Consider the following 57,671-nt stretch of genomic DNA (forward strand, 5'->3'; position numbering starts at 1 on the left):
TTCTGTATGAATGTTAAAAAATTTAAAGTTAAACTATCTAATTATGACTGACTATTCTCTGAAGCTGTATCGGTATTTTCCGAATCCTGAACTTGAAATTTTGTTCTCTTACTACCTTCATACATTTCGTATTTTACCAAACGTGCTTCCAAACTTGCGTTAAAAAGTTTAATCTTTCTGGAAGGTTTCAATCCTACATATTTCAATGCTTCCAGATTTGCAGTAATAAACCAAGCATTTGTCCCTGGATAATTCTTCTTTAGAGTATCTCCAATACTTTTGTAGAATTCTTCCATGTGAATATCCAAACGCTCATCATAAGGTGGATTGAAGACCATGTGCAATTTACCTTGAGATGTTTTTTCGGTATCAAAAAAGTTCTTTTCCTCAATCGAAATATACTCGTCAAGATTGGCATTTTTGATGTTGTCTTTGGCTTTTTGAACGGCACTTGGTGCTTTATCGTAGCCTTTTATCGTATAATGAAACTCTCGAACTCGTTTCAACAAACTATCTGATATACTATCAAACAAATCATTGTCCCAGTCATTCCATTTTTCGAAAGCAAATTCTTTACGGTTAATGTTTGCTGGAATGTTACAGGCAATCATAGCAGCTTCGGCAAGAAATGTTCCGGAACCACACATAGGATCCAAGAAATCGCCCTGACCGTCCCAACCCGAAAGCAATAGAATTCCTGCTGCTAAGACCTCGTTTATAGGAGCAATATTAGTGGCTGTTCTATACCCACGCTGATGCAACGAATTTCCAGAAGTATCCAGTGCTACTGAAACTTGGTCTTTATCGATATGAATATTGATTCTCAAATCAGGATGTACTTTATCAATGCTAGGTCGTTGTCCAGTTCTTTCTCGGAACTGATCCACAATTGCATCTTTACATTTTTGAGAAACAAATTCAGAGTGATTAAAATATTCCGAGTGCACGGTGGCATCAATCACAAAAGTTTGGTTGGCATTAATTAATTTAGACCAATTTACTCCTGAAATACCTTTATACAAAGCTTGTTCATTATTGGCTTTGAAAAAATAAATAGGCTTGAGGATTTTCAATGCAGTACGCAACGCTAAATTCGCTTTGTACATAAACCCTTTATCTCCTTTAAAACTCACCATTCGTACGCCTTGCTCCACGTTTTGTGCGCCTAGCATTTGCAGCTCTTTTGCTAATATCTCCTCAAAACCAAAAAAGGTTTTGGCAACCATTTTATAATTATTTTCCATTGTAAAATCAAGTATTCGGTGCAAAAATACACTAAATTTGCATCAATCGAATTAATTGAAAAATAATAAATGTCTGAATCTAGCAAACCGACTACCGATAATCAACCACAAACACCTGCAAACTGGTATACATCGTGGTTTGACACGCCTTATTACCATATACTTTACAAAGACCGAAATTACAGAGAAGCTCAGATTTTTATGGATAATCTAACCCATTACCTTAATCTTCCGGAAAAAGCAAAAGTAATGGATTTAGCGTGTGGCAAAGGACGCCATTCGATTTATTTGAACCAATTGGGATTTGATGTTCTTGGGGCAGATTTGTCTGAAAACAGTATTGCAGAAGCCAGTAAAAATACGAACGACACCCTGCATTTCAAAGTGCACGACATGCGTGAACCTTTTGAAGAGAAATATGACGCTATTTTCAACTTATTTACCAGTTTTGGTTATTTTGAAAATGACGAAGACAATCTAACTACGCTCAAAGCCATCAAAGAAAGTCTCTCGGAATATGGGTTTGCGGTTATTGACTTTATGAATGTGGCTCATGTTATTGAAACACTGGTTCCTGAAGAAACAAAAACGGTCGAAGGAATTGATTTTTATATCAAACGTTATTTAAAAGACGGGCATATTTACAAAGAAATTGACTTTGAAGATAAAGGTCAAAAATTTCATTTTACTGAAAAAGTGAAAGCTCTTACACTCAAGGATTTTGAGGAATTAATGGAAGAAGCCGGAATTTATTTATTGGATATTTTTGGGGATTATAAACTGAAAAAATTCCACAAAACAGATAGCGAACGCCTCATCATGATTTTCAAATAGTAAATTAATTAATCCAATATGTGATTAACATATAAAAATAGAATAAACGGTTAAGCAACAAATATGAATTACCTTTTACCCTTACTTTCCGTACTCATAGGTTATATCATCGCTTTGATTATAAAACCAAAAAATAAAACGAACCTTAAATTACTATTAGCTTTTAGTGGTTCTTTCTTGCTTTCGCTAACCGTAATGCATTTATTACCGGAAATTTACGAAAGTAGCCATCCTAATATTGGGCTTTTTATCATGTTGGGAATCTTATTTCAAATCATTTTGGAATTTTTTTCTAAAGGTGCCGAACACGGACACGTACATGGACACCCGTTGATGACTCAAATCCCTTGGTTGCTGTTCATCAGTCTTTGTATCCATGCCTTTCTGGAAGGTTTTCCTGTAAACCATCACCCTGATTTAGCCGTAGGAATTGCAATCCATCATTTACCAATTGCCATTATTCTGACTACCTTTTTTATCAATGCAAGTCTGAATAAAAAAGCAATATTTTTCTTCATGATCACCTTTGCAGTCATGACACCCTTAGGAACGCTCTTGTCAAATTATATGCCCCTATTAAATGTATATTATACCGAAATCACAGCTATTGTTATTGGAATATTATTTCATATTTCCTCAACTATTATTTTCGAGAGTAGCGAAGGACATAAGTTTAACATTGCAAAAGTTTCGATGATTGTAATAGGAATTGCTTTGGCGTATTTTATATAATTTTACAATTTGGGCGTGACCACAAGGGTCGGGCTATTCGCTTTAATCTTTTTTCATTACGCTTACGCTACATGATAAAAAGGATTTTCGCTACTATCCCTCACGCAAAAAAATATTGTACGGATAACTCTCGAGTTCTCCCTTCAAAAAACATAACTATGGAATTTACAAAAACCACCGAACAATCCTCAAAATACGACCATTTAGAAAAAATGTCCGTTCAGGAGTTGTTGTCTAATATCAATCAGGAAGACAAAACAGTTCCGCTTGCCGTAGAAAAAGCCTTGCCACAAATTGAAAATTTAGTGACAGAAATCGTAGCCAAAATGAAACTGGGCGGACGATTATTTTATATCGGCGCAGGAACTTCAGGTCGGCTGGGAATTCTTGATGCTTCAGAATGTCCGCCAACCTTTGGTGTTCCTTTCGATTTAGTAATTGGGATAATCGCAGGTGGCGACACTGCAATTCGTAAAGCGGTAGAAAATGCCGAAGACAACGCAAGTCAAGCTTGGGTTGATTTAAAAGCTTTCGATGTCAATGAAAATGATGTCGTTATTGGGATCGCTGCCTCAGGCACGACACCTTATGTCATTGGAGGATTGCAAGCCTGCAATGAAAAGAATGTTACTACTGGAAGTATTTCTTGTAACGCCGGAAGTCCACTTTCGCAAAAAGCAAAATTTCCAATCGAAATAGTTGTAGGACCTGAATTTGTAACCGGAAGCTCCCGTATGAAAGCTGGAACAGCCCAAAAATTAGTACTCAACATGATTACAACCGCTACCATGATTCAACTCGGAAAAGTAAAAGGAAATAAAATGGTCGATATGCAACTGAGCAATAGCAAACTAGTAGATCGCGGCGTAAAAATGATTATGGAAGAAACTCCGACTTCCTATGATGAAGCCGCAGAATTATTGAAAAAACATGGAAGTGTGAGAAAAGCGGTCGATACTTACAATGGCCAATAAAGAAATACAAACGAATTTTTTTCAGCATAATAAAACACTAAACCTCAAATTAAAGAAATGGCAACTAATAAAGAACTATTATCCAAAGGAATCAAATATTTAGCAGGTGCCTTGCCCCTTTTGTTTTTGGGGCCTGTAGTAATTTATAATGCATTTATGAACGAGCATAATATTTGGCACTATTTAGTTTTAGCAATAGGAATAATTGCTTGTTTAGCAGCAATGTTTTTGATGTACTGGGGATTAAAAATAATTATGAAAAGCTTATTTAACGACTAATGGAAAACCTAATTCATGTTCAAAAAACTTTTGAAAAAGTTATTTACATCGATAAAAAAGTAAACAACAGAGAATTTGAAGATTGCATTTTTAAAAACTGTGATTTCTCCAACAATGATTTCTCTTATAGTACTTTTATGGATTGTGAATTTATTGACTGTAATTTAGCCCTAATTAAAATATCAGGAACTAGCTTAAAAGGCATACAATTCAAGAACTGCAAAATGCTCGGTATACAATTTGAAGAATGTGATGATTTTTTATTTAATGTGAGTTTTCAGGAATGCATGTTAGATTATTCTTCGTTTGCCAATAAAAAAATGCCAAAAACAAAATTTAATACCTGTTCGTTGAAAGAGATTACTTTTATAGGAGCTAATCTTGTAAATTCCATTTTTGAAAACAGTAATTTGGAAGGTGCAATTTTTAACAATACCCAATTAGCTGGAGCCGATTTTATAACAGCAATAAACTTTAAAATTGACCCTGAAGTTAATCCCATGAAAAAAGCAAAGTTTTCAACACAAGGAATTGTGGGGCTTTTAGATAAATATGATATTAAAATTCAATAGTAATGCGTTTCGCTCGATTTATTCTTAGTACAAAAAATTAAAATTACACTAAAATGAAAAAAATTATACTTCTCATCCCTATAGTATTATTCCTATCATGTTATGATGCAGAACGCAATTGTTCCGATTTCAAAACAGGAACGTTTAAATTTGAATACAATGTTAATGGTCTAAAAAAAACTACGCTCTTTACGCGCAACGATAGTATAGAAATTGAAACTTTTGAAGGCAAGACGGATACTGCATCGATTCGATGGGTAAATGATTGCGAGTATGTATTACAAAAAATTCACCCAAAAAACATGGCGGAAGAAAAGGCTATTGGAATGAAAATTTTGACAACCTCAAAAAATTCCTATACATTTGAATTTGGAATGGTTGGATCCGATGCAAAACAAAAAGGATCTGTCACTAAAATTGCTGATTAAGTAATATAAATTATAATTAAATAAAGATGGAAGTATTTTTAAATCCGGATGCTTGGGTGGCGTTGTTAACATTAACATTCTTAGAAATTGTATTAGGGATAGACAATATCATTTTCATTTCTATTGCCACCGGAAAATTACCGCTCGAACAGAGAAAAAAAGCTACCAAAGTGGGAATGTTTCTTGCTATGTTTATGAGAATTGCGCTCTTGTTTGGTATCAATTTATTGATTCAAATGAAAGAACCTTGGTTTCATATTGATTTCAGTTGGTTTTCGGCTGGAATTACAGGTCAAAGTCTCATTTTATTAGGAGGCGGACTATTCTTAATTTACAAAAGCACGAATGAAATTCGAGAAAAGGTTGATGAAAAAGGACATGAAGAAAAAGAGTTAGGCAAAGCAGCTACAAAATCATTTCAAAACGTACTATTTCAAATTATTATGATTGATTTAGTTTTCTCCTTTGATAGTATTCTTACAGCGGTAGGAATGACAAATGGTGTAGAGGGTGCTATTTACATTATGATAACTGCAGTAGTGATATCTGTATTAATAATGATGCAATTTGCAGTTCCTGTTGGAAATTTTGTAAACAAACATCCTTCTATTCAGATCTTGGGTTTATCGTTTTTAATCCTAATAGGCTTTATGCTGCTTACTGAAAGTGCACATCTATCTAATGCATTGATCTTTGGCAATCACGTAACACCAGTACCAAAAGGATACCTCTATTTTGCGATCTCTTTTTCTCTATTCGTTGAAGTTTTGAATATGAAAAGTACTAAGAAAAAGAGTAAAGTATAAACAATAAAAAAGCTTCTACAGATGTGGAAGCTTTTTTATAGAGTTACCGTTATCGAATTTTATCAATTTATTAATTACTGAATAATATCATAACACAAAACAAGAACCTGTTAATACCATTAATTATTTAAACTTACTCAATGTAAATACCATAACTTTATTAAATTAAGTGTGTTTACTAATGATAATTAACCCTAATAATATTCCGATATTTTATCTCTCCTTCAGAGATTAATTTATCAATAATCTTATAGTATACTTTCAAAATACCCCAACAATCTACTGATGATGCCTCTTTTTTGATATTTATCCACGCCTTCTTTCTGTATGTTTTCGAAAGTTCTGAAAGTAGAGATAAAAAAAGCTATAAAACACGATATTACAACACTAGTAAGTATTAATATGTCTAAATTTTTCATCTACTTCTTCAATTTAAGATTAAAAAATATTAATAGTCCAACAATAGTTGGAGGCCATAAACCAATAAATACAGCTCTTTCAAAATCTTCTTCTACTAAATAAATATATTCTGAGATGAATATTAATACGATCACGACCACTAAAATAAATAGCTCTGATTTTTTAAATTTTGTAAACATTTTTTTAGATTTAAATTAATTTCACAATAAGAAGACAGTTATTTATTAAAGCTCCACCATTATAAAAGTAAATTTAGTTCTAAATTTCGAAAGACTACTACTTTTGTTTAATTATTTTTCTTAAATAGTAAACAAAATATAAAATTATCTATACGGAAGTAATATGGGTATTACTATCGTGTTTTATAAAAAAAACGAGCAAAAAAACTTGCTTTTGGCTCATAATCCTTAAAGTTCATGTCTAATAAGGATATGACTGATCTTGTAGTTATTATTTTTGTAATAAAATTGGGCAAATTAACTAGAATATTATACAATTTAGATCTATAATTCTTGACTTAAAAAAACAACTAATGAGCGTTCAATAATTGTTCCTTTATAGACAAGTAGTACCTAAGAAAAAAAAAGAGTACCAAGAAATAATTAATTCATACCGTTTTACTAGATCTAAACGGAATAAATCATACAATACTTACTGTACATTACTATGCTTTCAACTTACGAAAAACTCAAACCGATCTGACCATCATCATTGAGTTGAGTAGTTCCCTCACCACTTTCTATTTGAGTTTCTCCAGCAACTTCAAATTCTTCCGGGATTACTTCTAGTGGAATTTCGTATGGCAAAGATTCTAATAGGTTCACTTGTTTTAATTTATCGGTTGTCAATTGATTCCCTAAAGCTTTAAATCCTTTTAAAGCTATGAAAGATTCGATATCCACGGTAATATTCTCTTTTTGAACTCCTTTTACTTTAGTAAACACTATTTCGGCAACAGGCCGATAGTCCGTTGATACAATTTCAAGATTTGAGTTAGGATGTTCTGTAATAAAACTTTCTTCTTTATTCTCTGTTTCCACTAAGAAACGCTTGATGTAGTAGCGCTCTTTCTCACCATCAAAATAAATAGCTGAAATTGGTTTTTTAGGAACCCATTTTTCCAAAACTACCATATCTTCATCAAAATGTGTAGACAATTCTGGTGTAATTACTTTAATTTTTCCAGATTGCGTTATGACCAAAATTTTATCATTAGGTCTAAACTCCCCTAATAATTCACCTCTTGCATCCACATTTAATCGTTGAACGGTATCATCAAACCAAACTTTTCTTGGCAGTAAGGTAGAAATTCCTTTCTCTTTCAATTCTATTTTTTTAATCGGATATTTAGTAACTAAATTTCCTTTGGATGCACGTCCCTTTATGGCTAAACTGGCAAAATCAATATCAAATTTAAGTTTTTTGACACTTCCTACCTGACGCAATAATATCGTGATAACTTCAGCTTCGCCATTTGGATTACAAGAGAAATATACTACTTGAGAACCTGCAGTTTCATTGGTTAAATCATAGGCTTTATCTCGAGTTACTCCCGAAACATTAAAACGTTTTATATAGGAAGGACCCGATTTTCCGTCACGATAAATCATATTATAAATCGTGCGCTTATCGCTTTTGTCAAAAATAGCAATGTGAATAATATCCTTACCCACAAAAGTTTTGGCGTCCACTTTGGTAATCATCATTTTCCCGTCACGCAGAAAAACAATTACATCATCAATATCAGAGCAGTCGGTTACGTATTCGTCTTTTTTCAAGCTCGTTCCTACGAATCCCTCTTCTTTATTGACATATAATTTGGTGTTTCTCAACACTACTTTGGTTGCCTCGATATCATCAAATATGCGAAGTTCCGTTTGACGTTCCCTCCCTTTTCCGTATTTTTCTTTTAACTTGGTAAAATAGGCAATTGCAAAATCAATCAAATGTTCTAAATCGTGTTTAACTTGCTCTATATCTCCTTCTAGCGACTCAATTTTATCTTGTGCTTTATTGCTGTCAAATTTAGAAATACGCATGATTCGAATATCCAGCAAACGCAGAATATCGTCTTCGGTAACTGCTCGTTTTAAGTGTTGCGTGTGTGGTTTCAAACCATCATCAACCGATTTGATTACGCCTTCTCTAGTAGTTTCTTCTTCAATGTCACGATAGATTTTATTCTCGATAAAAATACGTTCCAAAGAAAGAAAATGCCATTGTTCCTCCAATTCGCTCAATTGAATTTCGAGTTCACTTTTTAGTAATTGTACAGTTCTGTTGGTTGAGATTTTCAACATCGCAGAAACCCCAATAAACAACGGTTTATTGTCTTCAATCACACAACCTAATGGTGCTACTGAAGTTTCACAAGCCGTGAAGGCAAACAATGCATCAATCGTTTTATCTGGTGAAACACCTGGAAAAAGGTGAATTAAAATTTCGACCTCAGCAGCAGTATTATCCTCTATTTTCTTGATCTTGATTTTCCCTTTATCATTCGCCTTCAAAATACTGTCAATCAAAGTAGTCGTATTGGTTGAAAACGGAATTTGGGTAATCACCAAGGTGTTTTTGTCGAGCTGAGCAATTTTGGCCCGAACCCGAACCCGACCGCCACGCAAACCATCATTATAATTAGACACATCGGCAATACCTTGTGTCATAAAATCCGGATAAATCGTAAATGGTTTTCCTTTCAGAATTTTTATTGACGAATCGATCAACTCGTTAAAATTATGGGGCAGTACTTTCGTTGAAAGCCCTACCGCAATCCCTTCAGCGCCAGAAGCCAATAATAAAGGAAATTTCACCGGAAGATTATTGGGCTCCGCTCGTCGGCCGTCATAAGATACGCCCCAATCAGTAATTTTCGGACTATAAATAACCTCCAAAGCAAATTTAGACAAACGCGCTTCAATGTAACGAGAAGCCGCAGCACCATCTCCTGTTAGTATATTTCCCCAGTTTCCCTGACAATCAATCAACAGTTCTTTCTGGCCAATTTGCACCATCGCATCACCAATACTCTGATCTCCGTGAGGATGATACTGCATGGTGTGCCCAACAACATTGGCAACTTTGTTATAGCGACCGTCGTCTAATTCCTTTAAAGAGTGCATAATACGACGTTGCACAGGCTTGAAACCATCCTCAATCGCAGGAACCGCACGCTCTAGAATTACATAAGACGCATAATCCAGAAACCAATCTTTGTACATTCCCGTAACCTTGGTGATCGTATCGTTTTCGTCTTCTTTATTATCGTAAAAATGCTGGCCTTCAGAAGATTTTTCTTCAGATTGAGTTTCATCAATTGAATTCTCCTCTTCTTGACCTTCTGGTAATATGTTATCGTCGTCTTCGTCTTTCATTACATATATGCTACTAAATAGTAATCAATTATAATTTTGTCCTAAAAATTCTAAAAAGAATATTTTTCTTTACAAACATGTTCTTTCGTATAAATTTTATTTCCGTTTTGATCTAACTTTTTTTTCATAACAAAATCGCATTCTTTATGATCGTTGCTTTTTAAAATAAAGAAAGTAGCTGAAAAACTAATCACAAATAGGAAAAAAATAAAAATAAGTGTTTTTTTTGGAGGCATAGTTTAACTATTTAATTTTTCTCAATTACGTCTAATTCTACTTTCAAATTCTTGATGATAAATTCTTGTCTGTCTGGTGTATTTTTCCCCATATAAAAAGACAATAATTGCTCAATCGATGTATTTTTGTCCATCATAACAGGATCCAAACGTATCGTTTCACCAATAAAATTTTTGAATTCATCTGGAGAAATTTCTCCCAATCCTTTAAATCGTGTGATTTCTGGTTTTGGTTTTAGTTTTTCTATTGCGGCTTTTCGTTCTTCATCAGAATAACAATAAATTGTTTCCTTCTTGTTTCGAACTCTAAAAAGTGGCGTTTGCAAAATGTACAAATGCCCTTCTTTTATCAATTCCGGAAAAAATTGTAAGAAAAAAGTAATCAATAGTAATCGGATGTGCATTCCATCGACATCAGCATCAGTTGCAATCACAATATTATTATACCTCAATTTTTCTAAACCATCCTCAATATCCAGCGCTGCTTGCAACAGATTAAATTCTTCATTTTCATAAACAATTTTCTTACTCATTCCATAGGAATTCAAAGGTTTTCCACGTAAACTGAAAACGGCCTGCGTATTTACATCCCGAGATTTGGTAATGGATCCTGATGCAGAATCTCCCTCTGTAATAAAAAGGGTACTTTCCAGATTTTTAGGATTTTTAGTGTCTGGTAGATGCGCCCGGCAATCTCTTAGTTTCTTGTTATGCAAATTCGCTTTCTTGGCACGATCTGTTGCTAATTTCCTAATACCTGACAATTCTTTGCGCTCTCTTTCGGCTTGAATAATTTTCCGTAACAATGCTTCTGCAGTCGGAGGATTCTTGTGTAAATAATTATCTAATTTCGTTTTCACAAAATCATTAACAAAAGTGCGCACTGAAGGCATTCCTGGCTCTGAACCCATATCCGTTGAACCTAATTTAGTTTTAGTCTGTGACTCAAAAACAGGTTCCATTACTTTGATGCTTACAGCGGTAACAATAGATTTTCGTACATCCGAAGCTTCAAAGCTTTTATTGTAAAATTCCCTGATGGTTTTCACTATCGCTTCCCGGTAGGCTGCTAAATGCGTTCCTCCTTGTGTGGTATTTTGTCCGTTTACAAACGAATGGTATTCTTCGCTATATTGTGTTTTACTGTGTGTTAAAGCAATTTCGATATCATCCCCTTTCAAATGAATGATTGGATATTCTAAATCATCAGTGTGGATGGTCTCTTCCAGTAAATCTTTTAAACCATTCTCTGAAAAGTATTTTTCGCCATTGAAAATAATAGTCAAACCATTGTTTAAATAACAATAGTTTTTAAGCATTTTAATTATATATTCATATCGAAATTTATAATTTTTGAAAATCGCTTCATCCGGTATAAAAGTAACTTTAGTCCCTTTTCGTTTAGTCGTTTCAATAATATCTTCTTCAAGAACAAGATTTCCTGCCGAAAATTCAGCGGCTTTTTGTTTTTCGTCCCGAACGGATTCTACACGAAAATAATTAGACAATGCATTTACGGCCTTTGTTCCCACTCCATTCAAACCAACCGATTTCTTAAATGCCAATGAATCGTATTTCCCACCCGTATTCATTTTAGAAACTACATCAATCACTTTACCCAATGGAATTCCACGACCATAATCTCGAACAGTGACAGTTTTATCTTTGATTGTCACCTCGATAGTTTTGCCGGCACCCATGACAAATTCATCGATGCAGTTATCCAATACTTCTTTTAACAGAATGTAAATACCATCATCTGGGGAAGATCCGTCGCCCAGTTTCCCAATATACATTCCGGGACGCATGCGAATGTGTTCTTTCCAGTCGAGTGACCGAATATTATCTTCGGTATATTGATTTTGATCGGACATTGTAAATTTTGTGGATTTGGTGCTAATGTAGTGTAATTCGATAAAATTTAAAACAGGAATGCGTCAAAGTTATTAAGAATACTATTGACAACCAATGGAAGATTTAGTATTAACGAGTTTAGATTGCAGATTTCAAATTGATATTAATTTTTGGCATTCCAATTTAAAAATTCTTGATAATCTCTTTCAACTGATTATCTAATTCGGGATTGGAAATTTCACCGTTAATAGCATCAAAATTAGCCTCAAAACTTGGGAGTGAAAAAGTTGCTTTTACATTTCCACCATAAAAAGGAAAAGCATTTTTTGCAATACCCAAAACATTCCCTCCGCCTTTTGCTCCTGGTGAAGTGGCCATCAGTAACATTGGTTTTTCCTGAAAAACCTTAGCACTTATTCTGGTACACCAATCAAAAATATTCTTGAAAGCGGCAGAATAATTTCCATTATTTTCGGCCATGGAAACTACTAATATATCTGCGGTAGCAATTTTAGCTAAAAATGCTTTTGCTAACGCATGCTGCCCTATTTCTTTTTCGATATCAACAGTAAAGATGGGCATTTGAAAATCATTTAAATCCAAAACCTCCACTACAGCATTTTCAAAAAGACTTGCTGCATACGTTGCTAATTTTTTATTGATCGAATTTTTGCTGGGGCTTGCACCAAAAGCGATTATTTTCATGATGATTTATTTTTACTAAAAGTACTAAAAATAATATAGCAACAATATAATTTACCGCAGATTGACAGATTGCAAAATCAATAAGAACCCAAACTTCATTTTTTTCTGAATCGATTTTACCCCATAGTACTTCACTAAGGTTTTTATTTTAATTGAAGTTCAGTGAACTTTGTTTGAAACGAAAAGTATTTTTTAATTCAATCCTATTCTTCTTGACACTAAAGAGCGACCAAAAAAGCTCCTTTTTTTGTCTTAAAAAAGATTGAAGGAGAAATCTTAAAGTAAAAGATGGATTAGGTTTATAAAAAAAGTCGAAAGTTAGTACTAACTTTCGACTGTATGATTTTTGACAATATGCTTTTTTTTAAACGTTGAATCTAAAATGCATTACATCTCCATCTTTTACAATGTATTCTTTACCTTCTACTTTAAATTTCCCTGCTTCTTTACATTTAGCTTCAGAACCGTAATGAACAAAATCTTCATACGCAATGACTTCGGCACGAATGAATCCTTTTTCGAAATCAGTGTGAATAACTCCAGCAGCTTGTGGCGCAGTTGAGCCTGCATTTATAGTCCATGCACGAACTTCTTTTACACCTGCAGTAAAATACGTTTGTTGCTTTAATAATTTATAGGCTGCACGAATAAGAACTGAAGCACCTGACTCCGTTAACCCCATGTCTTCAAGAAAAACCTGACGTTCTTCATAGCTTTCTAACTCTGTAATATCTGCTTCAGCACCTACTGAAAGTACAATGACTTCAGCGTCTTCATCCTTTACCAATTCACGAACCTGATCTACATATTTATTTCCCGTAACTGCAGAATTCTCATCTACATTACAAACATACAATACTGGCTTTGAAGTAATCAACTGAAATCCTTCCATCAGAACTTCTTCGTCATTATTTTGAGGAATTACAGTTCTGGCAGATTTAGCTTGTAACAATATTTCTCTGATTCTGTTTAGCAACCCTTCTTCTACTTGGGCTTCTTTATTACCCGTTTTAGCAGCACGCTTAACTTTTTCAAGACGTTTATCTACAGTCTCCAAATCTTTTAACTGCAACTCAATATCAATCGTTTCTTTATCACGAATGGGATTCACATTGCCATCAACATGAACAATGTTATCGTTATCAAAACAACGTACGACATGAATAATGGCATTACATTCTCTAATATTTCCAAGAAATTGATTCCCTAAACCTTCGCCTTTACTGGCTCCTTTAACTAAACCTGCTATATCAACAATATCAACAGTAGCCATTTGAACCCTTTCTGGTTTTACTAGTTCCTCTAATTTTTCAATTCTTAGATCGGGTACGTTTACAACACCAATATTAGGTTCAATAGTACAAAAAGGAAAGTTGGCACTTTGCGCTTTTGCATTTGATAAACAATTGAATAACGTTGATTTTCCAACATTTGGTAATCCTACAATTCCTGCTTTCATATGTAGATAATATTTATTTTTAATGGAATACTATATTGTAATCTTACTGTTTAAAATAGATTCCAATACGATTTATGCTATTTCTTGTACAAATAATACGCTATTATTAAATGTAGCATTTGCTCTAAAAGTTTGCAAATATAAGATTTTATAAATCTTTAAATAAGTAAAAAGTGTAGTTTAAACAGAGCTCATATGTTTTTTATAAAAATTTAAACGATTTGCTAATATTTTGTTAAAAAAAAATTATATTGCAACCGATTTTAAATCAAACAAAAACCAAACACAACTTAATTATGAAAAAATTTGCATTATTATTATTTCTATTAAACGTCTCATTTCTTTTTGCTCAAAAAGAAATTTCAGGTGTTGTTAAAGATGACACCGGCAATGCTTTGCCTGGGGTTAATATTATTGAGAAAGGAACACAAAACGGAGTCTCTACTGACATGGACGGGATGTATAAGATTAAAGTTAAAGAAGGCGCTACATTAGTTTTTAGTTATGTAGGTTTTTCTAAATTAGAAAAAGCAGTTACAGGATCTGTTTTAGATGTTGTTTTATCCGAAGAGGGCGGACAAAATTTAGATGAAGTAGTGGTTACAGGAACCAGAACGGCACCAAGAAGTAACACTACATCAGCATTACCTATAGATGTAATTTCTGCAAAAGACTTGGCTTCAACTGGTCAGGCTTCTTTTGACAAAGCGTTACAATATAAAATCCCATCCTTTAATACGGTTCAAACACCAGTGAATGATGCGACATCATTACTGGATCCTTATGAAATTAGAAATATGGGACCAAGTAGAACCTTGATCCTTATCAACGGGAAACGTAAAAACTTAAGTTCTTTACTATATGTTCAAACGTCTCCTGGACGTGGTGAAACTGGTGCAGACATTTCAGCAATTCCTACTGATGCTATCGAAAGAGTAGAGATACTTCGTGATGGTGCTTCTGCTCAATACGGTTCAGATGCCATTGCAGGAGTAATGAATATTATCTTAAAAAAGAACACAAACGGTGGATCAGTAACTGTAAGAAGTGGAATGACTTCTGAAGGTGATGGTGAAATGTTAGGCGTAAGTATGAACAATGGTTCTACAGTGGGGGAAAAAGGATTTGTAAATTATACTGTTGATTTTTCTAAAGTCAACCTAGCTAACAGACCCGGAACAGTTGATGCTGCCGGTGAAGCAGGAGATTTTGGAGCTTCTCTTTCAGATGTTCAAGCCTTTCTTGCTAAAAAACCAGATGCTGGAAATATAAATGGTTCACCTGAAACTGCAGCTGCTAAGTTTCTAGTAAACGGTGGATTTAGTTTATCTGATGAAACATTATTATATTATAATGCAGCTTATGTATACAAGAAAGTAAATTCTTTTGCTAATTACAGAACTCCATACTGGAGAACTTTAGCTGATTACCCATTCCTTAAAGACTTTTTTGGTGATGGAACTCCAGGTTCTTATCAAGGTTATGTACCAACATTTACAGGAGACTTAAATGATTACAACGCAACTTTAGGTTACAAATCAACAAAAAACGAATGGAATACAGATGCTAGTATTACTGTAGGTGGAAATACCCAAACCTATTCCGTTGACAATTCCTTCAATAGATCTAACATTAAGGATGGTAATGGAAATAATGTTTATTTAGAGAATAGTCCAATCTCTTTTAAGCCAGGAGGAACTGCTTTCAATCATATTGTAGGAAATTTAGACATATCTAAAGTATTATCTGATAAAATCAGCATAGGTTTTGGTTCTGAGATCAGAACAGAGACTTTTGAAGTAACGGAAGGTGACAAAGCATCTTGGGAGGGTATTGGAGCCGATTCATTCGCGGGCAACAGACCGGAAAATTCAGCAAAATGGAACCGTTATAATTTAGGTGCTTATTTTGATCTTGCTTATGATGTAACTGAAGATTTCTTAATAAATGGAACCGTACGTTATGAAGATTATAGCGATTTTGGTGATGCTACAGTATGGAAATTGAGTTCTAGATATAAATTTTTGGACGACAAAATTACTTTAAGAGGATCTATTTCTACTGGTTTTAGAGCACCTACATTACACCAAATTTACACTCAAAAATCACAATATTCATTCGTTCCTGGACAAGGAATCCAAGTAAGCGGAATCATTAATAACGTATCACCACAAGCACGCCAATTAGGAATTGATCCATTAGATGCTGAGAAATCAACAAACATCACTATTGGGATTGGAGCAAAACCTATGAAAAATTTTAATTTCACAGTCGATTACTATAATATTAAAGTAGAAGATAGAATTGTTTTAGGAGACAGACAAGATACTCAATTTGGTAATGTGGCTTGGTTTGAGAATTCATTTGACTCAAGAACTACTGGTTTAGATGTCGTGGCTAATTATAATAATATTGATTTAGGAACAGGGAAATTAGGATTCAACTTATCTGGAAACATTACTTTTCAAAATGAAAGAATTTCACCTGTAAAAAGTGGTAATTTTGGACCAATACTTGAATCTTTAATGTTTACTTCAAGACCAGAAACAAAATGGATTTTAGGAGCGAATTATGAAATTGGAAAATTTGGCTTTTCTCTTAACAATACTTATTTCGGAAAAAGTACCTTTAATCAAGATGGTTTAGCTACAAATAATCCTAATGCTCCCGTTGGCTCTGTAGACTATTTAAAAGCTAACTTAAAAACGGAGTTTATTCCTAAAGTTGTTACCGATTTAGGCATTACTTTCTCTGCTACTGAAAAATTAACTTTAGCATTAAATGTAAACAATTTATTGAATGTGTTACCTGAGTGGAAATTTGTAGCTGAAAATGCTAAAGGTACTGAGCTTTTAAACGATCCTGTTCAAGTAAAAAACCAATCTAACTTGATTACTTTCAACCAACGTTATTCTCAAATGACGTATGATGGATATCATTTTAGCCAATTAGGAACGATGTTTAATTTATCGTTAAACTACAAATTCTAATTCATTTATTGAATAATTTTAAAAGGGCTGTCAATGACAGCCCTTTTTTTTTGTTTCATTTATTCTCCATACTTTAATGCTAAATACACAAATATTATGGCAACTCTTTATGACGGAAAAATGGCTTCTATTTTTGACGCCATTTAGCAAACTTGATCAACTGCAGATCATAATTGTCAATTTCACTTAGATATTTATCTTGAAATAGATACAACCATTCAGGAAAAATGTTTTCTGGTTCATTATTTTAGATTTTTTGAATGGCTCTTTTTAGATTTTTTATTTTGCGTTTTCCTTTTACTGCATAAAAACTGACCTTATCTTATACTATAAATATTTCAGGTAAAACCCCTCGTTTTTTTTAAAAAATATATATAATTACAAAAAGGGTAAAAAAGGAATAACAAAAATGATAAAAAGATTTCAGATAATAAAAATAAAAAACCCCTGTTTTACAGGGGTTTTAATATATATGAAAGTTGGATGCTTTCATAATTTGTGACCTTGACTGGATTCAAACCAGTAACCTCTTGAGCCGTAATCAAGTGCGCTATTCAGTTGCGCCACAAGGCCATTTATTATATTATTAAGATATAAAACATCTTAGCGGGTGCAAATATAGTTATAATAGTGTAATCCGCAAGTCTAAATTTATAAAAAAATAAAAATAAATGTCACTTATAAATTATCTAATTGATAATCATTTATTTACTTTAAAAGTAGTTTTATATAAAGTCATTCCTACCTTACAATCCAACCCCCTAATCAAAGACAAAATACTTGAATATATGCTTTATTTCTTGCTGATTAAAAATTAAAAGATATTGTGTGGACATGCTAACTGAATCATTATAGAAAGTTAAGAAATAAATCTTTATTTTAACATATCGAACAGGTGCTCAAAATTTATGACGAAGCTTTTAAAGACAAAGCAATCCAATTGAGTTAAAGGAGAACAAACATATCAGAACTCGCTAGAGAGTTAGGAGTAAAAGCCCCACAGTAGTATAAATGATGTAAAAATTTTCAGGCGTTTGTCGCAGGCAGTTTTCTTAGAAAAGGAAATTTAAAACTAACTCCTCAGTAAGAAAAATTCAGGAACTGGAGAAAAAACTCAAAGATGCCGAGTTAGAGCGAGATGTATTAAAAAAAGCAATCGGCATTTTTCCCAAGAGTGGTCGATAATTTATAGTTTCATTAAAAATATCGAACAATTATTCCCTATTGAAAAATGTGAAAAATTATACTGATTAGCAGTGGAAGTTATTATCAATGGAAAAAACAAAGAATTACCCCAAGGATGCTACGAAAGATTGCCATACAAGAACAAATAACATCGATTTGTTTTAAATTCAAACAACCCTATGGAAGTCCTAGAATAATATTTAGAACTTCATAGTTTAGGCTATAAAATTTCAAGACTCGAGAGCTTTACTTGAACAAGCTAAGCAATTACGGTAGTAAAATATATATATGAAAGAGCTAGGCTTACGAAGTAAATTAAATAAGATGTTTAAAGTAACAATCAACTCGAATCATAATTATTTAGTGTTCGGAAATGTATTAAACAAAGCCTTTATTCTAAACATGCCTTCAAAAGGATGGGTTTCATATATTGCTTATATCCAAACCAATGAAGGATTTGTATATCTGACGACTATTAGGGATTTGTACGACAGGAAAATTATAGGATGGAGTTTAAGGATGAAATGAATACAGTTGAATCCTCACTTAGAGTTTGGAAAAGTGCGGTTAAAAATCAAAATATTAAAGAAGATTTGATTTTTCATTTTGACAGAGGCGTCTAAATATGTTCGCAAAAGTTTGAGAATATTGATGTTTCCTATAAAAAATAACTACCAGTATGAGACGTAGAGGGAATTCTTGGGATAATACTGTTGGAGAAAGCTTTTTTATATCCTTCAAAACTGAATTGGTTTATGGGAACAAACTGATTTCTAAAGAACAAATGAAACTGTAAATCTTTGAATAAATTGTAGTTTGGTAGAACCGAAAAAGAAGACATTCTGCTTTGAACTATTCAACAATCGAAGAATTTAATAATCAAATTATTTACAAAATATGGAGCTTAAATAAAAATAAGGTTTTATGTGGATATTCACAATGGATTATTTAATTAGATTGAAATAGGTAGGAGTGTGAATTGCAATTTATTTATCCAAGTGATAAAATTTAATTATCAAATAATTCAGAAGTAAATACAATAACGTTCCTACTACAGCAAGTGTAATAATACAACTTATCAGGTTTAATAAAATATTAGGAATAAACTTCAAGCGAGGATGTGTGATTAATGGCTCCCGATGTAGTCTTTCGTAGATATTTTCCTTTACTTTTTTGATTTTCTTTTTGATAGCCTATTATGATTTAAAGAAAAAGGTTAGTATATATTTCTTCTCTTTTCTAATGTGATTCTAAATTACATAATAAATTCAATATAAATAGATTCTAAAATAAAAAAAGAGCATTTCGAATTGAAATACTCTTTTAATTTATTAAAATTATTATTGTTAATAATTATATCCTTAATTTGAGGTAATTGTTTAAATTCCTCTAATATTCCCTTTATTCTTCAAGAAAATGACTTCAATTATTTTACTAGTCATTCCAGCATCTAATTTTAGTTGTTTAGATAAAACTTCAATTACATTTTTTTCTTCTTTCTCTAGTGTACCGTCAGCAAGTAATACTTCAAGTGCAAGAGCAAACACCGTTTCTTTATCACCATCCTCAATTAATTCACAACACGCAGAAATATATTTTAATTGCCCTAATTCTGCTCTTAAATTGAATGCTTTAGCGCAAAGAGGCGCGATGTCTACTTTAATAAATTTTTCTTTGGAATGTAACACTCTTGATAATGTTGCTGTTTCCGAATCTGTTATTTGATTGTCAGCAGAAATACAAGAATATAAAATGCCAACCCAAGCTTCAAACTCTGAGATTACAGGATTATGTTCACTATTATTAATATTTTGAAATGAGCTCATGTTTTTATTTTTTTTAAAGTTACAGCTAACATCCCCAAGGAACATTGAATTTAGTAATAAATTATGATTTACAATTAACTAAATTCATTAAAAATTCATGACAAGAATATTACTATTTATCTATTAAGGAAACAATGTGTTCTTTTATAATTTTATATTGAGTATCAATAATCGACTGGTTGCAGCCATGTGCAGCTCCTGGGACTAAAAAGAATTCTTTTTTTGGAGCTTTTATTTTATCAAAATAAGATATGGTGATTTCCTTTGGAGTTAAAATATCTTCCTCTCCCTGAATCAAATATATTGGAATTTTAAAATTTAAACCACTTTCTAAAAAATTTATAGAACCAATAATTCCTTTAATCCCGATTTGTTTATGGCCAATATAATTTATAAAGGAATAATCATCCCCATCTTCCCTATCCTTACTATCCATTGCATTATCATATTTTGAGGCAATTTTCCACCAAGAATTAGGAACTGGAATTGAATTTTTTCTTTCGTATTTTTTTATAATTCGAAAAAGTTGGCCTGCGTTTTTAGCATTAATATAAGGAGGGATTCCAATAGATCGAAGCGTATCAATGGACTCTTGGTCATAAGCCTTTTGAGCCATTTTATATATTTTATTATAACTAACCAGTAAGTTTTCGCTTGGATTAACAATTTGAGAGTGCCCCACGTATGCATGGAAAAGAGCTGGATTTTTTAAAGCCATTTTAGTTCCTAAAACGGAACCCCATGATGTTCCTAAAATTATGATTTTTTTTGTTCCAAGATACTGGATGAGATATTTTGAAAGTGCAATCCCATCATCCGTCATTTGCTCGACTGACAATGGATTTTCTACCCAATAGTCTTCATTAATTTCTACAGGCGCATTTCGTCCAAAAGTCCTCCCACTACCTCTTTGATCCCACTGCACTAGTATAAAGTTTTTTTCCCAACCGCCATATATCGTATTATCATATGGACTCATCGTGCTACCTGGACCACCATGAAGAAATAAAATAACGGGTTTTGAATGGTCATCCCCATTAATTGTAATCCATTGTTCAATGCCACCAATCGTAATAAATTTTTCTTCATGTATGGATTTATTTTGGGCAAGTATTGATACAGGAAGTAATAGATAAAGTAAAATAATTAAGTTATATTTTTTCATGAAATTAATTTTAAAAAGGGTATAAACATTCCTAAATTATTGATTAGACACCTCGTCTTTAATTTGTTACAATAAAATATAAAAAATTACTAAATAATTTTATAAGTATTAAACTAACACAACCTAAACCCTTAATTCTGCTAAGCTTTTGATCAGACAAATAGTTATTTTTAATTATTTTTAAAGCGTCCCATACATATAAATCAGTAATGTAATTTTTAGTGCTTTATGTTACTAAATAGTCAATTCTCAATCCGTTTCGCTAAACGCTGCTATCATTTGGATTAATTCGAATGCTCCTGTCAAATCTATAGTATATTTATCTAATAGTAGGACTCTATTTACAATCATCGCTATATCTACTGTCTATTCTCCCAATGTGATACAATTTACTGATTGTTGTATGACCTTTACTATCCACTCTGCTTTATTTTGAGTTGCTCAATTAACTAATAACACGATATTCCCTTTATAAAAATTTTTATTATTGCTTCCAGCAGTAAATAGATTTTTATAATACTTAAGCTTGATTTACTATTGTATTAATCATATCCAGAATGTAAAGAAGTAAGTCTTTTTATAAACACTTACTTCTTTGGAGATAATTAAAAAATTTAAAGGTACTAAATTTTAAAAAAACTATTGAAAATCAAACCATTATACATAAATAGTATCTCAAACATAAAAATAGTTCGATAAGCGGTTGTTGAAATTGAATTTAAAAAATTTATCAATATCAAACTAATTACCAACTTATTCCTATTAATGCTCAATATTTGATTTAAAGAACTTTAATATCCTTAATTATAGTTTTCGATTGTTCATCGCTTAGCTAACGTCAACTATCTGTATAGTTTTTATCTATTAAAAAATAATTTAGATACGGATCTTTATATGTAATTTCGCTATCAAGAAAACTAAAATTAAGTATAATATGGAAAATAACACAAATGCAGGTACAACGTCCTACAATGTGAACAGTGAAAGTAAATGTCCATTTAATCATGGTGCAAGTGCTGGTACTCCTGCAAAGCAAGGCGCTGGTTCTGCTCCCGCAAATCGTGATTGGTGGCCAAATGAATTAAAATTAAACATCTTACGCCAACACTCTGCACTATCAAACCCAATGGGAGAAACTTTCAATTATGCGGAAGAGTTCAAATCTTTAGATTTTGCTGCTTTGAAGCAAGATATCTTAGATTTAATGACAACTTCGCAAGATTGGTGGCCAGCAGATTATGGATTTTATGGAGGATTATTCATTAGAATGGCATGGCACAGTGCAGGAACCTATCGCATCGCTGACGGACGCGGAGGATCAGGTGCTGGAACACAACGTTTTGCACCATTAAACAGTTGGCCAGATAATGCTAATTTAGATAAAGCACGTTTGTTGCTTTGGCCAATTAAACAAAAATATGGCAGAAAAATTTCTTGGGCTGATTTATTTATTTTAACAGGTAACTGTGCTCTAGAGTCAGCTGGTTTTGAAACTTTTGGTTTCGCTGGCGGACGTGAAGATGTGTGGGAACCAAATGAGGATATATATTGGGGTTCAGAGCGTGAATGGTTAGGAGACAATCGTTACAATGGAGAACGTGAATTAGAACAACCTCTTGCTGCAGTTCAAATGGGATTAATATATGTAAATCCGGAAGGACCTAATGGAAATCCAGATCCTGTATTAGCAGCTCATGATATTCGTGAAACTTTTGCCCGTATGGCAATGAATGATGAAGAAACAGTTGCATTAAGTGCGGGTGGTCACACTCTAGGTAAAACTCATGGCGCAGCAGATCCAGAGAAATATGTTAGTGCTGAACCTGCAGGAGCAACTATCGAAGAACAGAGTCAAGGTTGGAAAAACAGTTACGGGACTGGTAATGGTGGAGATACAATTACTAGTGGTTTAGAAGGTGCATGGACTACTACTCCGAATAAATGGAGTAATAATTATTTTGAAAATTTATTTGGATTTGAATGGGAATTAACTAAAAGTCCAGCAGGTGCTCATCAGTGGAGACCCAAAGATGGCGCAGGTGCAGGTTTAGTACCAGATGCACATGATGCTTCAAAAAGTCATCAGCCGTTTATGTTAACTACAGATCTTTCCCTACGATTTGATCCTGCTTATGAAAAAATTTCAAGACGTTTTTTAGCCAATCCATCAGAATTTAATGATGCATTTGCTAGAGCATGGTTCAAACTTACACACCGAGATATGGGTCCGAAAACTCGTTATTTAGGACCTGAAGTTCCTGCTGAAGAATTAATTTGGCAAGATCCTATTCCAGTAGTAACACATGAATTGATAAATGATCAAGATATAGCTTCTTTAAAAGCAACTATTTTGGCCTCAGGATTATCAGTTTCTCAACTGGTATCAGCTGCTTGGGCTTCTGCATCAACTTTCCGTGGTTCCGATAAACGTGGTGGTGCTAATGGTGCCCGTATTCGTTTAGAACCTCAAAAAGATTGGAAAGTAAATAATCCTTCTCAATTAGAAAAAGTATTACATACACTTGATAAAATTCAAAAGGATTTCAACAGTGCTAATTTTGGCGGTAAGCAAGTTTCAATTGCTGATTTAATAGTTTTAGGTGGAAGTGCAGGAATAGAACAAGCAGCAAAAAATGCTGATTATGATGTTAGAGTACCATTCACTCCGGGTAGAACTGATGCTTTACAAGAACAAACTGATGTAGCATCATTTGCAGTTCTTGAGCCACAAGCAGATGGTTTCCGTAATTATGTTAAGACAAAATATACGGTTTCAGCAGAAGAACTACTTATCGATAAAGCACAATTGTTAACATTAACAGTACCTGAAATGACAGCTCTTGTTGGTGGTATGCGTGTGTTAAACACAAATTTTGATCACTCCCAAACTGGAGTTTTTACAAAACACCCAGAAGCTTTAACGAATGATTTCTTTGTAAACTTACTTGATTTAGGTACAACTTGGAAAGCAGTTTCAGAATCTGACGATGCATTTGTAGGTACAGATCGCAAAACTGGTGCAATTAAATGGGTTGGAACTCGAGTAGATCTTATTTTTGGCTCTAACTCAGAGTTAAGAGCCATTGCTGAGGTTTATGGTTGTGTAGATTCACAAGAAAAGTTTGTTAAAGACTTTATTGCTGCGTGGACTAAGGTGATGAACCTTGACCGATTTGACTTAGTTTAATTTTAGATTTTATAATTTGTTAAAAAAGGAGATCTGGCAACAGATCTCCTTTTTATTTTTATAGTATATTTTTTTCATAAGAAACCTTTTAAATCACCCAATAATAGAAATAAACTATTTCACAAACGCTTAGCTTAATTCGAATGAAAAAAATTTATACAATATTAAGTTTTGTTATCTACATAAAAATTAAGAGTTTTTCATACTGTGAATCTAATAAAAAGCCGACTCATAAAAAATGAGCCGGCTATATTTTTTTAACAAATTATCTTTTTTTAGAAAATATATCTAATTCCAAACTGCGCCTGCCATCTTGATAATAAACTTGCGTCATAGTTGAAGGTTTTGGTTTGAGTACCGTTAAAAGTATAGGTTGGTATTTTTGTAGTTTGATCAACAGATACACCAATTGGTTGAACACTTGTTGGCACTTGAACCAATCCCCAATCAGAATTAATCAAATTACCTAAGTTCAATACATCAATACTAAATTGAATTGTATTCGTTTTAATAGAAGCGGATGAAATTTTAAAGTTATAATCTTGCATTATTTTAAAATCCCATTTTCCTCTCCATGGCGAAAGCGCTCCATAACGCGCTGCGTACTGACCTCTTCTATCACTCAAATAGTTATCCTGCTTGATAAAGGCATCAAATGCGGCACCTTGACTAACTCCACCAGTAAATACCATAGTACTTATTTCGGCTGAAGTTGGTATATAAATTAAATCATTACCCGTTGCCCCATCATTGTTAATATCTCCTCCATACGTATAATTAAAACGGCCTCCTTGCGCGTATTCAAAGAAAGTCGATACAGTAGTAGCCCATTTATCATTAGTACCATATTTCCATTTTTTTGAAGCTACTCCTATAAAACGGTGCGTATCCCCATACTTAGAATCAGATAAAACTGCATCATTCACATTCCCCAAAGCCGGATTAAAAGCAAAAGCATCACCCGTAATTTCTGCTTCAATAGAATTAACATCCTGTGACTTTAAATAGTTGTAGGCTAAACTTGCAAAGAATCCATTGTCAAAAGTCTTTTGTACTTTGATAGAAGAGTTGAATGCACTTCCTTTATTAGTATTAGTCAATACATATCCATTAGTTCGCGCTGGAAAACCATAATCAGTCCAAGTACCATAATCTGCACTACCATATATTGCTCTATTATCAGCTCCTGTCAATTGACTTGTTGGTCGTTTTAACCCCCAATTTTGTATATGAACCCCATTTAAATCTTTATTATAAGACATGTCTATCGTTACAATATAATCATTTTCAAATTTATGATCAAATCCTAAACTAGTTCTCCATACCTGTGGAAATTTAAAATCTTCGTCTACTACTTGATAGAAAAATGGATCTATACCACCTACTTGATTTCCAATCCACACAAAAGGAAGTTTACCGGTGAAAATTCCAGTACCTCCACGCAACTGTTGTTTTTTATCTCCATTAATATCCCAATTGAAACCAACTCTTGGCGACCAAAGTAAATTATTATTGGGTAATTTAGTTGAATCAAAATTCTTTACACTACCATCAGCTGGATTATAATAATCAATATTTGGCAAATATCCTTCTGAATTATCTGTGTCAATAAATTTTTGAGCCAATTCTGATGTATTGAAATACAATGGCTTATCAGCTCTTAATCCATAAATTAATTTAAAATTATCACTGATATTCCATTCATCCTGAACGTAAAAAGCTAATTGTCCTACTGTCGTTTCTGCTAAATTCCAACCCCCATCAACACCATCTTTCAATGCATTTTTTGTGTCGAAAGTTGTCTGTGCGTTTTTTATTGCAGTACTGTAATACCCATTTGCAATATTCGCATCAAAGCCTGCCATATTTGTACTTCCAAAAACATCAAAACCATACCCTTTTAAGTTAAATGAATTTTTGAAAATGAACTTTTCGAATGAGAAACCTAGTGTATAGGTATGGTTTCCTCTGACAATATTCAAATTATCAGTAATTTGAATTACTTTTTGATCTAATTTATTATTGATAGAGAAAGGCTCATGACCTGCAATAATGTAAGGAGAACCATCTTTAGTAATTGTAATTACTGGTGCAGGAGCAGAAAATGGATTTCTAAAATCATTAAAATGAGTATAACCAGCTTGTAATTTATTAGAAACCGTCTCACTAAATTTAGAATTTAATTCTACTAAAAAAGAGCTAATTTGGTTGTTAATTTGGTACCCTGAATTTTCAAATTGTAACGTATTTGCATCAATTCCTCTACGAATAATAGCGGTAGGATGTGCAGGCTTATCTTTCGAAGCATCTAAAAAATTATAAATAACAGCTAGTTTATGATTGTCATTAATATTCCAATCCAACTTTACAATTCCTTTACTTGAATTAGAATTATGTGTAAATCCTTGATAAGCTCCAGTATTATACCCTAGCTTACCTAACTCCGTAGAAACATGCATTAAATCAGTTGCTAATACTCTGGATTCATTCACTCCAGTTGTTCCATTTCCATCATTAGCAACAAAATTTGATCCTGAATCGCTTCTTTTATCAATTTCAAAATTGGTAAAGAAAAATAATTTGTTTTTAACAATTGGACCACCAAGACTAAAACCGGTTTGTGTTTGCTCCAATGAGGGTACAAATATTTTTTCTCCTTTAATTTTATTACCTGTCATATCCTGATTTCTATAAAAACTATAAGCAGTTCCATGGAATTCGTTTGACCCTGATTTAGTTACTGCATTTACAGAAGCTCCAGTAAAACCCGATAATGTTACATCATAAGGAGCAGTGGCTACTTGAATTTGCTCAATTGCATCCAGTGAAATAGGCTGAGAGCCAGTTTGTCCACCCGGAGTTGCAGCATCTAATCCAAAAGGATTGTTAAAAACTGCACCATTAAGTGAATAACTGTTGTATTGATCGTTTCTACCTCCAAAAGAACCTCCACTTGCTGTTGGTTCTAAACGGGTAAAATCATCTGCTGATCTTGAAATAGAGGGCAATGCTGATAATTCTCTTCGACCAATCGTAGTTTCTGCACCGGTTCTTCCACTTTGAAAAACTCTATTTTTAGAACCAACTACTTTTACTTCCTCCAGTTTCTGACTTTCATCTTTTAAGACAACATCTAAACTAAATACTTTACCTAAATCAAGGTAAACATCATTGTATTCCTCACTTCTGTATCCTACATAGGATACGACAATTTTGTAAGGACCACCAATTCTCATATTCAACATACTGATTCTTCCATCTGCATTAGATAGCGCAGAATACTTAGAACCTGTTGGAACATGTGTTGCCTGAACCGTCGCTCCAGGTAGCGTCTCATTGTCAGAACCTCGCACAATCCCTTTGATGCTAGAAGTTGTAGTTTGCCCAATGACAGCGCTGAAACTAAATAAAATTAATAATAAAGTAATGATTTTTTTCATTTGTGTAAATGTGTTATTTTGGGTGCAAAATTAAACAAAAAAAAAATCACTCCTAAGAGTGATTTTAATAATTTATTAACAATATGTTAACAAATTTATGCTTTTTCAGCAACAATTTCATAATCTAATTCAATTATTACATCTCTGTGCAAACGAACGTTGGCAGTATATTTACCAGTACGTTTAACAATTCCGCTTGTAATGAATTTTCTATCAATTTGTTGTCCACCTTTAGCTAAAGCTTCAGCGATATCAATATTCGTGATTGAACCGAATAATTTTTCACCACCTGCTTTTGCAAAGATTTTAATTTCGATAGCTTTCAAAGCTTCAGCCAATGTTTTTGCATCATTAACTACTTTAGCTTCTTTGTGAGCTCTTTGTTTTAGGTTTTCAGCTAATACTTTCTTTGCAGAAGATGTTGCTAAATGAGCGTGTCCTTGTGGGATTAAAAAATTACGTCCGTATCCGTTTTTTACAGAAACGATATCATCTTTAAATCCTAAATTTTGAACGTCTTGTCTTAAAATAAGTTCCATGTTGTTGTCCTTTTTTATAGAAGTTAGGTTTCGTAAATTTTAATGTAACTTTTTTAAGTACCATTAATCATTGCTTTTTTTATTCATGTTTGTTTACAACAAACGCTTTTATTGATAGCAATTTCATGTTTCAGAAAACCAACAACTGTTAATTTTATATTATTTTAGTAAATCAGCCACATATGGCATTAATGCTAAGTGACGCGCTCTTTTTACAGCAACAGACACTTTTCTTTGGTACTTCAATGAAGTTCCTGTTAAACGACGAGGAAGTATTTTTCCTTGCTCATTAACAAATTTCAATAAGAAATCAGCATCTTTATAATCAATATATTTGATACCTGATTTTTTGAAACGACAATACTTTTTAGTTTTATTTGTTTCTATGTTCAAAGGCGTAAGATATCTGATATCTCCGTCTTTTTTTCCTGAAGCCGATTGTTGTAGTGTAGCCATGATAATTAAGCTTTTGTAGATTTTAATTTAGTTCTTCTTCTTTCAGCCCAAGAAATAGCGTGTTTGTCAAGACTTACAGTCAAGAAACGCATTACTCTTTCATCACGTCTAAATTCAGTTTCAAAAGCAATAAGGACTTCTCCAGCTACTTTGAATTCGAATAAGTGATAAAAACCACTTTTTTTGTTTTGAATTTCGTAAGCCATTTTTTTAAGGCCCCAGTCTTCTTTCGATACCATCTCTGCACCTCTACTAGTAAGAAAATCTTCAAATTTGCTTACTGTTTCCTTTACCTGAACTTCAGATAAAACGGGATTTAAAATGAAAACAGTTTCATAATGATTCATAAATATATATTTATATGTTATTTTGGGTGCAAAAGTAATCAATAATTCTTAGTAAGCAAGTCATATTTCATTTTATTCGATGTACGGTAAAAAAACTTAGCTCCGTTAATTTTCTTCTAATAAAAAAGTAGTATGTTTACATAGCCAAATCTAAAGTACAATATTATGAAACTAAACTGTGTGGTTGTGGATGATAGTTCAATCCAAAGAATGATTATCGCCAAGTTAGTTAATAATCATCAAAATTTACACCTAATTGGTGATTTTTCAAATGCAATTGAAGCAAGAAGCTGTATGTCTATACATAACGTCGATTTGATCTTTCTTGATATCGAGATGCCAGTGATAAGTGGTTTTGATTTTTTAGATGGTTTAAAGATAAAACCTCAAATCATTTTCATTACCTCAAAAGCTGAATATGCCATGAAAGCTTTTGATTATGATGCTACAGATTACCTTCAAAAACCAATTGCTATCGATCGATTCAATGCTTCTGTCAAAAGAGCCCTCGATTTTCATTTACTGAAAAAAGATAATAAAGAAGAAGAAGGAGAGCACATTTTCATTAAAAGCAATTTAAAGAAATTAAAAATCTTTACCTCTAAAATAAAATGGATTGAAGCTTTTGGAGATTATGTTCGTGTTGTTACAGAAGAGGATAGCAATTTAGTGCTGTCTACAATGAAATCTTTTGAAAATGATCTGTCAAAAGAAAAATTCATCAGGGTACATAAATCTTATATCATCAATATTGACAAAGTAGAACGATTTAATAGTAAATATGCTGAAATTGGGATGACGAAAATCCCTTTGAGCCGACATAAAAAAGAAGACCTCGTTCGCGCACTTTCATTTTCGTAAACAAATACCTTTTGTTAATAAAAATCTACATTTATCGTGACTTTTATCGCTCTGTACTGAGCAACAGCTTCAAAACTATTTAGTATTTTCTGAATAGTTTTTTTTGTATTTCCAATAGACACATTTTGAGGTATTTTAATGATAATTGTTCTAATATATTCATTTCGAATTCTACTAATTGCAGGCTCTTCAGGCCCTAAAACCGGCATACTCAAGTTTTGACTCATTACTTGATACAACCACATTGAACCTTCCTTTAATTTATCAAAATCGCGTTGTTTCAGCGTTAGCTTAATGATTCTAAAATAAGGCGGGTATTTATAGATCTGTCGGTCATACAATTGTTCTTTATACATACCTGTGTAATTATTATTGGTAACCTGTTGTATTGTATTGTGATTGGGATTATAAGTTTGTATAATCACTTTTCCTTGTTTTTCTGAACGTCCCGCTCTACCGGCAACTTGAGTCATCATCTGGAAACTTCTTTCGAAGGCTCTAAAATCAGGATGATACAACATATTATCGGCATTCATAATACCTACTAAACTCACGTTATCAAAATCCAATCCTTTGGCCAGCATTTGAGTTCCGACTAATATATCCATTTCTCTGTTCTTAAAACTATCAATTATTTTTTCGAAACCAAATTTACCTCTAGTAGTGTCCTGATCCATTCTTCCTATTTTTGAATTTGGAAAAATAGCAATCAATTCTTGCTCTATCTGCTCGGTTCCAAAGCCTTTTGTAGTCAAATCTATACTTGAACACGAATGACAATGCGTAGGCTTGGCCATACTGTACCCACAGTAATGACACCGCAACTGATTTTTGTTCTTGTGATACGTCAAACTAACATCACATTGCTGGCAATGTGGCACATGACCACAAGTGAGGCATTCAATTATAGGAGAATATCCTCTTCTATTTTGAAATAAAATTATTTGCTCTCCTAATGACAATGCATTCGTTATTTCTTCAATTAAAACATCGCTGAAATGTCCCGTCATTTTTTTGCGGAAGTATTTATCTTTGAGGTCTACTAATTCAATAAGCGGCATCATTACATTTCCAAAACGTTTTGAAATTTCGACTAAGCCAAACTTGTCCGATTTAGCATTGAAATAGGTTTCTATACTGGGAGTAGCAGAACCCAATACCACTTTTGCTTTGTGCCAATGGGCCAAAACTATTGCAGCATCGCGCGCATGATACCGTGGCGTTGGATCTGCCTGCTTGAAGGTTTGCTCATGCTCCTCATCTATAATAATAAACCCTAAAGTTTTAAAAGGTAAGAACAAAGCTGACCTCGCTCCTATTACGACTTGCGCTTTCTCCGAGTTAAACAATACTTGATTCCAAACCTCTATACGTTCATTATTATTATATTTTGAATGAAAAACAGCAACTTTATTTCCGAAATAAGCTCTCAGTCTTCCCACTAACTGAGTTGTCAAAGCAATTTCGGGCAATAAATACAATATTTGTTTTCCAGTTTCCAGATATTCTTCAATCAGTTTAATATAAATCTCCGTTTTTCCACTGGAAGTTACACCATGTAATAAACAAACTTCTTTTTGAAGGAAACTCTTCTTAATTTCATCAACAGCTGTTTGTTGATCCGCACTTAACTGTAATTCGTCTTCCCTTATTTTTCCGTTGAAATTTATTCTGTCTTCCTGTAGAAAATAATCTTCAAATATTTCTTTTTCAATCAAGGCCTTTACAATTGCCGAAGAAGAATTCGCTTGGTCCACTAGTTTTTTTACGGTAATGGGTTTGTTTTCTGTTGCGCTTAATTGAAAATAACGCATAACGATTTCCTTTTGTTTATTGGCACTTTTCAAGATCTCCAATAACTCACTTAAACCTTGATTGGATTCGTATTTAGCATGTAAACGGACATAACGCACTAACTTGGGTTTGTAGCTTTCCTGAATTTCTTCCTGAAGCACTAAAATATTCTTATCAATGAGTTTTTGAATAACAGGAAAGATATTTTTCTTATTTAAAATAGCAATGATATCTTGCACTTTTAGAGAATTCTGCTGTTGTAACGCTTCGTAAACCAGGAATTCATCATCCGAGAGAAGACTTACATCAACATATGAATCGGTTTTTTGAGAAATAAGAGTTTCACTTTCCAGTAAAAGTGCACTTGGCATGGCGCCACGATACACATCCCCAATAGCACACATGTAATAGGAAGCAATCCATTGCCAATGCGCAATTTGGATTTCGGTTACAATGGGTTTTTCATCCAAAATTTGATGAATTTCCTTTGCATCGTATAACTCAGGTTTGTTTTGATGGATTTCAATAACTAATGCCGTATACATTTTACTTTTACCAAAAGGAACTGCAACCCGCATTCCTTTTTTAATATACCCAAACTCCGCTTCAGAGACGCTGTAGGTAAAAGTTTTAGCGAGAGCAAGTGGTAAAATTACTTCTACAAAATACATTTATAATCAATTATGAATGATGAACTTAAGTGATGTCTTGAATCTTTATTTTGAACTCATAACTCACAATCTATTATTATTTAACTCTATTCCAGGTTTGGGTTCTCCCAAATAATGATAGGCCAATATATCCTCGAACCTTCAATTTATCAACCCCATCTAAAGCCAGAAAGCATTTGTATAATTTACCCGAAGTTGGATCCAGAATCTTTCCTGAATTGTATTCTTTCCCATCTTTTTTAAGTCCTTTAATAACTACAAGCCCTATAACCGGTTTGTTTTTTTCTTCACCGGAACAATTGGTACATAAACTTTTTTTCTTGTCAACATCTAAAATATCGATGATTTTTCCATAAATTTTGCCTGAGCGTTCGTAGATTTCAACAATTGATTTGGCTTTGCCTGATTGATCATCAATGGTTTTCCATTTTCCAATAACGCTATGACTTTGACCATAGAAAGCCATCGAAATAAATAATGCCAAAATTGTAATCGTATTTTTCATATTTTTCTTTTTTTAAAATAAATATAGCTCTACAATTCTTGTTTTAATAAGAGTTGTATGGGATACCATTCTTAGTAAATACCTGGGAATAACTCCAAATAACAAAACTATTTTGATTTAATTTAGTCTCTTTTTGCTTTTAATTTATTTACAGTGGCATTCAATTCAAAACCCAAAAGTAATATCATGCAGTTGATCCAAATGTAAAACATCAAAATCAATAATGTTCCTATTGATCCGTATAATTCATTGTATTGTGAAAATTTTGTAACCCAAATTCCAAAAACATACGAATCTAAAAGAACCAAAATAGTAGTAAAAACAGAACCTATAGAGATAAAAGCTCTGTTTTTATCGTGTTTTGTACCAAATTTAAAAAGTATGGAGGTTGTGACCAAAATCATCAAAATAACAAAGGCATATCGCCCTAAAACTATCAATTGAATCTGATCGCTAAAGACTGTTTTTTGAATAAATACCTCAAAAACAACAATTATCGCTACAGTTACAATCAAAAGCAATGACAATAATAACGACATGCCTAATGCGACAAAATATTGTCTTATAAAACCTCTTTTAATCAAGACATGGCGCGAGGTTTCAAAACCTCCTAAAATTCCATTTAATCCATTTGCCATCAAAAAAATAGACAATATAAACCCCGAGGATAACAATCCCGAATCACTATTATTAAGAATATCATTTATAATTTTATAAATAGCATCATAGGTATTAGGAGGCACACCATCCTTTACAAACAGCAGGAAATCTTCTTGAAAACCAACAATAGGTATGAACGGAATTAGATTTAATATGAAAAGTGCAAAAGGAAACAACGCCATAAAAAAGCTAAATGCAATGGCACTGGCATGATAGGTCAATGCGCTTTCAATAATTCCCAATCCATATATTTCTAACAAATCATATAAAGACAAGCCTTCTAACCAAGGTAGTTTTATCTTTTTTAGACCAAACATCAAATTCCGTATAATTGGAATTCTTTGTAATTTCACCTCAATTTCTTTACTCATATTGCTTTCAAACTCAAATCCATGTTATATACGGAGTGTGTCAAGGCGCCTGACGAGATATAATTCACACCACATTGAGCATACTTGCGAATGGTATTTTCATTAATATTTCCTGATGACTCTGTCAAGCATTTCCCTGCGATCAAAGTTACCGCTTTTTTAGTATCTTCATAATTGAAATTATCTATCAAAATTCTATAAACACCTTCACTTTCAAGAATTTCTTTGATTTCAGCCAAATTTCTGGCTTCCACAATAATTTTTAGATCTAGATTATTTTCCTTTAGATAGGCTTTAGTTTTGGCTATAGCTAGCGTAATTCCACCCGCAAAATCGTTATGATTGTCCTTAAGCATTATCATATCATAAAGAGCGAAACGATGATTTTCTCCTCCGCCAATTTTTACTGCCCATTTTTCACAGGCTCTAAATCCAGGTGTCGTTTTTCGTGTATCCAAGATCTTTGTATTTGTTCCTTCTAATAAACGAACATATTCTTTAGTCTTAGTTGCTATAGCGGACATTCGCTGCATTGAATTTAAAACGACACGTTCTGACTTCAAAATCGATTGTGAACTTCCCGTAACATGAAAAACTACATCTCCTTTTTTTACAGGAGTTCCATCTTCAATAAAGGTTTCTATTTGCAAATTAGCGTCTACATACTCAAAAATCATTTTGGCAAAAGCTACCCCGGCAATAATTCCATCTTCTTTTACAAGTAACTTAGCTTTACCATTTGCTGTTGCAGGAATACATGCCATAGAGCTGTAATCCCCAGGACCAACATCTTCCCGAATGGCGTTTTCTATTAATAGGTGTAACTCGGTACTGAATTGTGCTTCACTAATCATTTTAAAGGAAATTTATGGAATGCTAAAGTAAGGTATATTTTGGAAATTTGAAAATTTGTGGACTTCGTAATTTTGAAAAACCATATTCCGATTTCCTTTATGTCAAGTACTATGTCAGTATACAAATAAAGCATCACGAAGACAATAGCAGTTGTATTTAGATCGCGATTACCTGAAAGAAATGTTATAGTAAATCTCTCGTTTTATCTAGTGCAGTACTATTTAAAATCTTATATTTGAGTTTAGTAATAAAAACATCGTTTATGAAATATTTTTTAAGCCTTTTTATTGTATCATCACTGTTATTGACTTCTTGTAAAAAAGAAACAGAATCGAAACCGAACTCCACTATAACGAATATAGTGCCATTTACTGAAGTTGGCAGACAGATGAAAAATGAAGCTTCAACAGCAAATCAGCAGCAACAAAATACCACTATTGATCCCACTACAATTGCCAAAGGCATGAATCCTGCTCATGGCCAACCTGAGCATAGGTGTGACATAGCTGTTGGCGCTCCTTTGAACTCTCCTGCTGTCGCACCACAACAAAACACAACACCTCCTGCAAATACTGTAACTACTGCAACGACTCCAGCAGAAGCAACCCCTACGGTACAAGGAATGAATCCACCTCATGGACAAACTAATCATCGATGTGATATTGCTGTTGGTGCTCCATTGCCTAAATAGGAATTTAAAGTATTCCAAAATCAAGTTACTATAAAAACAGCCCGATTTATGACAATTTAGTGTTTAGAACCGCATCTCGTTTTAAATTTTATTCAAAGAAACGATACACTTTCTGAAATACAGTAATTTATATACTCCGTTTTAATGAACTCAATTTTAATCTTTCCTTTAAATTTAAATAGCATTCTAAGCAGTTGGAAAACGGTAAACGATGCTGTAATGGGCGGAACATCCGAAAGTGAATTTTACCTAAACTCAAACAATCAAGGTGTTTTTGAAGGTAGTGTATCTTTAGCTAACAATGGAGGATTCTGTGCGGTAAAACATTTCATAGAACCAATCAGTATAAACAATTACAAACTTTTTTACATTCGCCTAAAAGGAGATGGTAAAAAATATCAATTTAGAGTCAAGACCAACCGAAATGATTCCCATTCCTACGTATTTGCCTTTCAAACTAATTATGACTGGCAAACTATTGAAATTCCAATTACCGAGTTATATCCTGCTTTTAGGGGTCAAAAATTAGACCTCCCTAATTACGATGGATCCAATTTAGAAGAAATTGCCTTCTTAATAGGTAATAAAACAGAAGAGAAGTTTCAACTGCTTATTGAAACAATTGAAGTGAAATAAATTAGACAATTAGTTGTTTTATCCCACACTCTCAATGTTGCATTACTTTTATGAACACCATTCTATTAAAGATAACACGTTTAAAAATTACTAATTTTTCTATCTTTGCGCTTCTGAAATTCAACAAAAATGAACATCAAACTGATTGCTATTGGCAAAACCGATAACAAAGCGTTACAAACCTTAATAGACGATTACACGAAACGCCTGTCTTTTTATATCAAATTCGATTTAGATATCATTCCTGACATCAAAAACGTAAAAAACTTATCCGAAAGCCAACAAAAAGAGAAAGAAGGGGAATTGATTTTGGCGAAAATTACACCAACAGACCAACTTATTTTATTGGACGAAAACGGAAAAATTTTTTCCAGCGTAGGTTTTTCAGAAGAATTACAAAAAAAAATGAACTCTGGGGTTAAGACTCTAGTTTTCGTGATTGGTGGGCCTTATGGATTTTCGGATACCGTTTATGCCAAAGCGCAAGGAAAAATATCACTGTCCTTAATGACTTTTTCGCATCAAATGGTGCGGTTATTTTTTATCGAACAATTGTATCGTGGCTTTACGATTTTGAGAAATGAACCGTATCATCACCAGTAATGATTTTGTTTGAAGTTTAAGGTTTAGTAAATAAATTCTTGATTACTTTTCATTTTTACTTTTAAACTTTCAATAAAAATTTTATTTTGAACATAACTTCCAAAATTTAAGTTTTTATCATAACAAAAAACATAATGGTTTGAGGTGTTGTTTGGCAGCTTATTCAAATAGACTTGTAATTCTTGTTGTTTTACACCTATCATATCTACTAAAATTTCATTGTTTTTGGTAAAAAAGACAATTACTCCTGACTTTGGTTTTTCTAGTTTATAAAATACGTTTGTAAAAGGAAAAAAAGCCAAATTTCTACCAATCGTATCAGCGTAGGAATAATAATTTTCGGCCTTTTCATTCTTGTGTGCTTTCTCTGTACGCTTTTTCTCCTGCAACTTCATGATTTCCGGAATGGCAAGTCGTAACGGTAAACGTTTGTCAACATTTAGAATCCAATTGGTAGAAATAATACTGTTTTTCCTGTTTACTTCTGCTAGCGTATCTTTTCCTTTTGTTCTAAAAAAAATATAGATTGGCGAAAGATCATCTACATTTTTGACAATTGTTGTGTTGGCTTTTGGCAACAAAATATCCTCTTTGTTGCCACAAGAAAACAAAGCAAAAAGAACAATCAAAGTAAAATATTTCATCGTTATCAATTGATTTTATTGAATAATGCAACACATTCCATCGCTTCTTTTACATCGTGGACACGAAGGATTTTTGCTCCTTTGGTCAATGCCAAAGTATTCAAAACCGTAGTTCCATTTAACGCATTTTCTATCGTAGTGTCAAGGATTTTATAAATCATTGATTTTCTGGATATCCCAATAAGAAGTGGCAATTCCAGCATATTAAATAATTCCATCTTTTGAAAAACTTCGTAATTTTGAGCTATTGTTTTGGCAAAACCAAATCCTGGATCGATAATCAAATCATTGATTCCAAAACTTCTAGCTTTGGCAACTTTTTCAGAAAAATAGAATAGCATTTCTTTTACAATATCTTCATAACTTGTGAGAGATTGCATCGTTTGCGAATTCCCTCTCATGTGCATCATTATATATGGAACATTGTATTTTGTAATTACCCCAAACATCTTATCGTCTAGATTTCCAGCCGAAATATCGTTGATGATAGCCGCACCACTTTCGATAGATCTTATCGCCACTTCGCTCCGAAAAGTGTCAATAGAAAGCATCGTTTCCGGAAAATGCTTTAGAATCAAATCAATAACAGGTATAATTCTTGAAATTTCTTCATATTCCGAAACAAATTCTGCATTAGGTTTACTGGAATAAGCGCCAATATCTATAAAACTGGCTCCACCAAGTAGCATTATTTCAACTTGAGAAAGAATTTCGGTTTCATTTTTATACTTGCCACCATCAAAAAAAGAGTTGGGTGTCACATTCAAGATCCCCATTACTTTGGGAGTGGATACGTCAACAAGTATTCCTTTGCAGTTAATAGTCATTCGTTTACAGTTTTAAATACTTCAAAATTTTACATTCAAAAAAATTATCTTATTTTTGAAAAAATTTGAATACAAATATACACCAATAATGAAGAATACTTCAAAGGAATATGATACTGTAATTGCGACTTGTCGTTCGTTGTTTACCAACAAAATGAAAGATTACGGATGTGCTTGGCGAATTTTAAGATTGCCTTCGTTAACAGATCAAATTTATATTAAAGCACAAAGAATAAGAAGCTTACAAGAAAACGAAATCCGTAAAATTGATGAAGATGAAACAGGTGAATTCATTGGGATTATCAATTATTCCATTATGGCATTAATTCAATTGGAATTAGGCGTTGCAGATCAACCTGATTTAGAAGTTGCAAAAGCGACTGAATTATACGATACCAAAGTCAAGCTGACCAAAGAGTTAATGCTGGATAAAAATCATGATTACGGTGAAGCTTGGCGCGACATGCGTGTGAGTTCACTAACCGATTTGATTTTGCAAAAATTGCTTCGCGTCAAACAAATTGAAGATAACAAAGGAAAAACATTAGTCTCTGAGGGTATTGATGCTAATTATCAGGACATGATCAATTACGCGGTTTTTGCCTTAATTTTAATGGGTTTTGGAAATAAATAATACAATCATACAAATGAAAAATATAATAACACAATTTTCTAGAATATTTGTTGGAATCCTATTCATTATCTCCGGATTAATTAAACTCAACGATCCTATTGGGTTTTCCTATAAATTAGCTGAATATTTTAGTGAACCTGTTTTTAACATGCCATTTTTCATTCCGTTTGCATTAGGAATTGCTTTGTTTTTAGTTATTCTTGAGGTCGTTCTGGGAATTATGTTGCTCATTGGTTATAAAACCAAATTTACTATCTGGAGTTTACTAATCTTGATTGTACTGTTTACTTTCCTTACTTTTTATTCTGCTTATTTTAATGTGGTAAAAGATTGTGGTTGTTTTGGAGACGCTTTGAAGCTAACACCATGGCAATCGTTTACAAAAGACATTGTGTTACTGTTCTTTATTCTAATCCTGTTTTTTAATAGAAAATTAGTTCAGCCATTGTTCAGTAATACTATTCAAAATATAATCCTGTACGCCAGTATCGTTTTGTCGTCGTTTATGGGCGTTTTGGTTTTAAATCATTTACCCTTAATAGATTTCAGACCATTTAAAGTTGGAAATAATATCCAAAAAGGAATGCGCATTCCTGACGGTGCTGAAAAATCAGTAGTTGAAATGGTCTTTATTTACAAAGTAGGCGGCGTAGATACCGAATTTACTGAAAAAGATTTAATGTCGATTCCGGAAGGTGCCGTTTTTGTAGACCGAAAAGATAAAGTAATCTCAGAAGGTTATGTTCCACCTATTCATGATTTCACGATGGAAAAAGACGGCTCTGATTACAAAGAAGAGTTTTTAGACGCTACAAAAGTGATGCTGATTGTGGCCTATGATTTAGTACATGCTGATAAAGCAGGCTTGGCTAAAATGGAAAAACTGAATCAGGAAGCGAAAATAAAAGGATATAAAGTAATAGGAATGACAGCATCTTCTCCAGAAGAAATAGCGGCTACTAAAAAACAGTTTGGGTTGTCTTTTGATTTTTATTTCTGTGATGCCATCACTTTAAAAACAATTGAAAGAGCCAACCCTAGTATTGTTGTATTAGAAAAAGGAACAATAGTACAAAAAGTTCATCATAATGATCTCAAGAATTTAAAGCTGTAAAGTTTAAAATTTAAGATCTAAAGTTTTCTTATCGGGAAGCTTTAATCCTTAAATAGAGACACGCTGTACTGCTTTAAAATAAATTCGTACTAAATATTCTATTACCTTTTTATTAATAAGATGTGATACTTATCTACAAATCATATTAAAAGATCATTATTATCTTGGTCTGAAAGAGTTGTTTTTTAATTATCAAGAAATCAAACTTACCTGATTATTTATCAACTATAACGATATTATTCAGGCATTGTAGAAATGTGCTTTCAAAAAAAGGAATTCTGTATAATGCATTCAAATTGTTTGTTTAACTTTGTTTTAAAACAATCTTACAATGAAAAAAATAATAGTAATACTAATTGCATTAGCAACATTCTCTTGCACATCAACTGCACAAAAAAAAGAATTTTCTAAAGAAGCTTTATCAGAGACCCTTTTAGCCACTGATGGAAGTCAAGTTGCCTTTAAGGATATTTTAAAAAAATACAAAGGAAAAACCCTGGTAATTGAAGTTTGGGCTTCGTGGTGTGGCGATTGCGTAAAAGCAATGCCTAAACTAAAAGAATTACAAGCCACTAATCCTGATGTAGCCTATTTATTTATTTCAATGGACAAAACCGCTGATAAATGGAAAGCTGGAATTGAAAAACACCAATTAAAAGGAGGTCATTTTATGGCAAATGATCAAATGAAAGGTATTTTTGCAAAAGCCGTTGATGTAGATTGGATTCCAAGATACATTGTTGTAGACAAAACCGGAAAGATCGCATTGTACCGCGCTATTGAAACTGATTTTGATAAAATTAACAGCACTTTAGCAAATTTAAAATAATTTATTTTAAACATCAGTTGAAAAAAGAAATCCATTGAACAGATTTTCAAAAAATCAAAACCAAAAACTAAATATACACAACTATAATGAGAAAGAAGATTGTCGCAGGAAACTGGAAAATGCATAAAAATGCAGAGCAAACAGAAGATTTATTAAATGAATTAATAGCAAAAATTCCAACAGATACAGCCGTACAAGTTATAGTAGCTCCTACTTTTGTGAACTTAGCATCTGCTGTAGATCATTTAGAATTTACTAATATCGATGTTGCTGCTCAAAATGTTCATCAAGCAGAAAGTGGTGCGTTTACGGGTGAAATTTCAGCTGATATGTTAAAAAGTGTTGGTGTTGATACTGTAATTTTGGGACATTCAGAACGTAGAGCCATTTTTCATGAAACAGACGCTTTGATTGCTAATAAAGTAAACACAGCTTTGGAACATGACATGAGAATAATTTTTTGCTTTGGAGAAGAATTGAAAGATCGACAATCAAAAAATCATTTTAATGTAGTAGAAAATCAATTGCGAGATGGTTTATTCCATATTCAAGCCAAGGACTGGGAAAGTATTGTTCTAGCGTATGAGCCTGTTTGGGCAATAGGAACTGGAGAAACTGCTTCTCCTGAACAAGCGCAGGAAATGCATGAGTTTATCCGGGAAACAGTTCGCAAAGCTTTTGGAAGTGATATCGCTGAAAACGTATCTATTCTTTATGGTGGCAGTGTGAAACCTGATAATGCAAAAGAAATATTCTCAAAACCTGATGTTGATGGTGGTCTTATTGGAGGTGCTGCACTAAAAGCTGATGATTTTATGGCAATTGTAAACGCTATATAAGTTTATTGAATTATAAAAAAAGCGAGGGTTTAATACCATCGCTTTTTTTATATTCCTATTTCAATTTGAAAACGCAGGTACCAATTATTCTTTGTACTTCCATCAAAATAATTTAAGGTATCAAAAGTCAATTCACTTTGTAATTTGAAAGTATGTTCCCAAATATACTTCGTTAAACCAATGGTGTATTGATCTGCATTTGGAGCAAAAGCCTGAATATCCTCGCCAACTTTTTGAGTGGAATACCTCCCTATAATCTCATAGTTTGAAGGAAAATTATAACTCAACTGATAATCATACCCACTACCTACGTAAGCAAAATTAGACAATAAACTATTATCTGGATTTATTGTAACAGCATTTCTAGTGCTATTTCTTGACATATAACTGGACATCGCTGACCAGCCATTGTATTTTAACATGACGTCTAGCAAAACCGATTTCATAGTTCGCTCTTGATATAAATCGCTCCCTAATTGTCCTTGGGTTCTTTTGGCATGATTGTTTTGCTGAAAAGCTCCGGATAGCATCAATTTTAGCTTTTGTTCTCTTACAATATCTCCTTCAAAGTAGGTACCATCTTTAGCAAAAGCTCCAAAGGGTAACAACTCCACTTTACCTGTCAAAGCAACTCCCAAATCTGCATTTCCGGTAATGTTGCGCCCTTCACCTGTAGAAATTGCTGTTTTGAAGTTATATGAAAATTTATCTTTAAATTCATTCATATTGTGAATTTGAAAACCAAAATCCCTATCGATAGTGAATCTCGCATTATTAATGGATCGATCCGTCAACTGGAGGCCACCAGATGAATTTACACGTTGGCGATTTCCTGGCAATTTTGTTTGACCAAAGCTAATATTCCAATTTTTATTTGGTCTATAAAAAACCACCGCGTCACGAATAATATTAATATTTTCCCCTTCTCTAATTTCACCTATGTCACCCGGGGCAAATGACAATTGAATTGCATATAAAAACTTTGGTGATCCCACATATCCATCTAATCGCAACCGCAATCTTCGGATTTGTGCATCATAAAACCCGTTCTCGTCTTCGTTTTTAGTATAAGTCACTCGGTTCTGCATTCGAAAACGAATGTTTAACTGGTACAAACTGTCAGGTGACGTAATTCCAATGCCTTTACCAAAACTATAATAAGGCAGGGCCGACAATTTCAAGTCATTATCCTGTTTACTCGGCCTTATGCTTACTTGTGCCATACTTGAAATACTAAAAAGTAAAATAAAAAATAAGAGGCTTTTTTTCATCAGGTAGCAGTGTATATTTTGTGCAAATGTAAAATAAAAATTGATTTACAAATGCTGTTTAAATAGCTATTGCTACCTTTGCAAAAAAAGAAGCATGTCAAACATTTACATAGGATATCATTTTAATATTGAACCAAAAGAATTAGGATCGGAAATTTTAATCGCTGAATTAGGCGAAAAAGCATTTGAGAGTTTTACAGAAACTGAAACTGGAATTTCAGCTTTTGTACAAAAGGATTTATGGGACGAAGCTATTTTAGAAGATATTCACATTTTGCAATCGGAAGAGTTTAAAATCGATTACACCTTTGAAGAAATCGAACAAGTGAACTGGAATGAAGAATGGGAAAAGAATTTTGAAGCTATCGATGTTGATGGAAACTGTCATGTACGCGCTCCATTCCATCCAAAGACAAATGCCGAATTTGATATTGTAATTGAACCAAAAATGAGTTTTGGAACAGGTCATCATGAAACAACACACATGATGATTCAACATTTAGTGGAAATGGATGTTACTGGAATGAAAACACTAGATATGGGTTGCGGAACCGCTATTTTAGCTATACTTGCAGAGATGAAAGGCGCTTTCCCAATTGACGCAATTGATATTGACAACTGGTGTTATTTAAACTCAATAGAAAATGCAGAACGCAATAATTGTAAACACATTACAGTTTATGAAGGAGATGCCGCTTTATTAAAAGGTAAAAAATACGATTTAATCATAGCCAATATCAACAGGAATATTTTACTAAACGACATGCAACATTATGTAGATTGCCTGATGCCAAAAGGAAAATTACTTTTAAGCGGTTTCTATCAGGAGGATATTCCACTTATCGATGCTTCTTGCACGGAGAAAGGATTAACGTATGTTAAAAAATTTGAAAGAAACAATTGGGTATCTTTAAAATATGTAATTTAGCATTTAAATCTTTTTATTAATTACGAAAGTACAAAACCCCTACAAAATGAGTACTAAAGAAAAAATAAGAGAAAAGGTAAGTGTCAAAGAGGTTACCAGTTTAGACAATGAGATCATAGTTTACAACGATGATGTAAATACGTTTGACCATGTAATAGACACGTTAATTCGCGTATGTAACCACACTGCAGAACAAGCGGAACAATGTTCGCTAATAGTCCATTATAATGGAAAGTGCACCGTAAAAACTGGGCCTTATAGCAAATTAAAACTACAATGCTCCCAATTATTAGAAGCGGGTTTAAATGCTGAGATAATTTAGCTCAAAAAACCGACTCCTAAATGAATTAAGTACTGTGAATAATTTAAAAACATTCTCTTTTATTATATATTTGAATAATAAAATATGTTTTTATGGAAGAATATGGTAAAATTTTAGTTTTTGTAATGCCTATTTTTTTAATTTTAATTATCATTGAAAAAATATACGGGCATTACAAAGGCGAAGATACTTCTCCAAATATGGACTCTGTATCAAGTGTAAGCTCTGGAATGGTGAATTCTCTTAAAGATGTTTTGGGGCTTAGCATAACACTGGTTTCTTACAACTGGATTGTCTCTAAAATCGCTTTATTTGATCTTCAAGCACACTTTCTAACTTATCTTATTGGATTTACAGCTATTGATTTTTATGGATATTGGAGCCATCGTTTATCCCACCAAATTAATTTTTTATGGAACAAACATGCCATTCATCACAGCAGTGAGGAATTTAACTTAGCTTGTGCTTTACGCCAACCAATATCCAGTTTTGTTAATCTATTTACTTTTCTATTACTCCCTGCTGCTCTTTTAGGAGTTCCATCCAAGGTGATTGCAATTACCTTACCCATTCATTTATTTTTGCAATTCTGGTACCATACCAAGCACATCAAAAAAATTGGTTTTCTAGAAAACATACTTGTTTCTCCATCACATCATAGGGTACATCACGCCATAAATCCTGAATATTTAGACAAAAACCATTCACAAATATTTATTTTTTGGGATAAGATATTTGGTACTTTTCAAGCAGAATTAGAAACTGTCCCACCTGTTTTTGGAATTACAAGACCGGCGAGAACATGGAACCCGATTCGGATTAATTTTCAACATTTATGGTTGCTGATTACAGATGCTTGGCGCGCCGAAAACTGGAAAGACAAGTTTACCATTTGGTTTAAACCCACAGGCTGGCGTCCAGAAAATTTTGAAGATAAATATCCGATAACCAAAATTACGAATGTATATGATTTTGAAAAATATGGAGTTCAACATTCTAAAAAATTGATGTACTGGTCCTTATTCCAAGCAATTATTACATTATTACTTATCAGCTATCTGTATAATTCGATTGCAGTAATCGGTTTACCAAATGTATTTATTTACGGCGCATTCCTCTTTCTGACCGTTTACAGCTACACGGAATTAATGGATACCCGAAAAATTTCTCTATTATGGGAGAGTATTCGGTTTTTATTTGGCATTGGGCTCATTTTCAGTTTTGGAGATTGGTTTGGTATGAATCAACTTTTTCCCTTTGCAAGTTACATTGTTGCTGGTTATCTATGTTTATCGTTGTTGGTAACCCTATACTTTGTAATCAGAAATTTTGAAAGAGATCTCGTTTTTCAAAGAAAATCTTAAAAAAATGATATGAAAAAAAACTCGGTATTAAATCGTTTTATTGCATTTAGCCTTCTCTACCTTTTAATAATTTTTTTTGGTAGAGAGGATATTGCGTGGTTTTTAAAACCCTTTTTAGTGCCATTTCTTATTCTTGCTGTTTATATACAGGAACCATTCACTACTAAGAAAATCCTTCTAATGGCCTTAATGCTGTCTTGGATTGGAGATATAATTTTGATGTTTGCTGACAAAGGAGAACTGTATTTTATTCTAGGATTAATTGCGTTTCTTTTTTCGCATATTTTTTACATTGTATTATTTAGCAAACAATTAAAGATTTATTTAAAGAAAAGTAAAATTATTTTCTGGATAGGAGTTACCACAATTGTCTTTTATTTGATTGTAATGATGGTGCTTTTATTGCCAACTCTTGGCACCTTGAAAATTCCTGTCTTTGTCTACGCACTTACAATTTCCATTATGTTATTATTTGCGCTCAAAGGCTTTTTAAATTGGCAAAAACCAGCTAACAAATATATTTTAAGTGGTGCAACACTTTTTGTAGCTTCAGATAGTATTATGGCATTTGATAGGTTTTATATACCGCTACAATACAGTTCTTTCTTGATTATGGCTACTTATCTACTTGCGCAATATTTAATTGTCATTGGAATTTTAAAATTAAATAAAAAAAAGTAGCATTCCCATAAGAGAATGCTACAAAAAAAAACAAATATATTCCGATTAATGAGGTAATTTATTTTTTAATAATCCGTATGCATAAGTACCTAATAAAGCCCCAAAAAGCACTATTGAAATGGTCCAGAAACCAGCTCCAAGCAAGATGAATATAGGACCTGGACAGGATCCAATTAATGCCCAACCCAACCCAAAAAACAATCCGCCAATCCAGTACCGTGCAGATCCCTTATCTTTATCCGGAAGTGCTATTGATTCTCCTTTTATGTCTTTTATATTATTTCGTTTTATGATTTGAATCCCAATTACTCCTGTCAAAATAGCTACAGAAATAATTCCGTACATGTGAAACGATTGAAATTGGAACATTTCATAAATACGATACCAAGAAACGGCTTCTGATTTAGTTAAAACGATTCCAAAAACAAAACCAACTAATAAATATTTTATTATATTTTTCATACTTTATATTTAAATTTAAATGATAGGGGCTAACTGTTGACTAGCTTAAAATCAATGGTAATAAGAAATGAGCCATTATCAACCCACCGATAAAAAATCCTATAACGGCTTTTAAAGAAGGGATTTGTAAATTACTCAAACCAGAAATAGCATGTCCTGAAGTACATCCTCCGGCGTAGCGCGAGCCAAAACCAACCAAAACACCTCCAATAAGTAATATTAAAATACTTTTTGGAGAATCTAAAACAGATAATCCAAAAAGAGCATCCGGCATTAATTTTCCGTTTGGAGCATCGATCCCTAATTGTGCTAATTGTGCAATTGTTTTTGGGCTAATATTTACATTTGAGGCATCTCCCATAAAATGTACAGCAACAAAACCACCTAGCATGGCTCCTAAAACTACTATCAAATTCCAGCGTTGTGCCTTCCAATCAAAATCAAAAAAGCTAAGTCGTTTGCCCAAACCCGCCATAGAACAAAGCGAACGCAAATTAGAAGACATTCCGAATGATTTTCCAAAATAAAGAAGAGCAAGCATAATCATCCCAATCAAAAATCCAGAAACATACCAAGACCATGTTTGAAAAATAATATCCATATTGTTATTTTTTTTTCAAAGATAAGAAGCATTTAGTAGGATCTATGTGAGAAATGTTACATTTGATAAAATGAGGCTCTACATTTATGGTAGGAACTCGCGATAAGGCATGAAGTTCTGTTTATATTTGTATTTTATAATTACTTGGTATTGTAATTGCAATTACAATTTTTGAGTTTAAAATTTACCCAAATTATGAAAAAATCGATCCTTTTTTTTGCTTTACTGATTGGAATATCTTCTTGTTCAAGTACACAATCTACATTAAAAAACACTGATGATACTGCGCCTAATCTTATCCTTTCACAGGACAATACCTTTGTGATTACGGAATACAGTACAGACAAAAAATATGGTTATAACAAAGATTATCCCATCAATATTTTTTTCAATAACACTAAAAATGAAACGATCAATCAAGCTCGGTTTTTAAACGCTTTGGCTGGCCCTAAAGGGGAAGCAATTACATATACGAAATTAGAAAACTGTTGCCCGTTTCCAACAAAAAGAAGCGAATTAGGTGCCGGTTTTTTGGATGTTTATGAATTAAAATGGATTGGCCAGAAAAAACCGGTTGTCCTTTACTTAAATATATATGAAAAAGGGATACTAAAGGTTCCAATGGGACTTTCATTGAAAAAAAAATAACCTTAGCGTTCTAAAATAAACTAATAATCCAAAATCCCTAGCCCTGATGGCAGTGAAAATCCTCCCGCTTTTAGGGAGATTGGAACGTACAGCAGAAAAAGCTTCTCGTAATAAGGTAGCCTCACAAATTATTTGCAAATCGTAAATCGTAAATCGTAAATCATAACTACCTTTGCATCTTTAAAAATTATATTATGAACTTACAACATATTCCACAAATCAAACATGCTGACAGTGCCAATTTCTTTCTACTTGCTGGTCCTTGTGCCATTGAAGGCGAAGAAATGGCAATGCGAATAGCTGAAAAATTAGTTGGTATTACTGATAATTTACAAATTCCTTTCGTTTTTAAAGGTTCGTTTAAGAAGGCCAATCGCTCTAGAATTGATAGTTTTTCAGGAATTGGAGATGAAAAGGCACTTAAAATTCTTAGAAAAATTTCGGAAACATTTAAAGTACCAACCGTAACGGACATTCATACAAATGAAGATGCAGATATGGCTGCACAATATGTAGACGTTTTACAAATCCCTGCTTTTTTAGTACGCCAAACAGATTTAGTTATGGCTGCAGCAAATACCGGAAAAGTAGTCAACTTAAAAAAAGGACAATTTATGAGTCCTGAAAGTATGAAACATGCTGTTCAAAAAGTATTGGATTGTCACAATGAAAACGTAATGGTTACCGATAGAGGGACCATGTTTGGGTATCAAGATATGATTGTTGATTTTAGAGGAATCCCTACGATGCAACAATATGCCACTACTGTTCTTGATGTAACACATTCATTACAACAGCCCAATCAAACCGTTGGAGTAACAGGAGGAAGACCGGATATGATTGAAACTATTGCCAAAGCAGGTATTGCTGTAGGTGTGGATGGAATTTTTATTGAAACCCATTTTGATCCTGCTAATGCAAAAAGTGATGGCGCAAATATGTTGCATTTAGATTACTTTGAATCATTAATGACCAAGTTAGTTGCCATCAGAAAAACAATAAATACATTTTAAATTAAGCCCCAAATTCATTGAAGCATTTTTTTTTATTTTCAGCATTTCTAATTATACTATTTACAAATACTACAATTGCACAGGAAAAAACAATCGTACAAGATCAATACACCTCTCATAACAAAGGGAAATTTTTTGTTTCCTGGGGTGGAAATCGAGAGACTTATTCTAAATCTGACGTGACTTTCCGAGGTAAAGATTACAACTTTACTTTAGAGAATCTAGAAGCGCACGACAAACCTAAAGGTTGGCATATTGACTACATCAATCCAACAAAAATGACCATACCACAAACTAATTTTAGAATGGGGTATTTTATAAGTGATCATTATAGTGTAGCCATTGGTGTTGATCACATGAAATATGTAATGACACAAAATAAGGCAGTTACTATTAATGGATATTATCCTAATCCCGGATCGTATGATGAGTCATTACCCAACAATCAGGTGCTTTTGACTGAAAAATTTCTAAAGTACGAACACACGGATGGTTTAAATTATGTCAATACTGAATTTTCGAGACATGATGATATTTCGGCTATATTCAAAATTAGTAACACGGACAAAATTCAAATTAATTTAACCGAAGGAGTTGGTTTTGGCCTCTTGTACCCAAAAACCAATACAACGCTGTTGGGAAAGGAACGTCATGATGATTTTCATGTTTCCGGTTATGGAACTTCTTTAAAGGCGGGATTAAATGTTACTTTTTTCAAACACTTTTACATACAAGGGGAACTCAAAGGAGGTTATATCAATATGCAAGACATTAGAACCACAGAAAGTATTGAAGATAGTGCCTCACAAGATTTTTTCTTTTTTCAAAGAATCATTGCTGTTGGAGGAATATTTAAAATCTAAATAGCAAGTAAATAATAAAAATAAGGCTGTCAGTAAAATGATAGCCTCGTTTTTTTTAATCTGTTTTTTATTAAAGTAACAGCAAACTAATTAATTTGCTCTAAAAATTTGTTTATTCCATTGTTTTAATCTTTAATAATTATTAGTTAAATTTGATTGTATCTTTCATTTAAAATCAGACAATTGCAAAATTTGTTTGTATTTAATTTTAGAATAATAAATAACTTTTAAACTTTATGGTAATACAACAAAGAAATCCTGATTCAGATGGGATTTATCACTTCGATAATTTTTTTAACATCTCAGCTGATTTTATTTGTATTGCAGGATTTGATGGCTATTTTAAAAGAATAAATCCCGCAGTATCAAATTTATTAGGTTTTACAGAGGAGGAATTATACGCCAGACCTATTAGTAGTTTTGTATATGCATCAGACCTTAAAATCACTATAGAAACCAGAGAACAAGTATACAAAAACAAGCCTCTTTTAAATTTTGAGAACCGGTATTTAACTAAAAGTGGCGAAATTATTTGGCTGTCTTGGACCTCAATGCCTATTGAATCTGAAAGATTAGTATATGCGATTGCCAAAAACATTACGCATAAAAAAAGGATGGAAGAAGAACGCAATTTGCTCCTTGCCAATCTTACACAAATTAACAAAGAACTTACCCTTTTGTCACACAAAACATCTCATGATTTAAAGTCTCCCATCAATAATATGCTTTCGGTTTTTAGTCTTATTGATGTTTCAAAAATAGAAGATCCGGAAACATTTGAACTAATTAATATTCTTAAACTAATCAGTCAAAATTTAAAACAAACGTTAAACGATTCAATTGATCAATTAGTGGTAAACGAGAACATAAATACTCAAATTGAAGAAATAAATCTTAAGGAATCACTAGACGAAGTGCTTTTATCAATAAATTCTTTAGTTCTCGATTCAAAAGCAATTATTAATATTGACTTTTCAAATTTTGCTCATATTACTTTCAATAAAGCCTATATTAAAAGTATTTTTTTAAATTTATTAACCAATTCGATTAAATATACAAAGCCAGAACATTGCCCAATCATTACCATTCAATCTAAAAAAGTAAATGGTGTCCGCCAATTAATTTTTTCTGATAATGGCCTTGGTTTTGATATGGAAAAAGTAAAAGATAAAATTTTTGGTCTGTATGAAAAATTCAATACTAATAGTGACAGCAATGGTATAGGATTGTATTTAGTCTATAATCAAATCACCTCTTTAGGCGGTAAAATTGGGGTTGAGAGCTCCATAAATAATGGGGCTACGTTCACAATAAGCTTCAAATATTAAATGAACACCTTTAATTATTTTTTATACAAATTATAGTAGAAGTATCAGTAACTTAAATTTAACGATATGAAAAACTTTGATTGGACCACATTTACAAGACGAATTGCAGTACGGTCAAGTCTAACCGAAATGTATGATGCTTGGGCAAAAGCCACGGAAATAGAAAAATGGTTTTTAAGCAATGCTACCTATTTCGATGCAAACAAAAACTTGGTTGCCAAAGATACCCCAATCGAGAAATATTTTATTTATGAATGGAATTGGTTCTTGTATGAAGGGATGGAAAAAGGAAAAATAATCGACACAAATGGTATCGATTTTATTCAATTTTCATTTGCTGGAGATTGCTTAGTTGACATTCAACTTTCCATACATGACGATTATATTATAGTTGAATTGACTCAGAAAAACATCCCCACTGATGAAAGCTCAAAACAGAACATTCGACTAGGATGTGATTCCGGCTGGTCCTTTTTTCTGTTAAACCTCAAATCTGTGTACGAAGGTGGATTAGATTTAAGAAATAAAGACCCCAAATTAAAAGGAATGATTAATAGTTAAGATAAAAAATTCACATTGTCCAAACATAAAAAAACTACAAGCACATCACTTGTAGTTTTTTGTTTTTAAATTAAAATAACTACAAACAGATACGTTATTGAGTCTTAACTGAAGTTACAATCCCATTCTGATCCATTAAATAGAGTAGAGACGCCATTGTTGCCGCTCCCAGTTCTAATTCTCTTTTATTGATTGCATCAAAAGTGTCGTTTGCTGCATGGTGATAATCAAAATACCGTTGCGAATCTGGTTTTAATCCAGCTTTTACAATTGTTTTAGAAGTTAATGGATCAATATCCGAGCCACTGTGCCCTTTAGTAAAACTATGAATTAAATACGGTTCAAATAAGCTTTTCCAACCTTCAATTTTATTGAAATTTGCAGCATCCGTTTCAAAAGAAAACCCTCTGGGGCTAAATCCGCCCGAGTCACTTTCCAGAGCAAAAATATGATTTTCTTTGTTGGCCTGTGCCAATTCTTCATACTTGTCTCCGCCTCTACCTCCATTTTCTTCATTCATAAAAAGGACCACCCGAAGCGTATTTTTAGGCTTATACCCTATGTTTTTAAAGATATTCATAACTTCCATACTTTGTACAACTCCTGCTCCATCGTCATGGGAACCATCGGCTAAATCCCAAGAATCAAGATGACCGCCAACCACCATGATATTCTCTGGATGCTCAGTTCCTGTTATTTCTCCCACTACATTGTAAGACAAAACATCTTCCATCTGCTGACAGGATTGTTTGAAATAAAATTTCAATTTCGGATTCTTTTTTAAAGTTTTACTCAACAATTCCGCACCATTAGTACTTACAGCAGCAGTGGGAATGTATTGTGATTTTGGAATGTCACCATAACTTTGAGCACCTGTGTGTGGGTAATCATCCAAACGTAAATTCATAGAGCGTACAATTGTTCCCACAGCTCCAAATTTTGAAGCTTCTTTAGCACCGGCATAACGTTGATCAACACAACCTCCATACGATTTAAAGGTCTCAATATTCTCCTGTTCCATGGGTCTGTTGAAAAACACAATTTTCCCTTTTATTTTATTTCCCAGAGTATTGAGTTCAGCAATACTTTGTACTTCAATCACTTCCGCCTTAAGTCCGTTTTTTAAAGTAGCCACAGAACCTCCCAAAGCACAAATAGGCACATTGATTTTGGTTTTATCGTCTTGAATGTAAGCCGTTTCTTTTATTCCTCGAACCCATTTTGGCACCATTACTTCCTGAAGATAAACCCTGTCGAATCCCAAGGTTTCTAATTCTGCTTTGGTGTATTGCACCGCTTTTTCAGCATTGGCTGAGCCTGATAATCGCGCACCAATTTTATTGGACAAATGGTCTAACCAAGAATAACATTTAGCATTCGTTAAGGAAGATTTATAGATTTCCTTTATGGTTTTTTCTTCGTTAGTTTGTGCAAAAAGAACAATTCCATTAAGAAACAGCGTAATACATAATATTGATTTTTTCATAATTTATCAAGGTAATGATTTGAAATAATACTTTATAATTTTAGTTTTAGTTTTAGTTTTAGTTTTAGTTTAAATTGCAATTTCGTAATTCGTATCGAATAGTACATACAAAACTCAAAAATAATCCTGCACGAATAAAACAATCTGCACGATATTTTTAGTTCATTAACTCGAAACTGATTGCCGTTCCACCACCTGGAGCCAGATTTAAGTTGATATTTGATTTACTGGTGACTACTATCGTCTTTATTCTATAGGCAATAGGATTTATTTGCCAATCGGCATCTTTCGCATCTTCATAAATAATAGCTTTATATTTTTTCCCTTTGGTAAGAAAGTCTAATTTTAGTTCTGATTTTCTGGCATTTTCATCTGTGATTGCACCTAGAAACCAAGATTCCGTCCCCTTAGCTTTCCTAGCAATTGTAATATAATCACCTGGTTCTGCCTGAAGAATTTTAGAATCATCCCAATCAACTGCAACATCTTTGATAAACTGAAAGGCATCTGGATATTTTTCATAATTTTCTAATAAATCAGCTGCCATTTGTATTGGAGAATACATGGTTACATACAAGGCTAATTGCTTGGCTAATGTAGTATGCACTTGCTCGGTTTTATTTTTATCATAATAACTCATTTTGATTTCAAATATTCCAGGTGTGTAATCCATTGGTCCTCCCAATAATCTGGTAAATGGTAAAATAGTTTCGTGCATGGGTGGATTTCCAACACTCCAGGCATTAAATTCATTTCCACGAGCAGCCTCAGCAGCCACAAAATTTGGATAAGTTCTACTGTAGCCGGTTGGTCTCGAGGATTCGTGTGAATTCAGCATTAACTTGTTTTCGGCAAATCGTCTGGCTACAAAATTAAAGTGGTTGACCATCGTTTGTCCGTCATGAAACTCTCCTCTTGGTATAATTTTACCTACATATCCTGTTTTTGCAGCGGGATAGTCGTATTTTTTCATCAAATCTAATGCTCGGTCCAAATGACGTTCGTAATTCGCAACCGAACCAGATGTTTCATGATGCATGATCATTTGTACCTTTTTTGCTTTGGCGTAAGCCGAAATCGCAGCAATATCAAAATCCGGGTAAGGCGTGGTAAAATCAAAAACTTCCTCTTTCCAGTTTCCATTCCAATCCTCCCAACCTACATTCCAGCCTTCAACTAAAACGCCGTCAAAGCCATTTTTGGCAGCAAAATCAATGTATCTTTTTGTGTTTTCTGTTGTTGCGCCATGTTTTCCAGATGCTTTTGGGGCATCAGCAAAATTCGTGGCGTTTTGAGATCCTGCATAATCCCAAGTTGATTTTCCAACATGCATTTCCCACCAAATCCCAACATACTTCATGGGTTTAATCCAAGAAGTGTCTTCTATTTTTGAAGGCTCATTTAAGTTTAAAATCATTTTAGAACCCACAATAACTCTAGCGTCATCACTAACCATGATTGTTCGCCATGGAGAGACACAAGGTGTTTGCAAATAGGCTTTATCGCCAATCGCATTTGGAACTAATTCTGCTTTTAATTTGTAATTTATTACATCGGCCTTTACATGCATGACCGGATAATTGACTACTGCAGCTTCAAAAATATTCAGGTACAATCCTGTTGGAGATTTCATCATCAATGGAGTTTGAATCATATATTTTCCGGGAATAGATTTTACTCCAATTCCGTTATTCCTATTAATTTTAGCATTGTCTATTTCAGAAAATTTTGTTTCATTGTATTCGTACTCATTACTGTCAAAATCTCCTGGAATCCAGAAAACTTTATTATCTGCAGTCAAATTAAATTGAGTAACCTCATCAGAAATGATGAAATAATTCAACGCTGCTTGTCTTGGAAAATCGTATCTGAAAGCTACTCCTTCGTCAAAAACTCTAAAAATGATATTCATTTTTACTTTAGATTCTTTATTGATCAAAGAAATAATAAGCTCATTATAATGATTTACAATGCTTGCTTGTTCCCCTAAAACGGGTTGCCAAGATTCATTAAAACTAGCCGTTTTTGAAGTTAATATTTCAAAATTAGTGTCGAGAGCTAGTTTTTCCTTTAGTTTAATTCCTAAAGCACTTTCTAAAACAACTGCTTTATTTTTGTAATTAACTGTATAAGTGGGTTGTCCGTTATCCCCTAATTTGAAATTTACAACTATCTTGCCCGAGGGCGATTGTGTACTCTGACAATACACAGAATTCAAACTAAAGAGTAGAAAAAGAAAAAATAAATATTTCATTTTGAATGATTTTTTTGAATTGATAAAAGTAAATAAAATTGCCTTTTATATTTGTATCGCTTTTAACAAATACCATTTTTTTGTTAAAAAAAAACCCTTCAGCAAACATACTGAAGGGCCGATCATAAACAAACAAACCAAATCTATTTAATCAACTCAAAACTAACTTTAGAGGTGGTACTGGAATTTGTACCTATAAAAACTTGAAAAGTACCCGGTTCCGCGACAAAATGTAACTCCGAATTATAAAACTTCAATTCTTCAATAGCTATTTCAAAGGTTACCGTTTGCATTTCTCCTTTTTTAATTGCTATTTTTTGGAATCCTTTCAATTCTTTTAGCGGTCTGGTTACTGACCCAACTACATCCCTTATATACAATTGAACAACTTCTTTACCATCATAATCCCCAGTGTTTTTAACGTCAACACTAACCTTCAACTTTTCGTTAAAATTCATTTTATCTGATGAAATGCTCAAGTTCGAATAGTCAAAAGTGGTATAACTCAATCCAAAGCCAAAAGGAAACAATGGCTCATTTCTTTCGTCAATATAATTCGATCTGAATTTCTCGAACTTCCCTTCTGTATTACCTAATGGTCTTCCTGTATTTTTTTGGTTGTAATAAATAGGCACCTGCCCTACACTTCTTGGGAAAGTAGCAGTCAATTTTCCCGAAGGATTTTCATTTCCAAACAAAACGTCAGCAATGGCATTTCCAGCTTCACTTCCTGCAAACCATGTATTCAATAGCGCTGGAACAGTCTCATTTTCCTGAACCAAAACTAATGGACGTCCAGTAAATAAAACTAAAACTACTGGCTTTCCTGTTTTTAATAATGCTTGCAGTAAGTCTTTTTGTGCTTGTGGAATTTCTAAGTTCGTTCTACTGCTGCTTTCTCCAGACATTTCTGCTGATTCCCCTAAAGCGGCAACAATTACATCCGATTGATTGGCAATTTTCAAAGCTTCTGCTAATAATTCTGCTGCCGTTCTGTTATCTCGGTGCAAGGTTTTCCCGAACATGGTCGCTTTTTCTTCAAAAACCGCATCATAATCCAGATTGCTTCCTTTGGCGTAAAGCACCTTTGTCCCTTTGCCCGCTACTTCTTTTATTCCTGCCAAAAGCGAAATAGATTTATCCTGATTTGTTGCTACACTCCAAGTTCCTGCCATATTTTCTTTGGCATCCGCCAAAGGTCCGATTAGAGCAATAGTTCCTGACTTTTTCAAAGGAAGCAACTGATTTTGATTCTTTAATAAAACTAAAGATTGAGAAGCTGTTTTTCTGGCTTCGGCTCTGTTGCTTGTTGTAAAAATTTCTTTTTTAGCTCTTGTAGCATCGGTATAGCGATAGGGATCATGAAACAATCCCAGATCATATTTAGCATTCAAAATAAGACGGACGGCATTATCAATTTGTTCGATACTCACTTTCTTTTCGTCTACTGATTTCTTCAAAGTCGTTAAGAATCCTTCGCCCACCATATCCATTTCAATCCCAGCATTTAATGCCAAAGCAGAAACCGTTTGCAAATCCCCCATTCCATGATCTATCATTTCAGGAATTCCTGTAAAATCAGTTACTACAAATCCTTTGAAACCCCATTGCTTGCGCAACACATCGGTCATTAACCATTTATTTCCGGTTGCAGGAATTCCTTCTACTTCATTGAAAGAAGCCATAACAGAACCTACTCCTGCATCAACAGCGGCTTTGTAAGGCGGAAAATAATCATTATACATTCTGATTCGACTCATATCAACCGTATTGTAATCGCGTCCTGCTTCGGGCGCACCGTACAAAGCAAAATGTTTGACACAGGCCAAAATGGTATTATTCCTTGACAAATCATTTTGTTGATACCCATTGACCATAGCTTTTGCAATTTGGCTTCCCAAAAAAGGATCTTCACCAGAACCCTCTGAAACCCTGCCCCAACGTGGATCACGGGAAATATCAACCATAGGGGAAAAAGTCCAGTTAATTCCATCAGCACTGGCTTCTTGTGCCGCAATTTGAGCACTTCGTTCTATTAATTTCATGTCCCAAGTAGCAGACATTCCCAAAGGAATCGGAAAGGTTGTTTCATAACCATGAATCACGTCCATTCCAAAAAGCAACGGAATTTTTAATCGGCTTTTTTCGACAGCAATCTTTTGAACTTCATATATTTTTTGAACAGATTTGATGTTGAACAAACCGCCCACTTTACCTTCTTCGATATTCTTCGCCACATTAGAACTGTTAGCAGCTCCAGTAGTTATATCTCCCGAAGTAGGCAAATTTAATTGCCCAATTTT

At 33.3% G+C, this 57,671-nt stretch carries 51 protein-coding genes and 1 tRNA gene (1 of these 52 cut by a window edge); 27 read left to right on the top strand and 25 right to left on the bottom strand.

The window, feature by feature from the left end; all coding sequences use genetic code 11:
- Positions 1–41: 41 nt before the first annotated feature.
- A complete protein-coding gene (locus ACNQF9_RS13605; protein WP_417961445.1) occupies positions 42–1,244 on the bottom strand; it encodes a THUMP domain-containing class I SAM-dependent RNA methyltransferase in 1,203 nt (400 codons plus the stop codon).
- A gap of 69 nt (positions 1,245–1,313) precedes the next feature.
- Between ACNQF9_RS13605 and ACNQF9_RS13610 the strand changes: the two genes are divergently transcribed.
- The 7 genes from ACNQF9_RS13610 (at position 1,314) to ACNQF9_RS13640 (ending at position 5,869) form a co-directional block, all read left to right on the top strand.
- Positions 1,314–2,078, top strand: a complete 765-nt coding sequence (locus tag ACNQF9_RS13610; protein WP_417961447.1) for a class I SAM-dependent DNA methyltransferase — start codon at positions 1,314–1,316, stop codon at positions 2,076–2,078.
- 63 nt (positions 2,079–2,141) lie between these two features.
- Complete coding sequence (locus ACNQF9_RS13615) at positions 2,142–2,810, top strand: ZIP family metal transporter (RefSeq protein ID WP_417961449.1); 669 nt, start codon at positions 2,142–2,144, stop codon at positions 2,808–2,810.
- A gap of 158 nt (positions 2,811–2,968) precedes the next feature.
- On the top strand, positions 2,969–3,784 hold the full coding sequence (murQ, locus tag ACNQF9_RS13620) for an N-acetylmuramic acid 6-phosphate etherase (protein WP_417990415.1): 816 nt from the start codon (positions 2,969–2,971) through the stop codon (positions 3,782–3,784).
- 57 nt (positions 3,785–3,841) lie between these two features.
- Positions 3,842–4,063 carry a DUF6095 family protein gene (locus ACNQF9_RS13625; protein ID WP_417961453.1) on the top strand — a complete coding sequence of 74 codons (222 nt, stop codon included), beginning with the start codon at positions 3,842–3,844 and terminating at the stop codon, positions 4,061–4,063.
- The gene (locus ACNQF9_RS13630) at positions 4,063–4,635 is read left to right on the top strand and encodes a pentapeptide repeat-containing protein (RefSeq protein WP_417990416.1); all 573 of its coding nucleotides are present in this window, start codon (positions 4,063–4,065) and stop codon (positions 4,633–4,635) included. Before ACNQF9_RS13625 ends, ACNQF9_RS13630 begins: the two co-directional genes overlap by 1 nt.
- Positions 4,636–4,688: 53 nt before the next feature.
- Positions 4,689–5,063, top strand: a complete 375-nt coding sequence (locus ACNQF9_RS13635; protein ID WP_417961457.1) for a DNA topoisomerase IV — start codon at positions 4,689–4,691, stop codon at positions 5,061–5,063.
- Positions 5,064–5,089: 26 nt separating this feature from the next.
- Positions 5,090–5,869, top strand: coding sequence for a TerC family protein (locus ACNQF9_RS13640; RefSeq protein WP_417990417.1), 780 nt, complete (start codon positions 5,090–5,092; stop codon positions 5,867–5,869).
- 248 nt (positions 5,870–6,117) lie between these two features.
- Here ACNQF9_RS13640 and ACNQF9_RS13645 read toward each other — a convergent pair whose 3' ends face one another.
- The 5 genes from ACNQF9_RS13645 to ychF form a co-directional block, all read right to left on the bottom strand.
- Positions 6,118–6,288 carry a hypothetical protein gene (locus tag ACNQF9_RS13645; protein WP_417961461.1) on the bottom strand — a complete coding sequence of 57 codons (171 nt, stop codon included), beginning with the start codon at positions 6,286–6,288 and terminating at the stop codon, positions 6,118–6,120.
- A 678-nt stretch (positions 6,289–6,966) separates the two neighbouring features.
- Complete coding sequence (locus ACNQF9_RS13650) at positions 6,967–9,663, bottom strand: DNA gyrase/topoisomerase IV subunit A (protein WP_417990418.1); 2,697 nt, start codon at positions 9,661–9,663, stop codon at positions 6,967–6,969.
- Between the two features lie 247 nt (positions 9,664–9,910).
- On the bottom strand, positions 9,911–11,773 hold the full coding sequence (locus tag ACNQF9_RS13655; protein WP_417990419.1) for a DNA topoisomerase IV subunit B: 1,863 nt from the start codon (positions 11,771–11,773) through the stop codon (positions 9,911–9,913).
- Positions 11,774–11,936: 163 nt separating this feature from the next.
- Entirely contained in the window at positions 11,937–12,458 is a 522-nt protein-coding gene (locus tag ACNQF9_RS13660; protein WP_417990420.1) for an NADPH-dependent FMN reductase, read from the bottom strand.
- Positions 12,459–12,822: 364 nt separating this feature from the next.
- Complete coding sequence (gene ychF / locus ACNQF9_RS13665) at positions 12,823–13,917, bottom strand: redox-regulated ATPase YchF (RefSeq protein ID WP_417990421.1); 1,095 nt, start codon at positions 13,915–13,917, stop codon at positions 12,823–12,825.
- Positions 13,918–14,213: 296 nt separating this feature from the next.
- Here ychF and ACNQF9_RS13670 point away from each other — a divergent pair, with 296 nt between their 5' ends.
- Positions 14,214–16,907: a TonB-dependent receptor gene (locus ACNQF9_RS13670; RefSeq protein WP_417990422.1), complete on the top strand. Its 2,694-nt coding sequence runs from the start codon at positions 14,214–14,216 to the stop codon at positions 16,905–16,907.
- A 499-nt stretch (positions 16,908–17,406) separates the two neighbouring features.
- Here ACNQF9_RS13670 and ACNQF9_RS13675 read toward each other — a convergent pair.
- Positions 17,407–17,480 (bottom strand) — tRNA-Arg (locus ACNQF9_RS13675).
- Positions 17,481–18,416: 936 nt separating this feature from the next.
- Here ACNQF9_RS13675 and ACNQF9_RS13680 point away from each other — a divergent pair.
- Positions 18,417–18,620 carry a hypothetical protein gene (locus ACNQF9_RS13680; RefSeq protein WP_417961473.1) on the top strand — a complete coding sequence of 68 codons (204 nt, stop codon included), beginning with the start codon at positions 18,417–18,419 and terminating at the stop codon, positions 18,618–18,620.
- A gap of 851 nt (positions 18,621–19,471) precedes the next feature.
- On the opposite strand, the gene ACNQF9_RS13685 is transcribed toward ACNQF9_RS13680, so the two are convergent.
- Positions 19,472–19,918 (bottom strand): tellurite resistance TerB family protein, encoded by a 447-nt coding sequence (locus tag ACNQF9_RS13685; RefSeq protein WP_417961475.1) that lies wholly within the window; start codon positions 19,916–19,918, stop codon positions 19,472–19,474.
- Between the two features lie 112 nt (positions 19,919–20,030).
- Positions 20,031–21,083 (bottom strand): alpha/beta hydrolase family protein, encoded by a 1,053-nt coding sequence (locus ACNQF9_RS13690; RefSeq protein ID WP_417990423.1) that lies wholly within the window; start codon positions 21,081–21,083, stop codon positions 20,031–20,033.
- Between the two features lie 934 nt (positions 21,084–22,017).
- On the opposite strand from ACNQF9_RS13690, the gene katG reads away from it, so the two are divergent.
- Positions 22,018–24,270, top strand: a complete 2,253-nt coding sequence (katG, locus tag ACNQF9_RS13695) for a catalase/peroxidase HPI (RefSeq protein WP_417990424.1) — start codon at positions 22,018–22,020, stop codon at positions 24,268–24,270.
- Between the two features lie 275 nt (positions 24,271–24,545).
- Here the strand turns inward: katG and ACNQF9_RS13700 are convergent, their stop codons facing one another.
- The 4 genes from ACNQF9_RS13700 to rpsF form a co-directional block, all read right to left on the bottom strand.
- The gene (locus tag ACNQF9_RS13700; protein WP_417990425.1) at positions 24,546–27,710 is read right to left on the bottom strand and encodes a TonB-dependent receptor; all 3,165 of its coding nucleotides are present in this window, start codon (positions 27,708–27,710) and stop codon (positions 24,546–24,548) included.
- Positions 27,711–27,805: 95 nt separating this feature from the next.
- Positions 27,806–28,249 carry a 50S ribosomal protein L9 gene (gene rplI, locus ACNQF9_RS13705; protein WP_417961483.1) on the bottom strand — a complete coding sequence of 148 codons (444 nt, stop codon included), beginning with the start codon at positions 28,247–28,249 and terminating at the stop codon, positions 27,806–27,808.
- Between the two features lie 159 nt (positions 28,250–28,408).
- A complete protein-coding gene (gene rpsR, locus ACNQF9_RS13710; protein ID WP_007138295.1) occupies positions 28,409–28,705 on the bottom strand; it encodes a 30S ribosomal protein S18 in 297 nt (98 codons plus the stop codon).
- A 5-nt stretch (positions 28,706–28,710) separates the two neighbouring features.
- On the bottom strand, positions 28,711–29,052 hold the full coding sequence (gene rpsF, locus ACNQF9_RS13715; protein WP_035671622.1) for a 30S ribosomal protein S6: 342 nt from the start codon (positions 29,050–29,052) through the stop codon (positions 28,711–28,713).
- Between the two features lie 165 nt (positions 29,053–29,217).
- Between rpsF and ACNQF9_RS13720 the strand changes: the two genes are divergently transcribed.
- Positions 29,218–29,913, top strand: a complete 696-nt coding sequence (locus ACNQF9_RS13720) for a LytR/AlgR family response regulator transcription factor (RefSeq protein WP_417961485.1) — start codon at positions 29,218–29,220, stop codon at positions 29,911–29,913.
- A 14-nt stretch (positions 29,914–29,927) separates the two neighbouring features.
- On the opposite strand, the gene priA is transcribed toward ACNQF9_RS13720, so the two are convergent.
- From priA to nadC, 4 genes are all read right to left on the bottom strand, one after another.
- Positions 29,928–32,378, bottom strand: a complete 2,451-nt coding sequence (priA, locus tag ACNQF9_RS13725; protein ID WP_417990426.1) for a replication restart helicase PriA — start codon at positions 32,376–32,378, stop codon at positions 29,928–29,930.
- A 76-nt stretch (positions 32,379–32,454) separates the two neighbouring features.
- Positions 32,455–32,883 (bottom strand): DUF2147 domain-containing protein, encoded by a 429-nt coding sequence (locus tag ACNQF9_RS13730; protein ID WP_417990427.1) that lies wholly within the window; start codon positions 32,881–32,883, stop codon positions 32,455–32,457.
- Between the two features lie 122 nt (positions 32,884–33,005).
- Positions 33,006–33,914 (bottom strand): YihY/virulence factor BrkB family protein, encoded by a 909-nt coding sequence (locus ACNQF9_RS13735; RefSeq protein WP_417961491.1) that lies wholly within the window; start codon positions 33,912–33,914, stop codon positions 33,006–33,008.
- On the bottom strand, positions 33,911–34,768 hold the full coding sequence (gene nadC / locus ACNQF9_RS13740; protein ID WP_417990428.1) for a carboxylating nicotinate-nucleotide diphosphorylase: 858 nt from the start codon (positions 34,766–34,768) through the stop codon (positions 33,911–33,913). The genes ACNQF9_RS13735 and nadC overlap by 4 nt, the downstream gene beginning before the upstream one ends.
- Before the next feature lie 263 nt (positions 34,769–35,031).
- Here nadC and ACNQF9_RS13745 point away from each other — a divergent pair, with 263 nt between their 5' ends.
- The 3 genes from ACNQF9_RS13745 to rlmH all read left to right on the top strand — a co-directional run bounded on the left by ACNQF9_RS13745 (position 35,032) and on the right by rlmH (position 36,699).
- Positions 35,032–35,460, top strand: coding sequence for a hypothetical protein (locus ACNQF9_RS13745; RefSeq protein ID WP_417990429.1), 429 nt, complete (start codon positions 35,032–35,034; stop codon positions 35,458–35,460).
- A 144-nt stretch (positions 35,461–35,604) separates the two neighbouring features.
- The gene (locus ACNQF9_RS13750; protein WP_417990430.1) at positions 35,605–36,096 is read left to right on the top strand and encodes a CIA30 family protein; all 492 of its coding nucleotides are present in this window, start codon (positions 35,605–35,607) and stop codon (positions 36,094–36,096) included.
- A gap of 129 nt (positions 36,097–36,225) precedes the next feature.
- Positions 36,226–36,699: a 23S rRNA (pseudouridine(1915)-N(3))-methyltransferase RlmH gene (gene rlmH, locus ACNQF9_RS13755; RefSeq protein WP_417990431.1), complete on the top strand. Its 474-nt coding sequence runs from the start codon at positions 36,226–36,228 to the stop codon at positions 36,697–36,699.
- Between the two features lie 23 nt (positions 36,700–36,722).
- Here rlmH and ACNQF9_RS13760 read toward each other — a convergent pair whose 3' ends face one another.
- Together ACNQF9_RS13760 and folP are read right to left on the bottom strand one after the other, a co-directional pair.
- Positions 36,723–37,343, bottom strand: a complete 621-nt coding sequence (locus ACNQF9_RS13760; protein WP_417990432.1) for a hypothetical protein — start codon at positions 37,341–37,343, stop codon at positions 36,723–36,725.
- Positions 37,344–37,348: 5 nt separating this feature from the next.
- On the bottom strand, positions 37,349–38,170 hold the full coding sequence (folP, locus tag ACNQF9_RS13765; protein ID WP_417990433.1) for a dihydropteroate synthase: 822 nt from the start codon (positions 38,168–38,170) through the stop codon (positions 37,349–37,351).
- Positions 38,171–38,258: 88 nt separating this feature from the next.
- On the opposite strand from folP, the gene ACNQF9_RS13770 reads away from it, so the two are divergent.
- The 4 genes from ACNQF9_RS13770 to tpiA all read left to right on the top strand — a co-directional run bounded on the left by ACNQF9_RS13770 (position 38,259) and on the right by tpiA (position 41,586).
- Entirely contained in the window at positions 38,259–38,804 is a 546-nt protein-coding gene (locus tag ACNQF9_RS13770; protein ID WP_417961505.1) for a DUF1599 domain-containing protein, read from the top strand.
- Between the two features lie 13 nt (positions 38,805–38,817).
- A complete protein-coding gene (locus ACNQF9_RS13775) occupies positions 38,818–39,918 on the top strand; it encodes a BT_3928 family protein (protein ID WP_417990434.1) in 1,101 nt (366 codons plus the stop codon).
- A 331-nt stretch (positions 39,919–40,249) separates the two neighbouring features.
- Positions 40,250–40,747, top strand: a complete 498-nt coding sequence (locus ACNQF9_RS13780; RefSeq protein ID WP_417990435.1) for a TlpA family protein disulfide reductase — start codon at positions 40,250–40,252, stop codon at positions 40,745–40,747.
- Between the two features lie 86 nt (positions 40,748–40,833).
- Positions 40,834–41,586 (top strand): triose-phosphate isomerase, encoded by a 753-nt coding sequence (tpiA, locus tag ACNQF9_RS13785; RefSeq protein WP_417961511.1) that lies wholly within the window; start codon positions 40,834–40,836, stop codon positions 41,584–41,586.
- 47 nt (positions 41,587–41,633) lie between these two features.
- Here tpiA and ACNQF9_RS13790 read toward each other — a convergent pair whose 3' ends face one another.
- A complete protein-coding gene (locus ACNQF9_RS13790; protein WP_417961513.1) occupies positions 41,634–42,857 on the bottom strand; it encodes a porin in 1,224 nt (407 codons plus the stop codon).
- Positions 42,858–42,951: 94 nt separating this feature from the next.
- On the opposite strand from ACNQF9_RS13790, the gene prmA reads away from it, so the two are divergent.
- The 4 genes from prmA to ACNQF9_RS13810 all read left to right on the top strand — a co-directional run bounded on the left by prmA (position 42,952) and on the right by ACNQF9_RS13810 (position 46,152).
- The gene (gene prmA / locus ACNQF9_RS13795; protein ID WP_417961516.1) at positions 42,952–43,785 is read left to right on the top strand and encodes a 50S ribosomal protein L11 methyltransferase; all 834 of its coding nucleotides are present in this window, start codon (positions 42,952–42,954) and stop codon (positions 43,783–43,785) included.
- A 46-nt stretch (positions 43,786–43,831) separates the two neighbouring features.
- On the top strand, positions 43,832–44,107 hold the full coding sequence (locus tag ACNQF9_RS13800) for an ATP-dependent Clp protease adaptor ClpS (RefSeq protein ID WP_417961518.1): 276 nt from the start codon (positions 43,832–43,834) through the stop codon (positions 44,105–44,107).
- A gap of 92 nt (positions 44,108–44,199) precedes the next feature.
- Positions 44,200–45,471 (top strand): sterol desaturase family protein, encoded by a 1,272-nt coding sequence (locus tag ACNQF9_RS13805; RefSeq protein WP_417961520.1) that lies wholly within the window; start codon positions 44,200–44,202, stop codon positions 45,469–45,471.
- Between the two features lie 9 nt (positions 45,472–45,480).
- Positions 45,481–46,152, top strand: coding sequence for a lysoplasmalogenase (locus tag ACNQF9_RS13810; protein WP_417961522.1), 672 nt, complete (start codon positions 45,481–45,483; stop codon positions 46,150–46,152).
- 45 nt (positions 46,153–46,197) lie between these two features.
- On the opposite strand, the gene ACNQF9_RS13815 is transcribed toward ACNQF9_RS13810, so the two are convergent.
- Together ACNQF9_RS13815 and ACNQF9_RS13820 are read right to left on the bottom strand one after the other, a co-directional pair.
- Positions 46,198–46,614, bottom strand: coding sequence for a DUF6691 family protein (locus ACNQF9_RS13815; protein ID WP_417961524.1), 417 nt, complete (start codon positions 46,612–46,614; stop codon positions 46,198–46,200).
- Between the two features lie 40 nt (positions 46,615–46,654).
- Positions 46,655–47,215 carry a YeeE/YedE family protein gene (locus ACNQF9_RS13820; RefSeq protein ID WP_417961526.1) on the bottom strand — a complete coding sequence of 187 codons (561 nt, stop codon included), beginning with the start codon at positions 47,213–47,215 and terminating at the stop codon, positions 46,655–46,657.
- 195 nt (positions 47,216–47,410) lie between these two features.
- Between ACNQF9_RS13820 and ACNQF9_RS13825 the strand changes: the two genes are divergently transcribed.
- The 5 genes from ACNQF9_RS13825 (at position 47,411) to ACNQF9_RS13845 (ending at position 51,628) form a co-directional block, all read left to right on the top strand.
- Positions 47,411–47,863 (top strand): 2-dehydro-3-deoxyphosphooctonate aldolase, encoded by a 453-nt coding sequence (locus ACNQF9_RS13825; protein WP_417990436.1) that lies wholly within the window; start codon positions 47,411–47,413, stop codon positions 47,861–47,863.
- Positions 47,864–48,057: 194 nt separating this feature from the next.
- Positions 48,058–48,876 (top strand): 3-deoxy-8-phosphooctulonate synthase, encoded by an 819-nt coding sequence (kdsA, locus tag ACNQF9_RS13830; protein WP_417990437.1) that lies wholly within the window; start codon positions 48,058–48,060, stop codon positions 48,874–48,876.
- A 17-nt stretch (positions 48,877–48,893) separates the two neighbouring features.
- Positions 48,894–49,739, top strand: coding sequence for a hypothetical protein (locus ACNQF9_RS13835; RefSeq protein ID WP_417990438.1), 846 nt, complete (start codon positions 48,894–48,896; stop codon positions 49,737–49,739).
- A gap of 236 nt (positions 49,740–49,975) precedes the next feature.
- Positions 49,976–51,067 (top strand): PAS domain-containing sensor histidine kinase, encoded by a 1,092-nt coding sequence (locus tag ACNQF9_RS13840; protein ID WP_417961534.1) that lies wholly within the window; start codon positions 49,976–49,978, stop codon positions 51,065–51,067.
- A gap of 66 nt (positions 51,068–51,133) precedes the next feature.
- Positions 51,134–51,628, top strand: coding sequence for an SRPBCC family protein (locus tag ACNQF9_RS13845; RefSeq protein ID WP_417990439.1), 495 nt, complete (start codon positions 51,134–51,136; stop codon positions 51,626–51,628).
- A gap of 94 nt (positions 51,629–51,722) precedes the next feature.
- On the opposite strand, the gene ACNQF9_RS13850 is transcribed toward ACNQF9_RS13845, so the two are convergent.
- The 3 genes from ACNQF9_RS13850 to bglX form a co-directional block, all read right to left on the bottom strand.
- Positions 51,723–53,114 carry a M28 family peptidase gene (locus ACNQF9_RS13850; protein WP_417990440.1) on the bottom strand — a complete coding sequence of 464 codons (1,392 nt, stop codon included), beginning with the start codon at positions 53,112–53,114 and terminating at the stop codon, positions 51,723–51,725.
- A gap of 157 nt (positions 53,115–53,271) precedes the next feature.
- A complete protein-coding gene (locus tag ACNQF9_RS13855; protein WP_417990441.1) occupies positions 53,272–55,368 on the bottom strand; it encodes a glycoside hydrolase family 97 protein in 2,097 nt (698 codons plus the stop codon).
- A 143-nt stretch (positions 55,369–55,511) separates the two neighbouring features.
- Positions 55,512–57,671, bottom strand: partial view of a beta-glucosidase BglX gene (gene bglX, locus ACNQF9_RS13860; protein WP_417990442.1) — the 3' portion only. Its footprint extends 141 nt past the window's final position; the window shows 2,160 of its 2,301 coding nt (coding positions 142–2,301); its start codon lies off the right edge, out of view — the gene reads right to left on this strand; the stop codon is at positions 55,512–55,514.

Origin of the sequence: Flavobacterium amylolyticum, from assembly GCF_048284335.1 — a bacterium.
Taxonomy (GTDB): Bacteria; Bacteroidota; Bacteroidia; order Flavobacteriales; family Flavobacteriaceae; genus Flavobacterium.

Bases quoted from the DNA above. Each gene is read 5' to 3' on its own strand.
- priA (WP_417990426.1), bottom strand. From the start codon at position 32,378: ATGTATTTTGTAGAAGTAATTTTACCACTTGCTCTCGCTAAAACTTTT.
- rpsF (WP_035671622.1), bottom strand. From the start codon at position 29,052: ATGAATCATTATGAAACTGTTTTCATTTTAAATCCCGTTTTATCTGAA.
- ACNQF9_RS13820 (WP_417961526.1), bottom strand. From the start codon at position 47,215: ATGGATATTATTTTTCAAACATGGTCTTGGTATGTTTCTGGATTTTTG.
- rpsR (WP_007138295.1), bottom strand. From the start codon at position 28,705: ATGGCTACACTACAACAATCGGCTTCAGGAAAAAAAGACGGAGATATC.
- ACNQF9_RS13680 (WP_417961473.1), top strand. From the start codon at position 18,417: ATGTTTAAAGTAACAATCAACTCGAATCATAATTATTTAGTGTTCGGA.
- rplI (WP_417961483.1), bottom strand. From the start codon at position 28,249: ATGGAACTTATTTTAAGACAAGACGTTCAAAATTTAGGATTTAAAGAT.
- ACNQF9_RS13685 (WP_417961475.1), bottom strand. From the start codon at position 19,918: ATGAGCTCATTTCAAAATATTAATAATAGTGAACATAATCCTGTAATC.
- ACNQF9_RS13720 (WP_417961485.1), top strand. From the start codon at position 29,218: ATGAAACTAAACTGTGTGGTTGTGGATGATAGTTCAATCCAAAGAATG.
- ACNQF9_RS13660 (WP_417990420.1), bottom strand. From the start codon at position 12,458: ATGAAAATAATCGCTTTTGGTGCAAGCCCCAGCAAAAATTCGATCAAT.
- kdsA (WP_417990437.1), top strand. From the start codon at position 48,058: ATGAACTTACAACATATTCCACAAATCAAACATGCTGACAGTGCCAAT.
- ACNQF9_RS13645 (WP_417961461.1), bottom strand. From the start codon at position 6,288: ATGAAAAATTTAGACATATTAATACTTACTAGTGTTGTAATATCGTGT.
- ACNQF9_RS13775 (WP_417990434.1), top strand. From the start codon at position 38,818: ATGAAAAATATAATAACACAATTTTCTAGAATATTTGTTGGAATCCTA.
- ACNQF9_RS13670 (WP_417990422.1), top strand. From the start codon at position 14,214: ATGAAAAAATTTGCATTATTATTATTTCTATTAAACGTCTCATTTCTT.
- ACNQF9_RS13730 (WP_417990427.1), bottom strand. From the start codon at position 32,883: ATGAAAAATACGATTACAATTTTGGCATTATTTATTTCGATGGCTTTC.
- ACNQF9_RS13655 (WP_417990419.1), bottom strand. From the start codon at position 11,773: ATGTCCGATCAAAATCAATATACCGAAGATAATATTCGGTCACTCGAC.
- ACNQF9_RS13840 (WP_417961534.1), top strand. From the start codon at position 49,976: ATGGTAATACAACAAAGAAATCCTGATTCAGATGGGATTTATCACTTC.
- nadC (WP_417990428.1), bottom strand. From the start codon at position 34,768: ATGATTAGTGAAGCACAATTCAGTACCGAGTTACACCTATTAATAGAA.
- ACNQF9_RS13845 (WP_417990439.1), top strand. From the start codon at position 51,134: ATGAAAAACTTTGATTGGACCACATTTACAAGACGAATTGCAGTACGG.
- murQ (WP_417990415.1), top strand. From the start codon at position 2,969: ATGGAATTTACAAAAACCACCGAACAATCCTCAAAATACGACCATTTA.
- ACNQF9_RS13750 (WP_417990430.1), top strand. From the start codon at position 35,605: ATGAACTCAATTTTAATCTTTCCTTTAAATTTAAATAGCATTCTAAGC.
- ACNQF9_RS13635 (WP_417961457.1), top strand. From the start codon at position 4,689: ATGAAAAAAATTATACTTCTCATCCCTATAGTATTATTCCTATCATGT.
- ACNQF9_RS13735 (WP_417961491.1), bottom strand. From the start codon at position 33,914: ATGAGTAAAGAAATTGAGGTGAAATTACAAAGAATTCCAATTATACGG.
- ACNQF9_RS13825 (WP_417990436.1), top strand. From the start codon at position 47,411: ATGAAAAAATCGATCCTTTTTTTTGCTTTACTGATTGGAATATCTTCT.
- ACNQF9_RS13700 (WP_417990425.1), bottom strand. From the start codon at position 27,710: ATGAAAAAAATCATTACTTTATTATTAATTTTATTTAGTTTCAGCGCT.
- ychF (WP_417990421.1), bottom strand. From the start codon at position 13,917: ATGAAAGCAGGAATTGTAGGATTACCAAATGTTGGAAAATCAACGTTA.
- ACNQF9_RS13815 (WP_417961524.1), bottom strand. From the start codon at position 46,614: ATGAAAAATATAATAAAATATTTATTAGTTGGTTTTGTTTTTGGAATC.
- tpiA (WP_417961511.1), top strand. From the start codon at position 40,834: ATGAGAAAGAAGATTGTCGCAGGAAACTGGAAAATGCATAAAAATGCA.
- ACNQF9_RS13605 (WP_417961445.1), bottom strand. From the start codon at position 1,244: ATGGAAAATAATTATAAAATGGTTGCCAAAACCTTTTTTGGTTTTGAG.
- prmA (WP_417961516.1), top strand. From the start codon at position 42,952: ATGTCAAACATTTACATAGGATATCATTTTAATATTGAACCAAAAGAA.
- ACNQF9_RS13630 (WP_417990416.1), top strand. From the start codon at position 4,063: ATGGAAAACCTAATTCATGTTCAAAAAACTTTTGAAAAAGTTATTTAC.
- katG (WP_417990424.1), top strand. From the start codon at position 22,018: ATGGAAAATAACACAAATGCAGGTACAACGTCCTACAATGTGAACAGT.
- ACNQF9_RS13650 (WP_417990418.1), bottom strand. From the start codon at position 9,663: ATGAAAGACGAAGACGACGATAACATATTACCAGAAGGTCAAGAAGAG.
- ACNQF9_RS13850 (WP_417990440.1), bottom strand. From the start codon at position 53,114: ATGAAAAAATCAATATTATGTATTACGCTGTTTCTTAATGGAATTGTT.
- ACNQF9_RS13800 (WP_417961518.1), top strand. From the start codon at position 43,832: ATGAGTACTAAAGAAAAAATAAGAGAAAAGGTAAGTGTCAAAGAGGTT.
- ACNQF9_RS13690 (WP_417990423.1), bottom strand. From the start codon at position 21,083: ATGAAAAAATATAACTTAATTATTTTACTTTATCTATTACTTCCTGTA.
- ACNQF9_RS13760 (WP_417990432.1), bottom strand. From the start codon at position 37,343: ATGAAATATTTTACTTTGATTGTTCTTTTTGCTTTGTTTTCTTGTGGC.
- ACNQF9_RS13610 (WP_417961447.1), top strand. From the start codon at position 1,314: ATGTCTGAATCTAGCAAACCGACTACCGATAATCAACCACAAACACCT.
- ACNQF9_RS13790 (WP_417961513.1), bottom strand. From the start codon at position 42,857: ATGAAAAAAAGCCTCTTATTTTTTATTTTACTTTTTAGTATTTCAAGT.
- ACNQF9_RS13640 (WP_417990417.1), top strand. From the start codon at position 5,090: ATGGAAGTATTTTTAAATCCGGATGCTTGGGTGGCGTTGTTAACATTA.
- ACNQF9_RS13625 (WP_417961453.1), top strand. From the start codon at position 3,842: ATGGCAACTAATAAAGAACTATTATCCAAAGGAATCAAATATTTAGCA.
- folP (WP_417990433.1), bottom strand. From the start codon at position 38,170: ATGACTATTAACTGCAAAGGAATACTTGTTGACGTATCCACTCCCAAA.
- ACNQF9_RS13780 (WP_417990435.1), top strand. From the start codon at position 40,250: ATGAAAAAAATAATAGTAATACTAATTGCATTAGCAACATTCTCTTGC.
- rlmH (WP_417990431.1), top strand. From the start codon at position 36,226: ATGAACATCAAACTGATTGCTATTGGCAAAACCGATAACAAAGCGTTA.
- ACNQF9_RS13745 (WP_417990429.1), top strand. From the start codon at position 35,032: ATGAAATATTTTTTAAGCCTTTTTATTGTATCATCACTGTTATTGACT.
- ACNQF9_RS13615 (WP_417961449.1), top strand. From the start codon at position 2,142: ATGAATTACCTTTTACCCTTACTTTCCGTACTCATAGGTTATATCATC.
- ACNQF9_RS13810 (WP_417961522.1), top strand. From the start codon at position 45,481: ATGAAAAAAAACTCGGTATTAAATCGTTTTATTGCATTTAGCCTTCTC.
- ACNQF9_RS13805 (WP_417961520.1), top strand. From the start codon at position 44,200: ATGGAAGAATATGGTAAAATTTTAGTTTTTGTAATGCCTATTTTTTTA.
- ACNQF9_RS13770 (WP_417961505.1), top strand. From the start codon at position 38,259: ATGAAGAATACTTCAAAGGAATATGATACTGTAATTGCGACTTGTCGT.
- ACNQF9_RS13855 (WP_417990441.1), bottom strand. From the start codon at position 55,368: ATGAAATATTTATTTTTTCTTTTTCTACTCTTTAGTTTGAATTCTGTG.